We start from the raw sequence: 57,058 nt of genomic DNA, 5'->3' as shown, positions 1-57,058 counted from the left end.
CGACCAGTGACGTGAGCACGTACAGCGCGTCGGAGTGGCAGACCTGTTCGATCGCGGCGAGGTCGGCTCCCGCCGGGAAAACGGACAGGCGGCGCGCGAGCTCGCGTTCCTCCTCGGTCAGCAGGTCCCAGCTCCACTCGACGACAGCGCGCAGCGTGCGCTGGCGGGGCAGTGCCGTGCGGCTGCCCGAGGTCAGCAACCGGAACCTGTCGTCGAGGCGCTGGGTGATCTGCCGGACCGTCATCGACCGCAACCGCGCGGCCGCCAGTTCGAGCGCGAGCGGCATGCCGTCGAGCCTGCGGCAGATCTGCCGCACGTCGTCCACAGTGGACTCGTCCAGGACGAAGCCGGGCTTCACCGCGCCCGCCCGGTCCAGGAACAGCCGCACCGAGCCGAACCCCGACACGTCCGCCTGCCCGTTCGGCACCGAGAGCGGCCCGACCGGGCACAGCGACTCGCCGTCGATCGCGAGCGGTTCCCTGCTGGTCGTGATGACGCGCAGGTTCGGCACCCGCCGCAGCAGATCGCCGGCGAACTCGGCCGCGGCGGCGATGAGGTGCTCGCAGTTGTCCAGCACCAGCAACGACTCGCCCGCGCCCAGCACCTCGACGATCCGGTTCATGCCCTCGGCCCTGCGCCGCAGCGGATCCCCGCCGAACGACAGGTCGAACGCGCTCAGCACCGCACCGGCCAGGTCCTCCGGCGCACGCACACCGGCCAGCGCCGCGAACCACACGCGGCCCTTGGCGTGCAACGGATGCCGGGCCGCGACCTCGGTGGCGAGCCGCGTCTTGCCCGCACCGCCCGGCCCGACCAGCGTCACGAGCCTCGCCTGCCCGAGCTGACCGGTGATCTGGGCCAACTCCTCGTCACGGCCGACGAAGCTGGTGAGCCGCACGGGCAGCCGGTCGACCGCGGCCCTCGGCGTGAGCTCCCCGCGCAGCGCCGCGAGGTGGATCTCCTGCAGCTCCTGCGACGGGTCGACGCCCAGCTCGTCGGCGAGCTTGCGGCGAACGTCCTCGTAGACGCGCAACGCGTCCGACTGCCTGCCCTGCGCGCACAACGCCCGCATCAGCAGCCCGGTGACGCGTTCCCGCAGCGGGTGCTTCTCGTGCATCACGGTCAGGGCGGCGACGTCGAGCTCACCGGTCGAGAACCGCTCTTCCTCCGCGGTGAGGCGCGCCTCGTCCAGACGGGAGGCCGCGGGCTCTGCGAACGGTGCCTCCCGCACGTCGGCCAGCGCCTCGCCACGCCACAGCGCGAGCGCCTCGTCGAACCGCCCGGCGGCGCGGAGCCGTTCGAACCGGTGGACGTCGACGTCGTCCGGCGTGATCGCGAGCCGGTAGCCACCGGGCTCCAGCGTCACGTCCGGGACGACCTTGCGCAGCCGCGACACGAGCGACTGCAGCGCGTTCGACGCGTCCGCGGGCGGCTGTTCACCCCACAGGTCGTCGATCAGCGTGCTGGTCTGCACGGGACGGCCGGGGTCGAGCGCGAGGCGGGCCAGGAGCATGCGGACGCGGGCACCACCGATGTCGACCGGTGTGCCGTCGTCGGTCTCGACGGTCGTCGGACCCAGCAATGCCACGCGCACACGTCCAGCTTTCCAGATCACCCGCCGTGGTCAGGCGAGAACGTCGACTGCGGCCTTGAGCGCGTCGGTGACGAGGCGCTCCATCGAGTCGTCGGTGCTGCCGCGCGGCACCCGTTCGACCAGCATGATCGAGTACAGGTAGGCCTGGTAGGCGGCGAGCCGGACGCGGGCGGAGTCGGTGAACTCGAAGCCGTAGCCCGCCAGGAAATCCGTGTCGTGCTCGATCGAGGAGAACAGGGCGAGCGACACGAACTCGGCCACCGGATCGCCCCAGAACGCCCGCTCGCCGTCGACCAGCCCGGTGAGGCCGGTGTCGGTGAGGATGTTGCCGTCCCAGAGGTCGAAGTGCACCAGCGCAGGCCGCTTGACCTCGTCGAACACCGCCGCGTCCAATGGAATCTCTGGCAGCGTCACGCCGTGGCGTTCGGCGTCGGCCTGCACGGCCCCGACCATCGCGAAGAACGCCGAGGTCCACGACGAGTGCAGGCCGAGCTGTGGATAGCCGAAGCCGGGCCCGGTGACCTCGTGCAACGCCGCCACCGCCGGGCCGAGCTGACGACGGATCGACGGCCGGTCGACGTCGCACCGTCCGAACAACGGCCGACCCGGCAGGCAGGTCATGAGCAGCGCGTCGCCCGAAGTCAGCGAACGGGAGAAGTCCGTGTGCACGACCTCCGGCACCGGTGCGACCGTGTGGCCGAGCGTGCAGAACATCGCCTCCGTGCGCATGAGGTTGCGCTCGTAGGTGAGTCCTGGCTGGCCGGCGGGGGAGATCTTGAGCACGAAGTCGCCCTCGGGTGACGTCACGCGGTACACCGAGTTGTAGGTGCCGCCATCCAACTGCCGGATCGTGAACTCGGTCAGGTCTGCTTCGGCCAGAATCCGCTCCACCGTCACACCGGCAATGTATTGACTCCTCCCCCCTCGTGAACGAGGGGGATTCCTACGGCTCGCGCCGCAGGGTTTTCTGCTTCGTCGCCGACTGCCCGGCGTCGGCTGGATGCACGGCGCGCATGGACACCTGGTGGGCCTTCAGGACTGCCAGCCCAGCTCCGGCCCCAGCTTGGTGGCGATGTCGGTGAGGATCTGCACGTAGTCCTCGTGCTCGAAGCTGAACGGCAGCGCGAACGCCACCTCGTCGACCTCCTGGAACGCGAGGTGCGCGTACAGCTGCTCGGCGATCTGGGCGGACGTGCCGATGAGGTCGCGGGCGAACATGAACCGGCGCGGCCCGACCGGTGCGCCGGTGCGGGCCGTCCGCTGGTCCACGTAGGCCTGGTACTTCGCGCGCTGCTCTGGCGTGGCGGAGTCGGTCGGGATCACGACGAGGCCCTGCGAGACCCGTCCGCCGCCGTGCTCGCGGAACGTCCGGATGTGCGAGAGCTGGATCTCGGCGAAGTCCTCCGACTCCTCGGCCTGGACCACGTTGCTGCACAGCAGGTTCAGCCCGTGCTCGCCCGCCCACCTCGCCGACCGCAGGCTGCCGCCGCCGTACCACATCCGTTCGCGCAGACCGGCCGAGTGCGGCTGCACGCGATCGGAGAACACCTCGATGCCCCTGGTGCCGGCGAAGTCCGTGACCTTCTCGCCGCCCACGAAGTCGAGCAGCCGCTGCAGCCGGTCGTAGCTGAAGTCCTCGACGTCGGCCGTCTGCGGGTACAGCGCGTGCTTGACGTCGTCGTAGTACATCGGCGGCCCGACGCTGACGCCGGGGTTCAGCCGGCCGCCGGACAGCACGTCGACGGTCGCCAGGTCCTCGGCGAGCCGCAGCGGGTTCTCCCAGCCCAGCGGGATCACGGCGGTGCCGAGGCTGATCCTGCTGGTGCGCTGGGAGGCCGCCGCGAGGATCGCGACCGGCGAGGAGATGCCGAACTGCAGGTGCCGGTGCCGCACCCAGGCGCTGTCGAACCCCAGCTCCTCGCCCAGCTCGATGATCTCGAGAGTGGTTCGGTGGCCGGGTGCCGGGTTCTGCTCGTCGAACAGCCCGATGGTGAGAAAACCCAGCTTCCGCAACGGCTCTGACTTCCGCGGCACGGAATCCTCCTTCAGTCCTCCCTCCGAGCTTAGGTGACGTCTCAACTAGGTCCACATGCTGGAACGTCAGGTCAGCGGGGCGAAAGTGAGCGAGAAGCTCGCCTTCTGCGCGTGAAGCCGGTACTGCGGCAGCACGCCCGGTCCGCACGACGCCGTGCCCAGTCCGTGCTGGGCGAGGTCGAGGTTCAGGTAGACGTGATCGCGCGGCTTCAGCTCGTCGGTGTGCCGGGCCGCGTCGAGGTCCTCGCTGGTCCAGCGGCGGGCGGTGAAGTCGAACACCGGCTCGCCGCTCACCCGGATGCCGCGGCCGCCCGCGGTGAGGTGGAGCCAGCGCACGTCGGACCGGTTGCCGTTCTCCTGCGGGAAGACGTACGGCGTCTGCAGTTCGTCCACAGTGGACGTGAACCGGCCGATGCGGGCGGCCTGGCGGCTGTCCGCGTACGCCTCACCGGGACCGGCGCCGAACCACTCGACCGCGTCCAGCTCGGCTGGAAGCGCCAGGCGGAGGCCGAGGCGGGGGAGCGTGCACGGCCACTCGCCGTCGGGGGTGACGTCGAGCCGCAGGCGCAGCCGGTCGCCTTCCGCGGTCCAGTGGTAGTCGGCGAACATGCCGTAACCGACGGCCGGTGGTGCCACGCGGGTGCGGACGACCAGGGCGGTCTCCTGGACGCCGACCTCGATGACGCGGTGCTGCAGCCGGTGCAGGCCCGCGTCGCGCCACGTCCGTTCCTCTGGCTGGTCCGCGCTGCGGTCGTTGTCGGTGGGAGCGCGCCACAGATCCAGGCGCGGGCCGACGACCAGGTGCTCGCCGAGCCTGGTCAGCCGGCCGGTGGCCGGGTCGAACTCGCCGGGCCCCAGCCAGAGGGCGTCGCCGACGCCCACCTGTTCCACTGCGTCGACGGGCGCGACCGGGGTGGCTTCCGCGACGGCGATCTGGCCCCAGGCGAGGACGTGACCGGCGTCGGCCCAGGTGGTGGCGGCGGCAAGGGAGGCGTGGACGGTCAGCCACCCTTCGCCGGAAGCCTCGGGGAGCTCAGGGAGGGCAACGTCCGCGTGCTGGCCGGCGGCCACCGCGGGCACGTCGAGCGCCCCTGTCGCCACCTCCACACCGTCGACCTCGTACACCCAGTCGAACCGCAGGTGGTCCAGCGACACGTGGTCGTAGTGGCTCTCGATCCGGATGCCCTGCGCGGTCCCGGTGATCCTCACCGGCTCGAAGACCTTCGCGAACTCCAGCAGGCCCGGCGACGGCGTGCGGTCGGGGAAGACCAGGCCGTCGATCACGAAGTTGCCGTCGTGGATCGGCTCGCCGAAGTCGCCGCCGTACGCGTAGTGCCCGTCAGCCTCGAGTCCGTGGTCGATCCACTCCCAGATGAACCCGCCGTGCACGTGCCGGTACCGCTCGAACAGCTCGCGGTACTCGAGCATGCCGCCGGGACCGTTGCCCATCGCGTGCGCGAACTCGCACAGCACGAACGGCAGCGTTCGGCGGTGGGCGTTGGTGTCCTCGCGGCGGCCGATCTGGTCGACCTCCTCGTGGGAGGCGTACATGCGGCTGTAGACGTCGACGTACTCGCACTCGCGGTCGCCCTCGTAGTGCACCGGACGTGACGGGTCGCGGTCGCGGGTCCAGGACGCCATCGCGGCGAGGTTGCGGCCGGTGTGGGACTCGTTGCCCAGCGACCACATCACGACGGACGGGTGGTTCTTGTCGCGTTCGACGGTGCGGCGCATGCGGTCCACATAGGACTCCGCCCAGCGCGGGTCGTCGCTCGGGTTGCCCTCCCAGTGCAGCTCGCCGAACCCGTGCGTCTCCAGGTCGCACTCGTCGATCACCCACAGGCCGTGCTCGTCGCACAGCTGCAGGAAGTGCGGGTCCGGCGGGTAGTGGCTGGTGCGGACGGCGTTGACGTTGTGCCGCTTCATCAGCAGCACGTCGGCGAGCATGGCCTCGCGGGGCACCGCGCGGCCGAACCGCGGGTGGTGCTCGTGCCGGTTCACGCCGCGGAACACCACCCGCGAGCCGTTGATCGTGATCACGCCGTCCTCGATGGCGACGGTCCGGAACCCGATCCGCACCGGCACCCGTTCGGCGGCGGTGTGCACGACACCGTCGTAGAGACGGGGGTTCTCGGCGCTCCACGGCTCCACCGGCACCTCGGCGGACCGCGCGTCGCGCACGCCCAGCTCCGGCACGGTGACCAGGACGCCGGGAGCGGCGTCGATCTTCAGCGTGCCGAGCCCGGAGACGTGGTCGTACGAGGCCTGCAGGTGGTAGTCCGCGACACCGCCGCGCGGCCGCGACAGCAGCGTGACCGAGCGGAAGATGCCGGACATCCACCACATGTCCTGGTCTTCGAGGTAGCTGCCGGACGACCACTGGTGCACGCGCACGACCAGCACGTTCCTCTGTGGACGGAGCAGGTCGCCGACGTCGAACTCGGACGGCAGCCGGCTGCCGCGCGTCACGCCGAGCTCGGACCCGTTGAGCCACACCCGGCCGCACGAGTCGATGCCGTCGAACCGCAGCACGGCCGGTTCGTCGGAAGGCCAGTCCGAGGGCAGGTCGAACTCCAGCCGGTGATCGCCGGTCGGGTTCTCCGAGGGCACGAACGGCGGCTCGACCGGGAACGGGTAGTCGACGTTGGTGTAGGCGGGTGAGCCGTGGCCCTGCAGCTGCCAGTGCCCGGGAACGGTGAGCGAGCCCCAGCCGCTGTCGTCGAAGTCCTCGCGCTCCACGTCTTGGGGCGCCGCCGCGAGCGACGGCGACAGGTGGAAGCGCCAGGTCCCGTCGAGGGACAACGACGCCGCGTCCGAGGTGAAGAAGGCGCGCGGCGGCAACGCACCGGTGCCAGGACCCATGTCTTCGATGTACACGATCAGCCCTCCGGAGTGGCCCGTGAACGCTCCCGTGAACGTTCACGGGATGCTCGGAGCATGCTCAGGAACGTCTGACCCTGTCAAGGCGTCAGGTGGATTCGCGCACCAGGAGAACGGCGTTGACCAGCAGTTCTTCCGGCGGCAGCTGTGGCTCGCGCGCCAGCAGCCTGCCCGCCTGCTCGATCGCGAGCGCACCCACCCGGCGGGTGTCGAGCGCGACGCTCGTCAGCGCGGGATCGACCACCGTGCCGAGCTGGAGCCCGTCGAAGCCGACCACGGCCAGCTCGTCCGGCACCGCCCTACCGAGCCGCCGGGCCGCCCTCAGCGCCCCGACGGCGATGACGTCGTTGAACGCGAACACGGCGGTGAGATCGGGGCGCCGCGCGAGCAGGTCCGTGAGCGCCTCGGTGCCGCCGTCGACCGACTGCACGGCGTTGCCGACGGCATCGGCCACGAGCCCGTGCGCGCTCATCGCGTCAGCGAACCACGAGTGCCGGATGCTCGGCCTGGAGCGCTCCTCGTAGTCCAGCATGCCGATCCGGCGGTGTCCGTTGGCGACGAGGTGGTCGACGGCCTCGCGCACCCCGGCCGCGCCCTCGATCCGGATCGAGCTGAACCGCGGCGTCTGGTGCTCGCGCCCGATCAGCACGGCGGGCATGCCGCTCAGGTGAGCGTCGAGTTCGGACTCCGCCAGGTTGAAGTAGCCGACCACGGCGTCCACTTGGGACACGACGACCTCGATCGTGCCGCGTTCCTCCTCGTCGCTGCCGGCGGTGTCGTAGACGATGACATGCCAGCCGCGGGCGCGTGCGGCCTCCAGCGCCCCGGCGGCGACCTCGGTGAAGAACGGGTTGAGCAGGTCGGGGATGACGAGCCCGATGGTCGTGGTGTCCTGCCGCACCAGCCCGCGGGCGAACCGGCTCGGCCGATAACCGAGCTCCCGCGCTGCGTCCAGGACCCGCTGCTTGGTGCTGCCGTCGATCTCGCCCTTGTCGTTGAGCGCTCGCGACACCGTCTGCCGCGAGACCCCGGCGGTCCGCGCGACGTCGTTGATCGTCACGCGCTTGCTCACGTGATCACCTCTCGTCCGATTGGGACCGAGTATGCAGGGCGTCCAGCACGGCGGTGATCGCGGCGCGCGCGTCCCTGCGCACGGCGGCGGTGATCCTCCTCGTCACCGGCAGCTCCTTCGTGACGACGTCGAACCGCGGGTCGACGGCCAGCGCGGGCAGCACCGCGACCGCCAGACCGGCCTCGACGTGCTTGAGCGTCAGCATGTAGTTGCTGAACCGGCCGACGACCCTCGGCTCGAAGCCCGCCTGCCGGCAGAGGCGGGTCGCGAGGTTCGCCATGTAGGAGCCGGGGATGTCGAACGCCCACGGCTCGTCCTCACACGCCTTGAGGTCCGTCTTCGGCTGGCCCGGCGGGGAGAGCAGCACGATCGGGTCCTCGCCGAGCGGCACGACGTCGATGTCCCTGGGGACCGGCAGCTCGACGAAGTCGGTGGTCGTGATGATCACGTCGACCTCGCCGGCCAGCAGCGCGGGCATGCTGGCGTGCGGTTCGAGCTCGACCAGCTCCACCTGGAGGTGAGGATGGTCGAGTCGCTGGAGCGCGGGGACGACCAGCGTGTGGATCGAGCTCTGGAACCCGCCCAGCCGGACGCGGCCCGACGGCTCCTCGTTGAGGCCGCGCAGCTCGGCTTCGACGGCGTCCATCTGGTCGAGGATCGATCGCGCCCTCCTGGCGAGGATCAGCCCGGCCGACGTCAGCCGCACGCGCCGCCCGGTTCGTTCGAGGAGCTGTGTGCGCGTCTCGTGCTCAAGCACCGCGAGCTGCTGCGACACGCTCGACGCACTGAGGTTCGCGGCCTGCGCCACGGCTCGCACGGTGCCCAGCGCGTCGAGCTGGCTGAGCAGGCGCAGGCGCCACGGGTTGAGCGTCATGCTGTGCAGTATCTCCGAACAGCGAGCGTGGAATTGTGAGATGGACCTGATGCTCGCGGGTTCGTAGCTTCTTTCCATGGACACCTTCTGGGATGACGTCGACCGCCACCTCGTCCGCTACGGGGGCACGTTCACGCGAGAGATCATCGACGGCGCGTCGGGGAGCTTCCTGTTCACCGAGGACGGCCGCCGCATCCTCGACTTCACGTCCGGCCAGATGAGCGCGATCCTCGGCCACTCGCACCCGCGCATCGTCGCGACCGTCCAGCGCCAGATCGCGAACCTCGACCACCTGTTCAGCGGCATGCTGAGCCGCCCGGTCGTGGACCTGGCCCGCCGCCTCGCCGCGACGTTGCCCCCGTCGCTGTCGAAGGTGCAGCTGCTGACGACCGGCGCCGAGTCGAACGAGGCCGCGCTGCGCATGGCCAAGCTCGTGACGGGCAAGCACGAGGTGGTGTCGTTCGCGCGCTCGTGGCACGGCATGACGGCAGCGGCGGCGGCCGCCACCTACAGCGCCGGCCGCAAGGGCTACGGGCCGGCGACGCCCGGCAACTTCGCGATCCCGGCGCCGTCCGGGGACTGGCAGGCGCAGCTGGATCTGGCGTTCGACCTGATCGACGCGCAGTCCGTGGGGGCTTTGGCCGCCTGCATCGTCGAGCCGATCCTGAGCTCTGGCGGGATTCTGGAGCCGCCGGTGGGGTATTTCGCCGCGTTGTCCGCGAAATGTCGTGAGCGCGGAATGCTGCTGATTCTGGACGAGGCCCAGACCGGGTTGTGCCGCACCGGGACCTGGTACGCGTTCGAGCGTGACGGCGTGGTGCCGGACATCCTGACGTTGTCCAAGACCCTGGGCGCCGGGCTGCCGCTGGCCGCGGTGGTCACCTCCGCCGAGATCGAGGAGGAGGCGCACGCGCGGAACTACCTGTTCTTCACCACGCACGTGTCGGATCCGCTCGTCGCTGCGGTGGGGAACACGGTGCTGGACGTGCTGGAGGAGGAACGGCTCGACGAGCAGGCGGCGAAGCTCGGGGCGTTCCTGCGCAACGGGTTGGACGACATCGCGGCCCGCCACCCGTTGGTGTCCGACGTGCGGGGGCGTGGATTGCTGGTGGGGGTGGAGATCGCGGACGAGGGGCTGAGTGCGCCGATCACCCGGAAGTGCCTGGAGCTCGGGCTGCACATGAACATCGTGCAGATTCCGGGGATGGGTGGGGTGTTCCGGATCGCGCCGCCGCTCACGGCGACCGAGGAGGAACTGGCGTTGGGGTTGAGCATCTTGGACGAAGCGATCGGGGCCGTCGGCTGACCAGGCCACGCGGCATCGCTCGCCGGGCGAACCCGTCGAGGTCGGTGAACCGGCCGGTTACCTGGCGGCTGGTTCCGGCAGCTTGCCGAGCAGCGCGCGGGCCTTCCGCAGGATGTCGGCCTCCTCGTGACCGAACTCCGAGAGATAGTGGCGCAGCGCGTGCCGGAGGAGGACGAGCTCCTCGTCGGTCAGCTCCAGGGTCTTGGTGCCCATGACTCCATGGTAGGCCTTCGGGTGGCGGCACCCCACCCGGTCGCGCGCAGCCCAAAGCGACGCACGGCCGGGGGTGCCGTTGGCGCGGAATCGACTTCTCGCCGGTGGCGAGTGAGACGAGCCGGGCGATCGTGTCGGCGGGCTCGCGTGGATCAAGTGTGGCGCTCGCGCCGAGCAGGCCCAAGGGGCCAATCGCGGCTAGATCAGGCCCAGCCTGCGCGCGGCGAGAACGGCGTCGCGGCGCTGGTTCACGCCGAGCTTGCGGTAGATGCCGCGCAGATGGGTCTTCACCGTGTTGACCGACACGAACAGCGAGTCGGCGATCTCCTCGGTGGTGCGCATGGACGGCAGTTCGAGGAGCAGGTCGCGTTCACGGCTGGTCAGCACGTCGGTGGAGGCCGTGGACGCGGCGGGCAGCGCGGTCATCGTGGTGGTGGCGAACGATTCCAGCCGGCCGAACCGGCCGGCGCCGCGGGCCAGCAGGTCGCGCACGGGCTTGCCCGCGTTGTAGAACGGGCGCAGCGCGCCGACCGGTTCCGCCGCGGCCAGCGCTTTCGTGACGGCCTCGTGTGCCCGCCGCTGGTCGCCGGAACGGTCGACGAGCACCGCCTCCAGCAGCCAGCCGTCCACGACCGTCGGTGCCGCGAGAGCGGGAAGTTCGCCCGACAGCAACGGTTCCACGAGCTTGCGGGCCTGCGCCGCGCGGGCGTGATGGGTCTGCACGACCGCGCGCAGCACCGCCTGCTCGCCGCACGGCCCGAACATCGCCTCCACCTGGTCGGGCATGGCCGACGCCCACTGCTCGTCCCCGGAACGCAACGCGATCCGTTGCACCGCTGGGGCGATGTGCGCGATGACCGGCGGTATCACCTGCCGTTGGGCGACATCCTGCCACTGCGCGCGGATGCGGCCGACGATCGCTCGCGGATCTCCGGACGTCGGGAACGACACCGCCGCGTCCAAAGTGGACACGGCGAGCCCTGTCGCCGGGTCTGGACGGTCGCCCAATGCCCGCACCGCACGGCTCGCGAGGTCGGCCGCGCGCGTGTCGTCCAGCCTCAGATAGGCCTGCACCCCCACCAGCGTGTAGGCGAGCGCGCAGACGAAGTGCGACTGCCAGCCCTTCTCCTCTGCGAACTCGAGCGCCTCGCCCGCCTGTCTGGCCGCGGCCAGGATGTCGCCGGACGCGCTGGTCAGTGTTGCGAGGTGGACCTGGCCGTCCAGCACCGCGTGGTCGAACCGCTCCTGCCGCGCGATCGCCGTCGCCCGCACCAGATCGCGTTCCGCGCCCGCGTGATCGCCGGAGAGCATCGCCGCGACCCCGCGGTTCAACAGTGCCGCGACCTCGGCATCGGTGCCGCCACGCCCCGCCGCCGTGCGTGCCATCACCCGCAATGCCTCACCCAGTCGCGCGTCGAACCGGCCGCGCCGCAGCAACGCCGTCGCGTGCAGCACCCGCACGCGGTCCTGCCGCAGCTCGAGCGGCTCACCGCCGAGGGCGGCGAGCATTCTGTCCGCGGTCGCGAGGTCACCCGCGTCCATCGCGACCAGCGCCGCGACGACCCCGACCTGCGGCCGCGCGAGCACGTGGCCGGGTACCGCCTCGACCACCGTGCGCAACCGCGCGCTGCCCTCTCGCAACACCTCCGGCAGCACCGAGTGCTCGACGATCTCGGCGGTCAGCTGGTCGTCACCGGCTTGCAAGGCGTGCCGCAGCGCCACCGACGGTTCGTCGTTGCGGTGGTACCAATGCGCTGCTGTCCGGTGCAGTGACGCCTCGTCGGCCGGCCTCGACCGGCGCAGCTCGGCGGAGAGGTGTGCGCGCAGCACCGGATGGCAGCGATACCACTCGGGCGCGGTCTCGAGCCTGCTCACGAACGAGTTGGTGCGTTCGAGCGCGTCGAGCACAACACCGGGGCTCGCGTGCCGGGTCAGCGCACAGGCCAGTTCCGCGCTGACGGTGTCGCACACGCTGGTCGCGACGAGCAGGTCCCGCACCGGCCGCGGTTGGCGCGCGAGCACCTCCTCGCCCAGATACCGGTTCACGACCTGGTCCAGACCAGCGAACATGAGCAGGTCGCCCGGTCTGGCCTCGGCCGCGGCCAGCCGCATGATCGCGAAGCGCAGGCCGCCGATCCACCCCTCCGTCTGGGCCAGCAGCTCGCTGACGTCGTCGGGGGAGAGGTGCAACCCGTGCGCGGCGAGCAACGCCTCGGTGTCGGCGCGGTCGAAGGCGAACTCGTGCGGCAGCACCTCGCGCAGCCGTCCTTCCAGGTGCAGGCGCGCGAGGTGCAGCGGTGGCGGGAAACGGCCCAGCAGGAGCAGCCGGAGCCGGTCGGGTGGCTGGCGCATGAGCTGGTCGATGCTCGCGAGCGCGCCGGGGTCGCGGATCTCGTGGACGTTGTCCAAAACCAGGCACCGCGACTCGCCCGGCTGGTCGAACGCGGCGATGATCGCCGAGGAGAAACCCGGCTCGGTCAACGGGATCGCGTCGGCCAAGGCGAGGGCATCCCGGATCGCGGCGCGCAGACGCACCGGGTCGTTGTCGTGCTCGTCCAGCGTCAGCCAGGCCACGTCGTCGTCGCGGCGGCGCGCCCACGCGGCGAGCAGCGTCGTCTTGCCGCAGCCCGCCGGTCCGGTGAGCACGGTGACCGGCGCCGACGACACATGATCGTCCACTGTGGATAGTAGCTTGGCGCGTGGGACGAGCGGTGTGGCGGCGGCGGGCAAGCGCAGCTTCGCCTGGCTGGTCTCGGGGTTGGACGACTCACACTCCGAACTGTCGGACATTGCGGATTTTCTCCCGATGGAGTTTGTCGAGGCATGATCGCGTGATCGAACCGCATCACCGCGAGGGCGGGCAGGCGGACTCGTTCGCCTTGTCACGAGCGGAAAGCAGCCACAGTCCTCTCCCGATCACACCCATCAGCCGCGGCAGCAGGCTGAGCGTGGCGATCACCCCGGTCGTGCTGGACGGCTCGCAGTCGTCGCCGGTACCGCTGACGACGACCGCGATGAACACCGCCACGGCGAACACGATGCGGCGGGAGCGGGAACGGTCGGGTTGACGACTCAAGATCGGTCACCTCCGCCGTCGACGCTGCTCGCCGGAGTGCGCGTCCGGCCTCCTCCGCGCCGGGCGGTCGCGGCACGGGGGTTCACCTGCGGCGGGTGAAGCAGCGGGCCTGGCCGCCCGCAGAACCTTTGGCCCATGAGCATGAGCCACCGACTCTCCTTGCACGACCTCGTCGACGTCGTGCGTCCCGCCCGCCCTGTCGCGTCCGTTTACCTGGGAGCGAGCCCGCTGCGTTCGTGGCGGTCACGCTGGCACCGCCTGGCCGACCAGCTGCGCTGCGACGGCGCGGGCGCCGACGTGATCACCGCGGTCGGCGAGGTGTTGCAACGGGCCCGTTCCCTTTACCCGGGGGCCGATGCGCTCGTGGCGTTCGCGGGTGAGGAGCTGCCCCCGCGCGTCTTCCACACGCCCGGTCTACGCCACCTGGATCTGGCCTGGTTCAGCTCGCCCGCCCACGTTCTGCCGCTGCTCGCCTGGCTGCAGGACCGTCCGCCGCGCGTCGCCGTGACCACCGGGCGTTGCTGCACCGACCTGGCCGCCGGTGGCGAACGGATCTCGCTGAACTACCCGGAACCGGAGTGGCGGCCGGGCGTGCGGTCGGCCGCGGCGGCGTGCGCGGAGATGCTCGACCGCCAGGAGGCCAGGCTGCTGGTGGTGGCGGGGGAGGACGAGGTGGTGGGCGCGTTGTGGGAGGCGCTGCCCGCCCCCGTCCGCCGCGACGTCGTGGTGCGCTGGACCGGCCGCGACCTCACCCCGAGCCGCATCGCCGCCGAGACGCGTGCGGCGGCGCGGGCGTGGACCGAGGGCGTCCTGGCCGACTTCAACGCCCGAGGCCGGGCACGGAACCTCGCGGTGGAAGGAGTCGACCACACCCTCACCGCGATCGCCGAGGGCCGCCTGGACGACCTTCTCGTCGGCTACCCGGAGGACATCACCGCGACCGCCTGGTACGGCCCCGCACCCACCGACGTGGCGCGCGGCTGGTCCCCGTCCCGCCGCTGCGGCCTGCTGGCCGACGTGGCGGTGCGCGCCGCGTTGCTCAGCGGCACGCGCGTGCACGTGATCACCGCCGGCACTCTGTTCGAAGGCATCGGTGGCCTCTGCCGCGCGCAACTCTCCCTGGTGCGCTCATGACCACCGAGTTGCTGCCGTTGCGCACCGGCTTCGACGTCGTGTGGCTCGGCTACCGCCGCGACCAGGTCCAGTACTACGTGGCCGAGACCGAACGCGACTTCGCCCTGCTGGCGGCCGACCGCGACGCCGCCGAGGCCAGGGCCGTGTCACTGGCACGCAACCTCGAGGCCGCACGCTCCGAGAACCGCGCGCTGCAGGACCGGATCGATCGCCTGTGCCGTCAGCCGCTGTCGCCGGACGCGGTGGGCGAACGCCTCCGCCACGCCGTCGACGCGGCGCTGTCGGAGGCGGCCGCGATCGTCGAACGGGCCAGTGCCATCGAGGACCACGTGTGGGCCTCGGCCCGCCAGATCCACGCCGAACACCTCGACCTGCTGGCCACCACCCGCGAACGCATGTCCCGGCTGGTCCGCGAGGGCGAGGCACGCCGCCGGGCGCTGGACGAGGCCGCCGCCGGGCACCGGGCACAGGTCGAGGAGGACTTCTCGCTGGCGCTGGCGTTGCGGCGCAAGGAAAGCCTGCGGGACGCGCAGCTGATCGAGGAGACGGCACGGCTGCGGGCCGAGCGGATGGTGCGGGAGGCGCGGCGGCAGGTGGAGGTGCTGCGGGAGCACCGGGACCGGGTCGCCGACGTGTTGCGGGTGGTGCACGCGTTGCTGGGCAAGGCGGCCGGGCACCTGCGGGTGGGGGAGAGCGGGTGAAGATCCTCCCTTTGGCACTGGCCCAGTTCATCGCGAGCTACGCCGCCACCAACATGAACGTGGCCATCAGCACGATCGCGGCCGACCTCGGCACCACGATCACCGGCGTCCAGACGACGATCACCCTGTTCACCCTCGTCATGGCAGCGCTGATGGTGCCGGGCAGCAAGCTCACCGACATCTGCGGCCGCCGCCGCTGCTTCGTGCTGGGCCTTGCGATCTACGGCACGGGCGCGTTGCTCGCCGCGTTCGCGCCCGGCCCCGGCCTGTTGCTGATCGGCTACGCGATCGGCGAAGGCGTCGGCTCGGCGCTGATGATCCCGCCCATCTACATCCTGGTCACGGCGCTCGCCACCGATCCGACGGCGCGGGCGAAAGGGTTCGGGATCGTGTCCGGGGCCGGTGGGCTGGGTGCGGCGGCGGGACCGTTGCTGGGCGGGCTGATCACGAGCACGTTCAGCTGGCGCGCCTCGTTCGTCGTGCAGGTGCTGGTGGTGGCTGTGATCATCCTGTTCGCCAGGAACCTTCCCGGGACGCCGGGACAACACGACAGGTTCGACCTGCTCGGCGCGTTCCTGTCGGGCGCAGGGTTGTTCCTGCTGGTGCTGGGTGTGTTGCGTACCAACGTGAACGGCTGGGGCGTCACCACCTGGCTGCTCATCGGAGCGGGCGTGGTGGTGCTCGCGTTGTTCGCGCTTCACATCCACCGGGCCGAGAATCCGTTGTGCGAGCCGAAGCTGTTCCGAGACCGCACGTCCAACCTCGGCCTGGGCACGCAGCTCGTGCAGTGGCTGGTGCTGCAGGGCACGTTCTTCGTGCTTTCCGTGCACCTGCAGCAGGAACAGGGTCTCACCGCGATCGGCACCGGTCTCGCGCTGCTGCCCGCCACCATCGGACTGCTCGTCACCTCGGCGCTCGCGGGCCGGTTCGCCCGGCGCCACTCACAGCGCACGTTGATCCGCGTGGGCTTCCTGATCACGATCGCCGGCACCCTGCAGCAACCGGTCGGGCTCTTCCTGGTGGGAGCCGGGATCGGGATCATGCTGACGGCCTCGGTCAACGTCGTGCAGTCGCGCTGGCCCGACGCCGACCAGGCGGACGTGTCCGGGGTGTCGCGCGCGGTCTCGAACCTGGGGTCGTCGCTCGGCACGGCGTTCGTCGGCTCGGTCCTCACCGGGGCCGGGCATCCGTACCGCGCGGCGCTGACGCTGCTGGTGCTGTTCGCGACAGCGGGTCTCGTCCTCGCGCTGTTCATCCGGAGCGACGGCGAACCGCCGCGAGGATGACCTTCAACGCCACGCCCACGACGAGCAGGTCCGCGATCATCTGCACGGTCACGAGAACGCGCGCGGCAGTGGAAACCGGTGCGATGTCACCGAATCCGACCGTGGCGAACACGGTGACGACGAAGTACAGGGCATCCGTGCGGCTGAGCGGAACGGTGAAGCTGCCGGGGTGGTGCCGCGCCAGCAGGAAACAGGCCTGGGCGAACACCAGCAGGAACAACGGAACCACGAGGGCGAGCGCCTGCACGCCCTGCCAGCCGGGGTGCGCGGACCGGCCGATCATCCGCACCTGCCACCAGAAGACGACGAGCACCAGGAGCAGAGCGGAGACCAGCCGGAGGACGGTGTATCCGTCCTCCGGCTGGTCCATCGGCAGGCGGTAGTAGACCAGCAACAGCACCCCGACACTCGCTGCCGGCCGCACCACCGCCGAGATCACCGCGCGGGTCAAGACGTGAACGTCTCGCGCAGCAGCTCTTCCTGTTCCACCGAGAGGTTGGTCGTGACCAGGGTGGCTCCCGTCTGCCTGAACTGGTCGGCGACCCGGTCGACGACGGCGTGCTCGGACATCACGAACAACGCCGACGTGCCCGGCGTGACGCTCTCCCTGACGTCCTTGACGAAGTCGTCGTCGATACCCGCCCTGGACAACGACCCGGCCAGGGCGCCGACGCCCGCGCCGATCGCCGCGCCCAGCACCGGGATGAAGAAGATCAGCCCGAACAACAGGCCCCAGAACGCCCCGCCGAGCGCACCCGCGCCGGTGAGTTTCCCGAGCTCCTTGGTCTTCGGGCGTTTGGCATCGGCCTCCCAGTAGACGTAGGCCGCGTCGCGGACGGTGATCAGTTGCTGTTCCTGGAGTTTCCGCAGGAGGTCGAGCGCGAGACGCGCTCCGTCGGAGGTGTCGAACTTCCACACGGTCAAAGTGGCCATGAGCCAAACTGTGCGAGAGACACCCGGCCGCGGTCCTCACCCGTGCGGGGTGGGCCGCGCGTCGAGGGTGATGGCCGCGTCGATGAGCGCCAGGGGGTGAACGCCTGCGGGAAGTTGCCGTAGGTCGGCGTTTTCTCGAACACCAGCCGTGCCTCGCGGGACACGGGACGGGGAGCCGAACCGCCGGAGGCAGAACCACCCGCCGTGACGGAGCACGACGACGCCTCTCGCACGTGACGGGTGAAGATCCGCCCAGCGCGCCGGTGCCACGGTGGCCGGGCAATCCCGTCCCGAGACAACGGAGGCACGATGCGGGAGACAGGATGGCTCGGCTGGATCTGGTTCGCGGGCATCATGATGATCGTCATGGGGTCGTTCAACGCCATTGAGGGGCTGGTGGCGTTGTTCCGCGGTGAGTACTACGTCGTGACCGAGGAGCAGGTGCTCGTCTTCGACCTCACCGCGTGGGGCTGGATCACCCTTCTGATCGGGATCCTGGTGGCGCTCGCGGGCGGCGCGCTGCTCTCCGGTGCCGCGTGGGCCAGGGTGGTCGCGGTGGTGCTCGCGGTGATCAACGCGGTCGCGCAGCTGGCGTTCGTGTCGGTGCACCCGCTGTGGTCCACGATCGTCATCGCCCTGTGCGTCACGGTGATCTGGGCCGTGGTGGTGCACGGATCGGAAGCGAACACCACGACGAACACGACGAAGTTCGAGTCGACACCACATCACCGGTGATGCCACGCGCACTCACGATCCTGCTCGGTGGCGCCGCCGCGGTCGTGGTGGTCGCCGGTGTGCGGGCGGTCGCGTGGCTGGTGGCGCCGGCGTTGCTGGCGCTGCTGGTCGTGATCGCGATCAGTCCCGCGCACCGGTGGCTGCGCGGCCGCGGCGCGCCGCCGTGGCTCGCGACGCTGGCGGTGGTCGTGCTCGTCTACGGCGTGCTGGCGGTCGTGGCGGTCACCGTCGCGGTGTCCGGGATGCGGCTGGCGTCGATGCTGCCCGAGTTCGCCCGCGACGAACTGGTCGTGCGGGCCGAGCGGGCGATCAGCGGCATCGACCGCGGGCAGCTCGTCGGAGCGATCGGCGGGCTGCTCACGGAGCTGACGAGCCTCACCACGAGCCTGGTCTTCCTGTTGGCACTGCTGCTGTTCCTCGGTGTCGAAGTGGGCTGGGCGGGCTCGAGGCTGGCCGAGATCGCGGTGGACCGGCCGCGGCTGCGCGAGGCACTGGTGGAGTTCGTCCGCCGGACCCGCCGCTACCTTCTCGTCACCACCGTGTTCGGGCTCGTCGTGGCGACGCTGGACACGGTGGCGCTGGCGTTGCTCGGCATCCCGCTCGCGGTGCTGTGGGGCGTGTTGTCGTTCGTCACCAACTACATCCCCAACATCGGTTTCCTCCTCGGCGTGGTGCCGCCGGCGGTTCTGGCGCTGGTGCAGGACGGCCCGCGCCGGGCGCTGGCCGTCCTGGTGTTCTACGGAGTGCTGAACTTCGTGGTGCAGTCGCTGATCCAGCCGCGGTTCACCGGCGACGCCGCCGGGTTGTCGACCACCGTCACGTTCCTGGCCCTGGTGTTCTGGGCGTGGGTGCTCGGCCCGCTCGGCGCGTTGCTCGCGGTGCCGCTCACCGTGCTGGTGAAGGTGGTGCTGGTCGACATCGACCCGGCGGCGGGATGGGCGGCGGCGCTGCTCAGGCCGCCGCGAACAGGTGACATCCCCACGCCCCCAGTGCCACGTACAGGGGACTGAGGTCGTCGTCCTGCTCGTAGACCATGCCGTCGAGCAGATCGGTGTACCGGTGCAGCTCGACGGGAAGCAGTCCCTGAGCGGGCTGGTCGGAGAAGTTCACGACCACGACGTGCCGAGCACCGCGGGCGGCGGTCCACGTCCACGCGAGCAGCCGCCGGCACGACCGGTTGTCCGGCCAGCCCTCGGCCTCGAGCAGGCGCCACTCACCGAGCCGCACCTGGTGGTCGTGCACGACCGCGAGCAACCTGCGGTACCACGCGGCCAGGTCGTGGTCGAGCGGTTCGTCCGGCCGCCTCGCCAGGAACACCGGCGGCCGGACCCGCCTGCCCTCGAACTGGCCTTCGTGCCAGAGGGTCGCGCCGGGAAGTGTCGCGATCGCGACGGCGGCGGCCCGCGCGGCGGCGGGCGGCAGTTCACTCGCGATGCGCGGCTCGTCCTGGTTCTCCAGGAACCGCAGCAGCCGCGCCTGGTAGCCGGGATCGGCCCGCAGGTGCTCGCGGACACCGGCGCCGCCGCCGACGAACCGGTCGTAGAGCCGTTTGTCGTAGCAGAAGTTGAAACCCTGCTGCTGCAACGTCCACTCCATGTCCCAGTACGCCTCGGCGATCAGCACGGTCTCCGGGTGCCCTGCCCGCAGCGCGCCGATGACCTCCGGCCAGAAGTCCTGCTCCGGCGGTGTCCGGTGCCACGTCCTGGCGAAGACCTCGTTCGTGACGAGCATGGCCATGTCGCAGCGGATGCCGTCGCAGCGGGCGGCGACCGAGCCGAGCGTCATCGTCGCGGCCGCGCGGAAGGCGGGGGAGAACGCGTCGAGCTGCACGACGTCCGGCCACGCGGGGAAGTACGGATCTTTCCCGCGTGCCAGCACGTTCCCGCCGACGACGAGCCAGCTCCGCGGGTCGTGCGTGTAGTCGTCGGCGGTCCCGCGGACGAAGAACTCCGGATGATCCACGACCCAGGGATGGTCCGGCGCCACGTGGTTCGGCACGTAGTCGAGGATCAGCCGCACGCCCCGCGCCGCGAGTTCGGCGCGGGCCTTCGCGAGGCCCTCGTCGCCACCGAACGCGTCGGCCACGACGTAGCGCTGGACGCAGTACGGCGACCCCGCGACGTCCTCCGCGCGCAGATCCGGCAGCGCCTCGTGGAACGACGCTCGCAGGCCGGGATGCGCGTTGGCGATCGCCAGGCCCAGCACGCTGCGTTCCCACACGCCCATCAGCCACACCGCGTCGACTCCGACCGGGGTGACCGCGTGCCAGGCGGACGCGGGCACGTCGCCGAGCGTGATCTGGTGGCCCTCCGCACGGGACAGCTCACCCAGCCACACCGCGGTGTTGATCTCGTAGATGACGGGTTGCTCCGGCCAGCTCATCGTGCCATCTCCCGCGGCAGCAGGGCGACCAGCGCGGTCCACCCGGTCTGGTGGCTCGCGCCGATGCCCGCGCCGTTGTCGCCGTGGAAGTACTCGTAGAACAGCGGCAGGTCCTGCCAGAGCGGATCCCGGTACCGCGTCTGTCCACCGTGGACAGGACGACCGTCCACACCGGACAGGAAGGTGCGGAGCAGCCGGTCGCCGATGTCCTGCGCCACCTCGCGCAGGGTCAGGTGCCGGCCGGAACCGGTCGGGCACTCCACGGTGAAGTCGTCGCCGAAGTACTCGTACAGGTGTCGCAACGCCCTGATTACCAGCACGTTGATCGGGAACCACACCGGGCCACGCCAGTTGGAGTTGCCGCCGAACATGCCGCTGTCGGACTCGGCCGGCAGGTAGGCGACGCGGCGCTCGACGCCGTCGACGGTGAGCGAGTACGGGTGCTCGCCGTGCCAGCGCGAGAGCGAGCGAATCCCGTGCGGGCTCAGGAACTCCTGCTCGTCGAGCATCCGTGCGAGGATGCGGCGCAGGCGGCTCTCGTCGAACAGCGAGAACAGCACGGGGCCGGTGGCGTCGGTCTGCGCGCCGTGCCCCCACAACGCGGCCCGCACCGCCGGATGGCGGTGGAGGAACTCGCGCATGCCGTCGACCAGCTCGGGGTGTTTGCTCCTGATCTCGGGGCCGATCACGGTCGCGGCGGCCAGCGGCAGCAGCCCGACGGCGGAGCGGATCTTCAACGACGTGGCGCTGCCGTCCGGATGCCGCAGCACGTCGTGGAAGAAGCCGTCCTCCTCGTCCCACAACCCGCTGCCGACGTGACCGGTGGCGGCCGCGATCCACGCGAGGTTCTCGAGCAGGCTCGCCGCCTGCTCCACCTCGTCGAGCTCCAGGGCCATCTGGATGAGGTTCTGGCAGTACAACGCCATCCACGCGGTGCCGTCGGCCTGGTCGATCCGCCCGCCGGTGGGCAGCGGCGCGCTGCGGTCGAACACCCCGATGTTGTCGAGGCCCAGGAACCCGCCCTGGAAGAGGTTTCGTCCGTCGGCGTCCTTCCGGTTGAGCCACCAGCAGAACGCCCGCAGCAGGGGCGGGAAGACGCGCGCCAGGAACGCCTTGTCGTGGTCGTGCTGGTAGACGAACCACGCGGCCCACGCGTGCGCAGGTGGGTTGACGTCGCCGAAGTTCCACTCGTAGGCCGGGATCTGGCCGTTCGGGTGCAGGTAGCGGCGGCCGAGCAGCAACTCGATCTGCTGCTTCGCGAGTTCCGGGTCGACGATCACCAGCGACACGGCGTGGAAGGCGAGGTCCCACGCGGCGAACCACGGGTACTCCCACTTGTCCGGCATGACGATGACGTCGTCGGCGACGAGGTGCCGCCAGTTCTGGTCCGCTTCCAGGGGATCCGTGCCGCGTTCGGTCAGCCAGCGCTCGACGTCGAACGAGTAGTACTGCCGAGACCACAACAGCCCTGCCAGAGCCTGCCGGCACACCAGCCGTTCGTCGCCGCGCGGATCGCCGCCGAGCACGTCGTCGTAGAAGTCGTCGGCCTCCTCGCGCCGCGTGCTGATGATCGAGTCGAAGCCCTCGAAGGGTTCGTCGAGGCTGCTGTCGGTGAGCCGGACCCTGACCGTGGCGCTCTGCCCCGCCCGGACGCGGAGCTCGTGGTGCGCGGCGGCTTTCGTGCCGACGCCGTCCGCGGCGACCGCGCTGAGATCACCGTGCACCACCGCGCGGTCGATGCCGTCCTTGACGTACGGGGTGACGTTGGGCGAGCCGAACACGCGCTCGTTGTCGGTCTCGTTCTCCGTGACGAGAATCGGCGCGGGCGGCGCGACGTACCACCACCGCACGCCGAGATCCGGATGCTCGGCCCGCACGGTGCCCGGTTCGCAGACGTGCAACGACGGCATGCGGACATCGCCCGCCCACGACCACGTGTGCCGGAACCACAAGGTGGGCAACAGGTGCAGCGTCGCGTCCTCCGGGCCGCGGTTGTGGGCCGTGATGCGCATGAGAATGTCGTCAGGACCCGCCTTCGCGTACTCCACGACGACGTCGAAGTAGCGGTCGTCGTCGAACACCCCCGTGTCGAGCAGCTCGTACTCGGGTTCGAGGCGGGTGCGCGCGGCGTTGGTGGCGACCAGGTCCTCGTACGGGAACCGCGCCTGCGGGTACTTGTAGAGCATCCGCAGGTACGAGGAGGTCGGGGTGGCGTCGAGGTAGTAGTAGCACTCCTTGACGTCCTCGCCGTGGTTGCCCTCGCCGTTGGTCAGGCCGAACAGCCGCTCCTTGAGGATCGGGTCGTTGCCGTTCCACAACGCCAGCGCCAGGCAGACGCGCTGCTTGTCGTCGCTGAACCCGGCCAGCCCGTCCTCGCCCCACCGGTACGCGCGATACCTGGCCTGGTCGTGGGTGAACGACGTCCAGGCATCCCCGGCGCCGTTCCCCTCGCGGACCGTGCCCCACTGCCGTTCGCTCAGGTACGGCCCCCACCTGCGCCACGGACCGGCGTCCTGCAGCCTCTGCTTCTCCACGTCGCCCACCTCTCGTCTCACCGGGAAACCCAAGGCTCGCCGGGAGATCGGGCGTGCCGGTTCACCCCGTGCGGATGGTTCGGCGGGCCGCGGCCACCCGTGCGGGACGAGTTGGCCCCTCGCCGGGGCGGGTGGTGCGCGAGGAGGATGAGGTCATGGCGACCGCGTTCGTGCTCGCAGGCGGTGGGAGCTTGGGCGCGACAGAGGTCGGCATGCTGGCCGCGCTCACCGAGGCCGACGTCCGCCCGGACTTCGTTGTCGGCACGTCGGTGGGCGCTGCCAACGCCGTGTGGTTCGCACTCCATCCGTCCGATGTGGACTCTCTGGTCTCCCGGTGGATCTCGTTGCGCCGAACCGATGTCTTCCCCATCCGGCCGGTGCGCGGCCTGCTGGGTCTGCTGGGGTTCCGTGACCACCTCGTGCCGAACGCCGGGTTGCGCCGCCTGCTGGAACGCTCACTCGGCCCGATCGACCTGACCGGCACCGAGATCCCCGTCCACGTCGGGGCGACCGACGTCCTCGCCGGCGCGGAAGTGCTGCTGTCGAAGGGTTCCGCGGTCGACGCCGTGCTCGCCTCGACCGCGATCCCCGCCGTGTTCCCACCGCTGAACGTCGATGGCCGCTATCTGATGGACGGTGGTGCCGTGAACAACACGCCGGTGTCCCACGCGGTCGAGCTCGGCGCCGACCACGTGTGGGTGCTGCCGACCGGCTACGCGTGCGCGCTGACCTCCCCGCCGCGCAGTGCCGTCGGCGTCGCGTTGCAGGCGTTGACGTTGCTGGTCAACCACCGGCTGGAGGCGGACGTCGAACGCTACCGCTCGCAGGTCGAGCTGAAGGTCGTGCCGCCGCTCTGCCCGCTGCGGGTGTCACCGGCCGACTTCAGCCGTGCCCGTGAGCTGATCGACGCCGCGTACGCGAGCACCCGCGAGTGGCTGACCGCGGGCTGTCCCACGAGTCCTCGGCATCAGGACTGCGGAACGACGAGTCCGGACTCGTAGGCGATCACGACGAGCTGGGCCCGATCACGGGCGTGCAGCTTCATCATCGCGCGGTTGACGTGGGTCTTCGCGGTCAGCGGGCTGATCACCATGCGATCGGCGATCTCGTCGTTCGACAGACCCTGGGCGACCAGGACGACGGCCTCGCGTTCACGGTTGGTGAGCCCGCTGATGTCGCCGTTCGAGTGCGGCGGGCGCCGGACGTAGGTGTCGATCAGCTTGCGCGTGATCGACGGGGCGAGCAGCGCGTCGCCGCGGGCGGCCACCCGGACGGCGTGCAGGAAGTCCTCGGGCTGGATGTCCTTGACGAGAAAGCCGGCCGCGCCGGCCTTGAGGGCGTTGAACACGTACTCGTCGAGGCCGTAGTTGGTGAGGATCACGACGTGGATGCCCGCGAGCGACGGGTCCGCGGCGATGCGGCGGGTCGCCTCGATGCCGTCCAGCACAGGCATCTGGATGTCGACCAGGGCGATGTCGGGCAGGTGCTGCCGGGCGAGGGCCAGGCCTTCCTGGCCGTCCGCGGCTTCGGCGACGACCTCGATGTCGTCCTCGGCGTCGAGCAACGCGCGGAAGCCGCTGCGGATGAGCGGCTGGTCGTCGACCACCAGGACACGGATCACGGTTGTGCCACCGGGAGTTCCGCCTGGACGGTGAAGCCGCCTCCGGTGCGCGGTGCGGCGTCGAGTGTGCCGCCGAGCGCGGTGACGCGTTCGCGCATGCCGAGCAGGCCGACGCCGGGACTCGGTGCCTGGGACGGGGTCGCGCTGCCGTCGTCGCTGACCTGGATGACGAGCGCGTCCGGCCGGTAGTCGATGCGGACCTGCGCGGTCGCGGCGGCCGCGTGCCGGGCGACGTTCGTGAGCGACTCCTGCACGATCCGGTACGCCGTCCGCTCCACGGCGGCGGGCACGTCGTTGCGCTCGCCCTCGATCGTCAGCCGCGCGTCCAGGCCGGTGGATCTGGCGCGTTGCACCAGGGCCGGGACGTCGTCGATGCCGTGCGGCGGGTTCTTGTCGTCGTCCCGGAGTGCTTCCAGGGTCGCGCGAAGCTCTCTGGCCGCCTCCCGGCCGGCGTCGCGGATCGCGAGCAGCGACTCGGGGACCTCCTCGCCGCGCTTCTGGGCCAGGTGGACGGCGACCTCGGCCTGGAGCTTGATCACCGAGATCTGGTGGGTGAGCGAGTCGTGCAGCTCGCGTGCGATGTGCAGGCGTTCCTCGTTGGCACGCCTCAGCGCGGTCTCCTCGCGGGTGCGTTCGGCTTCGTCGGCACGGCGTTCTGCCTGCCGGAGGGCTTCACCGGCGGCCGCGGCGGCGATCAGCCAGGCGATCTGCAGGACGTCGCGGGACTGGGCGAACGCCTCCGCCGTCGTCAGATCGCGTGGTGACACTAGCGCGGCGAGGGGGAGCACCCCCAGCATCACCACGGAACCGGCCACGGTGACGACGCGGTGGCCCGCCCTCATCGTCGAGTACACCGCGAACAGGAACGCGATCACCGGCACGTCGTACCCGAGCGCCTGGTAGCCGAGCGCCGCGAGCCCGGTCGCGGCCAGCACGGCGATCGGTGCGGTCCGGCGCGCCACGAGCGCCAGGCCGCCCGCTGCCAGCAGCGCGTAGCCGAGCGGGCTCGCCGGGTGTCCGGCCACGACGAGGCTCGCCGCCACCCCGGCGGCGATCACCCAGTCCAGCCAGCGCTTGTTCATGGGAGCACCTTAAACCCGTGTTCGCACTGGTAGATCGTGCGCCGGGAGGAGATCGGGCCTACTGCGCCCGCGGTAGATGATGTCTGCGCGTGCACGACGACGTGCGGTCGTGCGGCGGACAAGCTCATGCCATGTCTCTTTCACAGATTGCCGCTCAAACGTACGGGTTGACCGCGGGACGTGCCTGGTCCCTCGTCGGCATGGTGTTCGGACTGGCCGGTGTGGGCATCGGCGTGTTCGTGCGGCGCAGAGGAGTTGTCGCCGTGGCCTGCGGGGTCGTCGGCGTGGTGCTCGGCGCGGTGGTCGTGTTCATGGCGAAGGGCGGCCCCGGCACCGGCTACGGCATCGTCGGCGGCTACGTCTCGATGGTCGTGGGCGTGGTGGCCGCGGCGCTCGGCTGGAGGGCTATGCGAAAAGGCGCTCGGGCTGCTGCACCGCGCGCCGAGTGACGAGCCCGGCGGCGCCGCGCACGACGGCGAACTCGCCGAGCGGTGACGCGACCAGCGTGGTGTGCCGTTCGCCGCCCGCGAGCACCCTGGTGTCCATTTCGGACTGAACGGCCACGCTCAGGTGCTCGTGCAGCACGGCGTAGCTGCCGCCGAGCACGACCGTCGGCAGGTCGAAGAGGTTCATCAGCGTGGCCAGGCCGACCCCGAGCGCCTCGCCGGCCGCCTTGACCGCGCTGAGCGCCTTGGGATCGCCCGCGGCGAGGGCCTTCGCGAGCGAGTCGAGCCGGCGTCGCCCTGCCTCGCGCAGGATGACGTCGAGGCCCGCGTACCGCTCGACGCAGCCACGGCTGCCGCACGTGCAGAGGGCGCCGTTGCGTTCGATCACCACGTGACCGAGCTCGCCGGCGAAACCGCTGACACCGCGGTAGACCTCGCCGTTCAGCACCACGCCCGCGCCGATGCCGACGTCCGCCGAGACGTGCACGAAGTCCTCACCGGCGAGGTGGCGCGGCCAGAGGTGGGCCAGTGCGGCGAGGTTCGCCTCGTTGTCCAGCTCGACGTCGAGGTTCAGCCGCCTGGCGAGACCGGCGGCGAGGGGAACGCCGACGAGTTTCGGCAGGTTGGGGGCTCTGACCAGGACACCCTCGTGCACGACGCCCGGCACGGCGAGGCCGACGCCGAGCACGGGCCGGGCCGGGGTGATCTCCCCGATCAGCTCGGCGACCCGGTCGAGCACCTCGTCCGGCGGGGCGTCGCGGATGTCGGTGGGCACGAGCACCCGGCGCAGCGTCTCGCCGTCGAGGCCGAGGGTCTCGACGGCGAGGTGGCTGACGTTGATCTCCGCGCCGACCGCGACCGGGCCGTCGGGGTGGAAGCGCAACGGCTTGGACGGCCTGCCCATCCCGGCGAGCGTCGCCGGTTCCTCGACGAGGATTCCGTTGGCCAGCAACGGTTCCGTGAGGTTCGACAGGGTCGCCTTGGTCAGCCCGGTGCGGGCGGCGAGGTCCGCCCGCGAGCCCGGCCGGTCGACGAGGGCGAGCAGGACTGTCCGCAGGTTGCCGAGACGGACCTGCCGCAGGTGGTCGACGGTGGTCATCGACTCAAGTATCGCTGTGCGGCCTCTCCGTACCGCGAGCGGATCTCCGGCACCCCGTCGGCGGAGTACCGGCTGCTCTCCGACCCCGCCCACTCCGGCGGCGTCGCCCCGCCCGTGAGCGTCCACGCCGCCTGCCGTGCCGCACCGTCGGCCACGTACTCACCCGGCGCGGGTACCGTCACCGGCACGCCGAACACCGTCGGCGCGATCTCCCGCACCGCGGGTGAGGCCGCCGCACCGCCCACGAGCCGGACACCGGTGACGTCGGCACCCTGCTCGGCCAGCGCGTCGAGTCCCACCGCGAGGCCGCACAGCATGCCTTCCACCGCGGCCCGCGCGATGTTCGCGGGCGTCGCGTTGGTCAGCGTCAGGCCGTGCAGTGCTCCCGTGGCGTCCGGCAGGTTCGGTGTCCGTTCGCCTTCGAGGTACGGCACGAGCACGACGCCTTCCGCACCGGGCTGGGAGGACAGCGCGAGATCGCTGAGCCGCGCGAGATCGACGCCCAGCATCCTGGCGGTCGCGTCCAGCACGCGGGCGGCGTTGAGGGTGCACGCCAGCGGCAGGTACCGGCCCGTCGCGTCGGCGAAACCCGCCACGATGCCGGAGGCGTCCGCCGCCCGCACGTCGCTGGCCGCCGTCACGACCCCGGAGGTGCCGAGCGACACCAGGACCTCCGTGCCCGCCCCGACGCCGAGGATCGCGGCCGCGTTGTCACCCGCGCCCGCGCCGATCCGGACCGGCCCGTCGACGAACTCGGCGGGGCCGAGCACGCGCGGCAGCACCACGTCCGCCCGGCCGAACCCGCGTTCGAGAAGGTCCGGCACGTACTCGTTGGCCGTGGAGTCGAAGTAGCCGGTGCCGGAGGCGTCCGAGCGGTCGGTCACCAGGTCGGCCAGGTCACCGCTGCCGCGCAGCCGCCACGTCAGCCAGTCGTGCGGCAGGCAGACGGCGGCGGTGCGCTTGGCGTTGGCCGGTTCGTGCTGGGCGAGCCAGCGCAGCTTGGTGATCGTGAACGACGCGACCGGCACCAGCCCGATCCGCTGGGCCCACTGCTCGGCACCCAGCTCGGCGGTGAGGTCCGCGGCGGCCGCCGCGGACCTGGTGTCGTTCCACAGCAACGCTTCCCGCACGACGTTGCCGTCCTCGTCGAGGCACACCATGCCGTGCTGCTGCCCGGCGACGCTGAGCGCCGCGACGTCGTCCAGCCCACCGGCCTGCTCGACGGCCGACCGCAGCGCCGTCCACCAGTGGTCCGGGTGGACCTCGGTGCCGTCCGGGTGAGCCGCGCGGCCCTCCCGGACGAGCCTGCCGGTCTCCGCCTCGCGCACCACGACCTTGCACGACTGCGTCGAGGAGTCGACGCCCGCGACGAGCGTCATGTCAGCGCGCTCCCGCGAGGTGCTCGAGCGCGAGCTGGTTCAGCCGCACGAACCCGAAGCCGCGCTCGGCCGCCTTGTCCGGGTCGAAGCTGTCGTCCTTCAGCAGGTCGTCGTAGGACTCGCCCTCGCCCAGCGTCGGCTTGCCCAGGTCGGCGACACCCGCGATCTGCAGCGCCTCCTGCACCTCGGGGTCGGCGCGGAAGGCCGCGGCGCGCTCCTTGAGCAGCAGGTACGTCCGCATGTTCGCCGCGGCGGAGTCCCAGACGCCCTTGATGTCCTCGGTGCGCGACGGCTTGTAGTCGAAGTGCCGCGGACCCTCGTACCCGGCGCTCTCCAGCAGGTCTACGAGCGCGAACGCGTTCATCAGGTCGCCGTGGCCGAACACGAGGTCCTGGTCGTACTTGATGCCGCGCTGGCCGTTGAGGTCGATGTGGAAGAGCTTGCCCTGCCACAGCGCCTGCGCGATGCCGTGCACGAAGTTGAGCCCGGCCATCTGCTCGTGCCCGACCTCGGGGTTGAGCCCGACCAGTTCCGGCTGGTCCAGCGTGGAGATGAAGCCCAGCGCGTGCCCGATCGTCGGCAGCAGGATGTCGCCGCGCGGCTCGTTCGGCTTCGGCTCGAGCGCGAACCGGATGTCGTAACCGCGGTCCGTGACGAACTGGGTCAGCAGGTTCAGTCCCTCGCGGTACCGGTCGAGCGCCGCCCGCACGTCCTTGGCCACGTCGTACTCGGAGCCCTCGCGCCCGCCCCAGAGCACGTAGGTCTTCGCGCCGAGCTCGGCCGCGAGCTCGATGTTGCGCAGGATCTTCCTCAGCGCGAACCGTCGCACGCCGCGGTCGTTGCTGGTGAGACCGCCGTCCTTGAACACCGGGTGGGTGAACAGGTTGGTCGTCATCATCGGGATGACGAGACCGGTCTCCTCGAGCGCGGCCTTCAGCCGGTCGATCTGCTGCTGCCGGTTCGTCGCCGCGAACCCGAACAGGTCGTCGTCGTGGAACGTCAACCCGTAGGCCCCGAGTTCGGCGAGCCGGTGCACCGCCTCGACCACGTCCAGGTCGGGCCGCGTGGCGTCGCCGAACGGGTCGCGACCCGGCCAGCCCACGGTCCAGAGACCGAAGGAGAACTTGTCCGCCGGAGTGGGCGCCGTCATGATCCACCTCATTCGTTCAATGCTTGAACTTAGTGCGGACAGTACGACGCCGGAGCCGTGATCGCAATCGGTCAGGCCCGATGTTCCGCGGCGACTGCCTCGACCGCCGGCCCGAGTGCCTCGGCGATCGCGCGGTAGCCGGCGGCGGACGGGTGGAAGCGGTCGGCGGCGAAGAGTGCCGGGTTCGCGGCGAACTGGGGAGTGACGACGCGTTCGACGTGGGCGACCACGCCACCCGCGCGGATGACGGCCTGCAGCTGCGCCTGCGCGTAATCGCGGCTCACGGTCGACACGAGGCCGCGCAATGCGGGCGGTACATGGGCGACCACGCTCAGGTCAGGTGCCGTGGCCACGACGACGTGGGCGCCTGCCCGCCGCAGATCGGCGACGGCATCGTGCAGCTGCTGGGCACCGACGTGCGCCGGTACGAACCTGGTCAGGTCGTTCGCCCCGACCACCACCACGGCGAGATCCACGCCGCCGGTGATCGCGGCTCGCACCTGCGCGCCCAGGTCGGCGCTGCGGGCGCCCGGCACGGCGTGCACCCTCAGATCGACGGCGTGCCCGGCTGCCCGCAGACGTGCGGCGAGCAACGGTCCGAGGGTGTCCTCGCGACGCGTGCTGCCGACACCCGCGGCGATGGAGTCGCCGAGTAGTCGCAGTCGCATGCCAGGTAAAACGGCGAGCGTCGGGACGGTGTTCCAGGCCAGACTGTGATGGTGGACGAACTGCTGGGGTGGTGCGCGGTCGCGAACGTGGCCGCCGCCGATCTGAAGCACTTCTCGCAAGGAACGAAACTCTGGGTGCTGCCACCGCAGTGGGGTGATGGCGGTGAGGACCTGATGGTGGTCGGCCGGCACTGCGGCAGCCCCGGGCCGTTGTGCACGATGGTCGTGCCTCGGGTGCACCTGACGAACTTCCGGGTGCGCGGGGTCTACCAGCCCGTGGTGCATCGCGCGCTCACCAGGGAGTGGAAGCGTGGTATGCCGAGGCAGTGGGAGTCGCGGGAGGAAGCGGAGAAGGTCGTCGAGTGGTGGGCTCGCGACGCGGCCATCCACGCGGGAGTGCGGCGGCCGCTGAAGCGCGCCGAGTTCTACTACCGGCTCGCCGACGTGCTGCCGGGACACGTCCTTCAGCAATGGGCCGTCCAGGACGTCATGAACCCGAAGCTCTCGTTCGAGCTCGGCGACGTGTTCCGCGATCAGCAGGAGGTGGACGCGGTCCGCGAGCTGCGCGAACTCCTGGACACCATCGCCACGGCGGGAGTCGCCAACTGGGCTGACAACGAGCTGTGGCCGGTTGTCCGGACCGTCGCGACCAGGACGCAGGCGCTGCTGAGCCGCTGAACTGGTCAGCGGCCCGCGGTGTGGCTCCGTTCCTCCAGAGCGTCGAGCTGCCGGCGCACCCGCTCGGCGTCGTTGTCGCGGCCCTGTTCCCGGAACAGCTCCAGCGCCTCCTGCCACGTCTTGCGGGCCTGGTCGTCCTGTCCGATGGCAGCGTGGGGGTGGCCGAGGTTCTCCAGGGTGTTGGCGACCTGGTAGGCGTTGCCGAGCGTGCGGTACCGGGCGAGTGCCTCGTCGTAGTGGTCGAGGGCCTGCCGATGGTCGCCAGCGCGGTGCGCGATGAGCCCGAGACTGTCCAAAGTGGTCGCCTCGCCCTCGGTGAACCGGTGGTGCCGTTGCAGGGCGAGGGCGGCGCCGCAGTGGTCGCGGGCCGAGTCGAGGTCACCCAGCTGCGCGGCGCACCAGCCCGCCGCGTTGAGCGCCTCGGCTTCCCACAGGGGGTTGCCCAGCGATTGGTAGTGGTCGAGGGCCTGCCGGGCGTGCTCGAGTGCCTTCCGGCTGTCTCCCCACCCTTCCCGCACGTACGTGAGGATCAGGTGGGTGTGTGCCTGTTCGGTGGCGTCGTTCTGCTGCGCGGCCAGGGAAAGGGCCTGATCCAGGTGTGTGGCGGCTTCTTCCCGCAGGCCGAGTTGGGCGCAGGCGTACCCGAGATGCCGGTGGGCACAGGTGCGGAAGAAGGGGGTGTCCGGGAGATGTGCGGCGGCCTCCAGCGCCGCGCGCCACGCGGCGATCCCGTCGTGCCGGTGTGCCTGCCGGAGGTGGAAGGTGTTCAGTGCCCAGGCGAGGTGCCAGACGACGTGGTGTCGGCGGAGGGAAGCGGCGACGCGCTGGGTGGCCAGGAAGGTGGCGCGTTCGGCCCGCAGCCAGGTCGTCGCGGCCGCGGTGTCGGCCAGTGGGAGCGGGTGCACGCCGGCCGCGGGCGGGTCCGGCTGCACGAGTGGGCGCTGGGGTTCCAGGAGCCGGTCGGCGGCGCAGGCGGTGTGCAGACAGAAGTCCATCACCCGCACCAGCGCCGCCTCCCGCTCGTCGTCGGGCAGGTCGTGGGCGGTGGTGGCGGCGTAGGCGCGGACGAGGTCGTGCATCGCGTACCGGCCACCCGGCTGCCGTTCGAGCAGGGACGCCTCTTCCAACGCCGCCAACGCCTTGCGAGCCCTGGCGGAGGCCAGACCGGTGAGGGCGGCCACGGCGGGCAGGGTGGTGTCGGGGCCGGGCGCGACACCCAGCAGCCCGAACACGGTGCGCTGCTCGCCGGTGAGTCGGCGCAGCGACCAGGACAGCACGGCGGGCAGGCTGGCCGCGGGGTCGGTGTCGTGGTCGAGCGTCGCGAGGCCCAGCTCGCGCAGCTCGGCCGCCACCTCGGCCAGCGGCGTGCCGGGGCGGGTGACGGCGTTGCGGGCCGTGATCGACAGGGCCAGCGGATAGCCCCCGCACAGCTCGACCAGCTCGTCGACGGCGGCAGGCTCGGCGGCGACCCGGCCGGCGCCGAGGCGTGCCGCCAGCAGGGCGCGGGCCTCGGCACCCGGCAGCGCGTCCAGCTGCAGGTGGCGTGCGCCGTGCCGGTCGAGCAGGGAGACGAGCCTGGTGCGGCCGGTGACCAGCACGGTGCAGGCCGGACTGCCGGGCAGCAGCGGCACGACCTGCTCGGCGGTGGCGGCGTTGTCGAGCACGATCAGCATCCGCCGGTCCGCGACCAGGCTCCGGAACAGCGCGGCCTGGGCGTCGAGGGCCGGCGGGATCCGGCCGGAGTCGACACCGAGGGCGTCGAGGAACCCGCGCATCGCCGACTCCGGAGCCATCGGTTCTTCCGTGGGGTTGAACCCGCGCAGGTCGACGAACAGCTGCCCGTCCGGGAACCGTTCGGCGTGCTGGTGTGCCCATCGCAGGGCGAGCCAGGTCTTGCCAATCCCGCCCGCACCGCCGATCGCCGAGATCAGCACGGTGTTGATCCCGGCGAGCGTCTCGTCCAGGCGTGCCAGTTCGGCGGCGCGGCCGGTGAACCATCGTGGCGGCGCGGGCAACTGCCTGGGCACCGGCGCCGTCCTGGCACCCAGAGCCGCCGCGGGTGAGGTGAGGGCGGGATCGGTGTCGAGGATGCGCTGATGCAGCTCCTGGAGTGCGGCGCCGGGATCCGTGCCGAGATCCTCCGCCAGGCGATCCCATACGTGCCGGTAGTGCGCCAGGGCGTCCGCGGTGCGCCCGGCGCGGTGCAGCGCCAGCATGAACTGGCCCGCGACCCGCTCGTCCAGCGGGTGCCGCGCGGCTCGTGCCGACAGCTCCGCCACCAGTTCCTCGCCCTGGCCCAGACGCAGCAGGACGTCGGTCAGATCGTGCTCGGCAGCCCACCGTTCCTGTTGCCACCGGTCGCGTTCGCCTTCCACCCACTCGCCGCTCACGCCGGAAAACGGTTCCCCGTGCCACAACGCCAGCGCTTCGGTCAGTGGCGCCACCTGCGAGGCGCCGTCCGCGCGGCGGGCCCGATCGCGCAGTGCCTGGAAGCGGAGCAGATCGACGGTCTGATCCGCCTCCACCTCCAGGACGTAGCCGTCGGAACGGTGCACTACGGCCAGCGCGCCACCGAAGGCCTTGCGCAGCCGTGAAACGTGACTGTGCAGCGTGGCCCGTCCTCGCCGTGGTGTGTCCGCGCCCCACACCCGCTCGACCAGCCGGTCCGCGGGCACCAGCCGGCCGGCGTCCACCGCCAGCGCCGCCAGCACGCATCGTTGGCGGGAAGGCCCGAGATCCACCGGCCGTCCGTCGACACGCGCGGAAACCTCGCCCAGCAGAACGATCTCCACCGCCATGCCGTCTCCCCATCTCCCCGAACCACAGGGATAGCGCAGTGACCAGGGCAATGCAGAAATCTCGCAAGAGGTTCACACGAACGGCCGCGCACTGTGAATCCCGAGGCGGCCCAAGGGATCGTCAGGGGGATGGGCCGCCTCCTGGTTCGTCGACCTACGACAAGAGGGGCTGAACGATGAGGCTGTTTTCCACCATCACCGCACTGGGGGTCGTGCTGGCGTCGGGCATCGCGATGACACCCGCGAGCTCCGCCGACGTCGGCGTGTTCGGGCGCGTGTACCTCGGAGAGAACTACGCTTCGTCCAACGGGACGTGGGTCGAAGTCTGCGACATGGAGCGAGACGGCAACGGCGTCTACGGCCAGTTCGAGACCAACACCGGGACGAGCCGCGTCAACGACGGTAACGGCTCCGCCGGCGGCTGCGGGAACGCGACGTTCGGCCGGGTCAACCGCTTCCGCGTGTGCGAGGACCGCAGCGGGCGCCCGGACCCGTGTTCGAGCTGGGCTCGCCCCTGATGCGGTAAAACCGTTTTGCGGCTGCGCTCGTCCGTCTACACTCCACGATCAACATCACCGAGTGGCGAGGGGAGACCGGCCGTGCGTACCGCCGTTGTCGTTCCCTCGTCCCGTTTCGACGTGATCCTCGTGTCTCCGCACCCCGGCTGCTCGCTGCGCGCCGGGCACCGGAGTGTCTGACGAACCCAGAGTTCGTCAGGTCATCGCGCTGACCTCGTAAGTCCTTTCGCACCGAAAAGGCACTGAGCCATGCGCACGATCACGTTGAACGCCGTCCGCAACCTGGGCATCCTCGCCCACGTCGACGCGGGCAAGACCACGCTCACCGAACGCGTCCTGTTCGCCACCGGCAGCACGTACAAGCGCGGCGAGGTCCACGACGGCACCACCGTCACGGACTTCGACCCGCAGGAACGCGACCGCGGCATCACGATCTTCGCCGCCGCTGTCAGCTGCACGTGGGACGGGCATCGCGTCAACCTCATCGACACGCCTGGGCACGTCGACTTCTCCGACGAGGTCGAACGGTCGTTGCGCGTGCTGGACGGGGCTGTCGCCGTGTTCGACGGCGTGGCCGGGGTGGAGCCGCAGAGCGAATCCGTGTGGCGCCAGGCGGATCGGCACGGCGTGCCGCGGATCGCGTTCGTCAACAAGCTCGACCGGGCGGGTGCGGACCTCGACAAGGCCGTGGAGTCACTGAGGACGCGGCTGCACACCGTTCCGTTGGTGGTGCAGCTGCCGATCGGGGCCGAGGACGGCTTCGCCGGTGTCGTCGACCTGGTCCGCATGCGGGCGCTGACCTGGGAACCGGACCTCGTCGAAGGCCCCGTTCCGGAAACCCTGCTGGCAGAGGCGCAACGCCGCCGCCGCCTCCTGGAGGAGACGGTGGCGGAACTGAACCTCAAGGCGTTGGAGGAGTTCTATGCGCATGGAGCGTTGGGGGAGCAGACGCTCACCGAAGCGTTGCGGGAAGTGACGCGATGTGGCACCGGAACCGTCGTGCTGTGCGGCTCGGCGTACCGGAACCGGGGCATCGAACCGTTGCTGGACGCGGTGATCGCCTACCTGCCGTCCCCTGTGGACGTTCCGCCGGTGCGGGGCGTCGACGGCGAGGAGCGGCAGGCGGATCCGGAGGCGCCGCTCGCGGCGTTGGTGTTCAAGGTGAACTCCACCGCCACCGGGCGGCTGACCTACGTCCGCGTGTACTCCGGCACGCTCCACAAAGGACAGACGGTCCTGGCGGGTGGCCGGTCCGAACGCATCGGCAGGATCCTGCGGGTGCAGGCGGACCGCCACACGCCGGTCGACACGGCTGTCGCCGGTGACATCGTGGCCGTGGTGGGCCTGAAGTCGGCTCGCACCGGGGCGACCCTGTGCGCGCCGACGGCTCCGCTGCTGCTCGAACCGCCGGTGTCGGCAGACCCCGTCGTGTCGGTGGCCGTCGAGCCGAAGTCCAGCGCGGACAACGGGAAGCTGGCCGAGGCCCTGGCGTACCTGGTCGACGAGGACCCGTCCCTGCAGGTGAGGACGGACCCGGAGACCGGTCAGACGGTGTTGTCGGGCCTGGGTGAGCTGCACCTGGAGGTCGCGGTGGAGAAGGCGCGCGCGAACCACCGCCTCGAGATCACGATGGGCCGACCGCGGGTCGCCTACCGGGAGACCCTGGCGAGCGGCGTCACGGGATTCGTGTACCGGCACGTGAAGCAGGACGGAGGTTCGGGACAGTTCGCGCACATCGTCATCGACACCGAGCCGTTGGAGACGGGCTTCGAGTTCCGCTCGACGGTCACCGGTGGGCGCGTGCCGCAGGAGTTCGTTCGCGCGGTCGAGCAGGGTTGCCGGGACGCGCTGGCCGAGGGACCGCTTGGCCACCCGGTCACCGGCCTGCGGGTGACGCTCACCGACGGGTCCACGCACGTCAAGGACTCGACGGACATGGCGTTCCGCACGGCGGGCCGCCTGGGCCTGCGCGAGGCCCTGAAGGCGGGCGCGATGACGTTGCTCGAACCGATCGCCGAGGTCACCGTCACCGTGCCGGACGAGTACATCGGCGGTGTGCTCGGCGACCTGGCCGCGCGCCGGGGCCGGATCCTCGGCTCCGAGGCCAGGACCGGCACGACGGTGGTGACCGCTTCGGTGCCGTTGGCCGAGATGTTCGGTTACGTGACGAGGTTGCGCAGCCGGACGCAGGGCCGTGGCACGTTCACCGCCCGTCCTACCGGGTACGCGCCGGCATAGGTGCCCACTCGGGCGGCAGGTCGTGGGAGCACGTGGCCGCGCCTGCCGCCCGAGCCCGGCGGAGATCGAGGTAGGGCCCCGCGATCTGCTCGCGGGGCACCGCCCCGAGTGTGAGCACGGCGTCACCCGCGGCGAGAACCTGGCGCCGCATCCGTTCGTGGTCGACGGCTTCGGCGCCGAACGAGGGCGCCCACAGCGTCCACGGCCCGGAGATCATCGCCATCGTCGGGACCAGGTGCGAGTGGAAGTGCGTCCCGATGCCGCCGAACGAGCACTGCGGCGGCGCCCGGTCCGGCACCGGGAGGTCGCTGCCGGGCAGGACGAACGTGCGATCCACCGCTCGTGCCGCCAACGCCGCGGCGGCTGCCCGAGCGAGCACGGGACTGCCCGCGAACCAGCCCGACAGTTCCGCGGCGCCCGTCGGTTGCAGAGAACCCGCGCTCGGCAGGAACTCTCGTGTGCCGAGATGTTCCAGCACGAACGCGAACGCGACTCCGCCATCGTCGTATTCGGCGTCCAGTGCGCGTGCCCGGAACTCGCTGCCCTCTGCCGGGCGGTGCAGGTGGCCGGTCGCGAAGACGAACTCCAGCGTGCGCGGCCGGCAGCGCTGCGGGACGTGGGCGAAGTGTTCGGCGAGGGCGAGAAGGGCGACGGTTCCGTTCTCCTGCACCCAGCCCACGCCGTCGGTGTTGGTGTCGATCACGATGCGTTCGGGGCTCCGGCCGGGCAGCGTCGCGATGAGAGATCGCGTCACGGCGGGGGAGCGGCCCGCCAGGACGCCGATGGTCGTGCGGGTGCCGGGCTGGAGTTTCCCGGCCGCGTCCGAGCCGACGAACACCCCTGGCACACGGTAGTGCGTGCCGGTGTGCGGATCCCAGTAACCGCGAACCTGCTCGTGCGGGAACGGGAACGCGACGACGACTCCGGCCGCACCGGCGACGCCGGCGTCGATCATGTCCTGATGCAGCCGGGTTTCGGCGAGGTAGCCGCGGTCGACGGCGGGGAAGTCGCGCAGGACGACCTTGCCGCGGGCGTTGGCGGCGGTGATGGGCTCGCTGCCGGGCAGCCGGATCAGCTCTCCTGAGCGCAGACCGGGGGCGGAGTAGGGAATCGCGGCCGCGACCGGCACCACGCCGCCGGACACCAGCAGGCCTGGGCCCGGCTGCCAGCGAACGATGGGAAACCGTTCGGAGCGGACGGACATGCCGGGGAGCCGGGAGACACGGCGTTCCAGCCAGGAGAGGAACCGGTTGTGAGCCGGGCTGCCGGTGGCCCGCACGCCGAACCCGGCCATCCGGCCGTTCAGTTCCCGCAACTTGGCCGCCGAGGCGAACGCGCGCTCGTCGATCGACGCGGGGCAGTCGGACGCGGCAGCGGCAGGAGAGGTCAACTGGAGGCAGAAAACCGTTACGACACCGATGAATCCAAGCCATCTGGCAGGTAGCACGCCCACACTGTGGGCCGTCGTGAGGCGTCCTCACAATCCGCTGTCCAGGTCACGCGGTCAACCGTGAACGAAGAATGGTTCAACCAATATCCGCTACGGTCCGCGAGATGCGCTTGAATTCGACGCTCGGCCGCATCGCGGTGATCGCGTGCGCGCTGTTCCTGCTCGGCACCACGGCCACCGCGAACGCCGCGCACGGCCATGAGTGCGACACCCCGTCCATCGACCGGCTGCAACAGTGGCTCGCCAGCGGCGAGGGCGCCACCGAGCCCGCGACCGGCAGCATCCTCGTGCCGCGAAACCGCCACGGCTACACGGCGAAGATCAAGTTCCTGGCGAACGACTGGCACGTGATGGTCGTGTGGCTCGGCAACAGGTTCGAGGCCCAGGCCGACCTCACGAAGTCACACGGCTTCTGGATGACCTACCGCGCCACCGACGACCTCTACGTCCAACTGCGTCCCGCCTCGCACTGGAGCGGCGGCGACAAGTGGGTCACCAAGATCCCGTCGACGCGCGGCAGGCTGGTGCAGAGGTTCTTCGGCTTCGCCGAGAAGGACTGGACGACCCTGCCCGAACTCGGCAAGCCCAGCTACCCGCTCCGCGAGGCGCTGAAGGACGCCCGCGGCCTGGTCTTCGTCGGCAAGACGCCGAACGATCTGGAGTTCCGCAGCCTGAAGATCGACGGCTACCGCCCACCCTGCGTCTATTAGCGATGAACGGCGCATTTGTCCACGTCAGTCAGGTGAACAAGTGCGCCGTTCATCGTTTTCCGTCGGCACGGGTGCGGTCACGTACCGCAGAGTGCGTCTCATTCCCTCGACGCGATCAGCGCCTGCGGTGCGCTCTGCTTCATCCTCGTTTTCAGCCATGCGAGCTGCCGTGCGGTGTCCTTCTCGCACGAGCTCACGACGTCCAGAAGTTCCTTGTCGCGCAACCCCTGCGCGGCCTGGCCCACGACGGTCCAGGTGATGTCGGTGAACGACGCGAGCGCGTAGAGGTCCTGCAGGTCGCGCAGCAGCCCGACGCCGCCACTGCGGGTCTGCTCGAACTCGGCCGCGTGCAGGCGTTCCGGCTCCGACTCGCGGTGCTCGCCGTAGCGTTCGACGATCGGGCCCAGCTTCTCCACCTGGCCGTCGAGACGTTTCGCCAGTACCTGGCAGGTGCTCGCGACGTCCGGCTCCTCGCCGTGGCCCTTCGCCACCTCGCGGAAAGCGCCGGCCAGCGTCCGCAGCGAACCGTGCAGGAGTCCCAGGTAGGTGGCGAGGTGCATCAGGCCCTCCTGATCCGCACGGCGCTGAGCTTGAACAGCGGCTGCTTCGACACCGGGTCCCACTCGGTGAGCGTCAGCTCGTTCGCCGCTCGCTCGTGCCCGTCGTGCTCGACGTCCCAGTAGCCGTAGTGGAACGGCAGGAACACCACGCCGCCGCGGCACCGTCCAATTCGGACCGGGACCTTGACGCTGCCGCGTTCCGACTCGACCAGCACGACGTCGCCGTCGCCGAAGCCGAGCTCCGCCGCGTCCTCCGGCGACATCTCGACCCACGGCTCGGGCGCGGCCCGGCGCAGTTCGGGCGAACGGCCGGTCTTGGTACGGGTGTGGAAGTGGTACACCGAGCGTCCGGTCGTGCACAGGAACGGGTACGTGGCGTTCGCCTGCTCGTGGGGCGGCAGGTACTCGGCCGCCTTGAGGAACGCCCGCCCGTCGGGTCGTTGGGCCTTGTACTCGGTCGGCGTGGTCTGCGCGCCGGTGAGCAGGTCGTGGCCGTAGTCCTCGCAGTAGTCCGCGGCGGTGGGGAAGTGGCCGTCGGCGTAGAGCCGCTCCGGCCCCCACGCGATTCCGCTGCCACCGCGCAGCTTCTCGTAGGTCAGCTCCGTGTAGTCGCACGGGCGGCCGCGGCTGCACTCGCGCCACGCGTCGAACGCGCCCTCCGCGTCCTTCCACTTGATCAACGGGTCGCCGTCGCGGTCGCGGAAGCCCATGCGGGAGGCGTAGTCGAGGAAGATGTCCAGGTCGCTTCGCGCCTCGCCGGGCGGTTCGACGGCCTGCTCGGACAGGTGCACGACCCGCGACAGGTTCGTGAACGTGCCCTGTTTCTCGCCCCACAGCGCGGCGGGCAGCACCACGTCGGCCAGTTCGGTCGTCTCGGTGGGAAAACCGTCCTGTGCCACCACGAACAGGTCCTTCTTGCTCAGGATGGCGCGGATGCGCGAGAGCTCCGGCAGCGACACGGCGGGGTTGGTCGCGGAGATCCACAGGAACTTGATCGAGCCCTGCTCGGCGTACCGCCAGATCTGCATCGCATGCGTCGGCGGTGCCCAGTGCGGGATCGTGAGCGGGTCGACCTTCCACAGCCGCGCGAGCTCCTGGACGTGCTGCTCGTTGTCCCAGTTGCGGAAACCGGGCAGGTCGCCGTTCGCACCGGTCTCACGGGTGTTCTGCGCGGTCGGCTGGCCGTTCATCTGCAGCACACCGCTGCCGGGCCTGCCGATCAGGCCGCGGATCAGGTGCAGGTTGTTGACCTGGCACGACGCCGCGGTCGCCTGGTGCGACTGGTAGAAGCCCTGCAGCACGGTCGACAGCACCCGCTGCGAGGTTCCGAAGATCTCGGCGGCGCGTAGCAGGTCGACGGGGGAGACGCGGCAGATCTCGGCCACGTGCTCGGGTGTGTAGGGCTCGACGGTGCTCTTCAGCTCGTCGAAGCCGAGGGTGTGCCGGTGGACGTAGTCGTGGTCGACCCAGCCGTGCTCGATCACCGCGCGCACCAGGCCGTTCATCAACGCCTGGTTCGTGCCGGGCAACGGCGCCAGGTGCACGTCGGCGGACTCGGCGACCGGCGTCCGGCGCGGATCCACGACGACGACCCGAGGGCGGTCCGGTCCGGCGAGACGGTCGAGCACACGGGCCCACATCACGGTCTGCGTGGCGGCCATGTTGTGCCCGAACAGGAACAACGCGTCGCACAGGTCGATGTCGGTGTGGCAGGCGGGCTGTCCGTCGGAGCCGAACGACTCCTTCAAGGCCGCTGCCGCCGTCGCAGTGCACAGCCTGGTGTTGCCGTCCATGTGCGGCGTGCCGATGCCGGCTTTGCCGATGACGCCGAGGGTGTAGTACTCCTCCAGGAACAGCTGCCCGCTCGTGTAGAACCCGTGCGACGACGAGCCGAACTCGGCCAGCAGCTCCTGGGAGCGGTGCACCACCTCGCTCATCGCGGTGTCCCAGTCGGTCTCGACCAGCACGCCGTGGCGGCGGATCAACGGCTGGGTGAGGCGATCCGTGCGATGTGCCTGCCACGAGCCGAAAAGCCCTTTCGGGCCGAGCCTGCCGTGGTTGACGATGTCTTCCGCACGTCCGCGAACACCCACCATGCGGCCGTCCTTGACCGCGATGTCGCAGCCGCACCCGTTGCTGCACAACACGCAGGCCGACTGGACCCAGCGATCCACATCGGACTCTCCGATCCCGTGCGCGAGCTGCTGGTCGACCCGGACCGGCCAGTCGGTCTCTCGCCCGTGCGGAGTGCGTGGTCCCCATACGTCGGCGATGCGATCCACGATCGAGCAATACCCGGCGTTCCGGGAACGAAACTCAGTCGGTCAGCACCCTGCCGTAACGGTGGAGAACCCGTTGCCGCAAATCGGCGTTCGTCCTGGGTACTGGCTGGATGAACACCTCGTCCACCTCGTGGAACAGCTCGCGCAGCTCGTTGTCGATGCGAATGCAGGCCTGTTCCACGTCACCGGCGGAATAGTTGTCGATGAAGTCGACCCGTGCGCATATGAGAACTTTGTCCGTTCCGGTGAGCATTGTCTGGACGTCGACCAGATCGTCGACCTCCGGCTGCCGTTCAATGTGGTCCCAGACGGCCCGCACGAGCCGTGGATCAGCCTGGCGGCCGATCAGCAGACCCTTGCAGACGCGGCCGAGCAGCACCGCCACGACAGCCAGCAGCACCCCGATGAGAATCGACGCGATCCCGTCCCACACCGCCGACCCGGTCAGCTGGTGCAGCCCGACACCGGCCGCCGCGAGCACGATGCCGATCACCGCCGCGAGGTCCTCGGTGAACACGGCCCGCGGCGCCGGATCGTCGGTGCCGCTGAGGTGCGCGGCCATCGAGTGCTCGTGTTCCTCGGCCTCGTCGCGGACCTGCCGCGTCGCCTGGACGAGCGAGGTGCCCTCCATGACGAACGCGATGGCGAGCACGACGTAGTTGACCCACACGTACGCACTCTGCTCGTGCGGCGAGATGATCGTGTGCACGCCTTCGTACAGCGAGAACACCGCGCCGGAGATGAGAATCCCGAACGCGGCCAGCAACGACCAGAAGTACCGCTCCTTGCCGTACCCGAACGGGTGGCGCTGGTCAGCGGGCCGTTCCGATCTCCTGACGGCCGTCAGGAGCAGGATCTGCGTCGACGTGTCACCGACCGAGTGCGCGGCCTCCGAGAGCAGCGCGCCAGAGCCGGACAGCAGTCCGGCGACGAGTTTCAGCACCGCGACACCGGCGTTCGCGAGCAGGGCGAGCAGGACGGTGAACCTGCTGCGTTCCGATCCGGCCATGTGCCCCCGGCTACCCGTTCCCGGTCTTGGCGACACGTGTTTGCGCCGCCGGTCTGGGGGAACCAGCCGACAAACGGGAGGAGAAGAGAAGTGAAGGCTGTCGTGTGGCACGACGTGGGCGACATCAGGCTCGACGAGGTGCCCGACCCCCGCCTGGAGGAGCCGACCGACGCGATCATCAGGATCACCCGCAGCGCGATCTGCGGCACCGACCTGCACATGGTCCGCGGCACCATGCCGGACATGGTCGAGGGCACGGTGCTCGGCCACGAGGCCGTCGGTGTCGTCGAGGAGGTCGGCAGCGCCGTGCGGGGATTCACGCCCGGCGACCGCGTGGTGGTGACGTCGACGATCGGCTGCGGAACGTGTTCCTATTGCCGTGCCGGATATTTCGCCCAATGTGACACCGCGAACCCCAATGGACCCGCCGCCGGAACGTGCTTCTTCGGCGGGCCGAAGTCGACGGGGCCGATCAACGGCTTGCAGGCCGAACGCGCCCGGATCCCCCACGCGATGACGACGCTGGTGCGGGTGCCCGACGGCGTCAGTGACGACCAGGCGATCCTGCTGTCCGACATCTTCCCGACCGCGTGGTTCGGCGCACGTCTCGCCGAGGTCGGGTCCGGTGACACGGTGCTCGTGCTGGGCGCGGGCGTCGTCGGCCAGTTCGCGATCGCGTCGGCGAAACGGCAGGGCGCGGGCCGGGTGATCGTCGTCGACGGGATCGCGTCGCGGCTCGACCTGGCCCGTGCGCAGAACGCCGAGACGGTCAACTTCAACGAGGAGGATCCCGTCGAGGTCGTGCGGGAGCTGACCGGCGGCATCGGGCCGGATCGGGTGATCGAGGCGGTCGGTGTCGACGCGGAGGAGCCGGGGAAGCGCACGGACGAACAGTGGAAGCCGGGTGACGCGCCGCGGCTCGCGCTGGACTGGGCGGTCGAACTGGTCGCGAAGGCCGGTTCCGTCGGGATCATCGGCGTCTACCCGCCGGGGTTCGACGACTTCCCGATCGGCCAGGCGATGAACAAGAACCTCACGATGCGGATGGGCAACTGCAACCACCGCCGGTATCTGCCGCGCCTGCTCACCATGGTGCAGACGGGATCGGTGGACCCGACCGCGTTCATCACCAGGCACGAGAAGCCGACCTCCGCGATCGAGGCCTACCAGTCGTTCGACCTGCGCGAGGACGGCTGGCTGAAAACGGTGCTCGATGTCGCGTGAGCGGGTCGTCGTCACGGGCGGTGCGGGCTTCCTCGGCTCGCACGTCTGTGAGGCGCTGCTGGCGGACGGCGCGCAGGTCGTGTGCGTCGACGACTTCCGCACCGGATCGCGCGACAACGTGCCGGACGGCGTGGGGGTCGTCGTCGCCGACGTGTCCCGTCCGCTGGACCTGCTCGGGCCCGTCGACCTTGTGCTGCACCTGGCCTGTCCCGCGTCGCCGGTCGACTACCTGCGGATGCCGGTGGACACGTTGCGGGCCGGTGGTTTCGGCACGTACAACGTGCTGGAGCTGGCACGCCGCAAGGGTGCTCGCGTGGTCGTCGCGTCCACCAGCGAGGTGTACGGGGACCCGGAGGAGCATCCGCAGCGGGAGTCCTACTGGGGCCACGTGAACCCGATCGGGCCGCGCAGCGTCTACGACGAGGCCAAGCGGTTCGGCGAGGCCATGACGGTCGCGTTCCGGGCGGAACACGGGGTCGACGCCGGGATCGTGCGGATCTTCAACACCTACGGGCCGAGGATGCGGGCGCACGACGGGCGGATGATCCCGACGTTCCTGAGACAGGCCCTGGCCGGTGAGCCGTTGACGGTGCACGGCGACGGTCTGCAGACTCGGTCACTGTGCTATGTGGACGATCTCGTGCGCGGACTGCTCGCGATGGCGCGCAGTGATCATCCCGGCCCGATCAACCTCGGCAACCCCGCCGAGGTCACGGTGCTGGACGTCGCCCGCAAGACGATCGAGGTCACCGGCAGCTCGTCGGTGGTTCGTCACGTCGAGTCGATGACCGACGACCCGCGGCGGCGCCGGCCGGACATCAGCCTCGCGCGGGAGGTTCTGCACTGGCAGCCGACGGTTCCGCTGGACGAGGGGCTTCGCTCGTTTGCGCGGGAGTTCGCCGGGTAGCCGCAGTCCATGCGAGTTCTCGGGATCAACGCGGTGTTCCACGACCCGGCCGCGGCAGTGGTGGTCGACGGCAAGATCGTCGCGGCGGCGGAGGAGGAACGGTTCTCCCGCCGCAAGCACGGCAAGCGCCCCGTGCCGTTCTCGGCGTGGGAACAGCCGGAGCTGTCCGCGCGGTGGTGCCTGGAACAGGCCGGGCTGAGCGCGTCCGACCTCGACGCGGTGGCGTACTCGTACGATCCGTCCCTGGTGGACGCGGAGTACGCGCCGTGGGAGGACCTGCGGACGACGTACGCCCGCAAGGCACCGCAGTTCCTGGCGACGGCGTTGCCGGGCCTCGATCCCGAGATCGTGCGGTTCGTGCCGCACCACGTGGCGCACGCCGCGTCCACCGGGCTCGCCGCGCCGTTCGGCGGCAACTGCGCGGTGCTCGTCTCGGACGGTCGCGGCGAGTGCGGATCCCATCTCGCCGGGCGGTACGTCGACCAGCAGCTGACGACCTTCGCGTCGCAACGGCTGCCGCACTCGCTCGGGCTGATGTACGAGGAACTGACCGAGCACCTGGGCTTTCTGCGGTCCAGCGACGAGTACAAGGTCATGGCGCTGGCGTCCCACGCGAAGCCGGTGCACCTGGACCTGATGCGCGAGCACGTGCTGGTGCACGACGGCGGCTTCGAAGTCCGGCCGCTCGACTGGAGCGCCCTGGCGAAGCAACGCGCGAAGGACGACGAGCTGACCCAGGAGCACGCCGAACTGGCCGCGAGCGTGCAGGTGCGGCTCGAGGAAGTGCTGCTGGAGCTGGTGCGCTGGCTGCACGATCGCACCGGGGAGCAGCGGCTCACGATGGCCGGCGGGGTGGCGCTGAACTGCGTCGCCAACACCAGGATCTTCGCCGAGGGGCCGTTCGACGAGGTGTGGGTCCAGCCCGCCGCCGGTGACGCCGGAACGGCTCTCGGCGCGGCGTTGGCCATGTCCCCCGACCGCCTGGAGGCGATGCCGGGGGCCGACCTCGGCCGGGGTTTCCCGGACGAGGAGATCGAGTCGGTGCTGCGCACCGCCGCGGTGCCGTTCTCGAAGCCAGCGGATGTCGCGGCGGAAGTGGCCGAAGCGCTGGCCGCCAACAAGATCGTGGCGTGGTTCCAGGGCCGCAGCGAGTACGGGCCACGGGCGCTCGGGCGCCGCTCGTTGTTCGCGAACCCGTGCTTCGCCGAGAACCTGACTCGCCTGAACGACGTGAAGGGACGCGAACAGTTCCGGCCGGTGGCCCCGATGGTGCTGGCCGAGAGGGCTCCGGCCATCTTCACGCGCGGGCCGATTCCCAGCCCCTACATGCTCTTCGTGCACGACGTCAGTCCGGAGTGGACTGACCGGATCCCGGCCGTGGTGCACGTCGACGGCACGGCGCGCGCCCAGACCGTGGCCGACGACCCGCTGCTCGAACGCATGCTGCGTGACTTCGAGGCGCGGACCGGCGTCCCCGTCGTGGTGAACACGAGTCTCAATACCGCGGGCCGCCCCATGGTCGACAGCCCGCGCGACGCACTGGAGTGCTTCGGCTCGTCCCCGATCGACCTGCTCGCCATCGGCCCGTACGTGGTGCGCCGATGAACTATTCCGTCGTGATCCCGACCGTCGGCCGCCCGAACCTGGACGTCCTGCTGACCGCGCTGGTCGAGGGCGACGGGCCGGAACCGTGCGAGATCATCGTGGTGGACGACCGCGAAACAGGCCTCGGTCCCGCCGCCGCCCGCAACACCGGCTGGCGCGAGGCCCGCGGCGACTGGGTGGCGTTCCTCGACGACGACGTGGTGATCCCGCCCGACTGGAAGGCCCGGCTGTACGCGGACCTGGCCGATCTGCCCGAGGACGTGGGTGCGAGCCAGGCGCGGATCGTCGTGCCGCTGCCGGGTGATCGCCGCCCGACCGACGCCGAACGTGGCACGGCAGGCCTCGCCACGGCCCGCTGGATCACCGCCGACATGGCGTACCGGCGGGAGGCGCTGGCGCGGTCGGGCGGCTTCGACGAACGGTTCCGGCGGGCTTACCGCGAGGACGCCGAGCTGGCCTTGCGCGTGCTGTCGCTCGGCTATCGGATCGTGCGCGGCTCGCGGACCACCACGCATCCGGTGAAGCCCGCGACCTTCCTGACGAGCGTGGACCAGCAGCGCGGCAACGCCGACGACGCGTTGATGCGAAGGCTCGTCGGATCGCGCTGGCGTTCACTGATCGGCGGGCAACGTGGACGGCTCAAGACCCATGCCGCGACCACGGCGGCAGGGCTCGGTGCTGTCCTTTGTGGACTTCTGGGGTGGCGGCGCGTGGCGTTGGGGCTCGGCGCGACGTGGGCCGCGCTGACGGGGTGGTTCGCGGCCAGGCGGATCGCGCCAGGGCCGCGCACGCCCAACGAGGTCGTGCGGATGGTGGTGACGAGTGCCCTGATCCCGCCCGCCGCCTGTGTGCACCGGCTCAAGGGCGAGGTGCGGTATCGGGGGGTGCGGCCATGAGGATCCTGGTGCTCAGGGCGCTCGGCCTGGGTGATCTGCTGACGGCGGTGCCCGCGCTGCGCGGCCTGCGGGCGGCGTTCCCGCGGGCGGAGATCACGCTGGCGGCGCCGGAGTGGTTGCGGGACGCGGTGGACCGGATCGAGGCGGTGGACCGGCTGCTGCCGACGCGGGAGCTGGCGCCGATCGCGTTCGACCGGCCGGACCTCGCGGTGAACCTGCACGGCAAGGGCCCGCAGAGCGTGGAGAGGCTGCTCGCGACGAGGCCGCGCGAGCTGATCACCTACGAGGGCCGGGACTGGCCGGTAGGACGGCACGAGGTGCTCCGCTGGTGCGATCTGCTGCAGCGCAACGGGATCCGGTGCGACCAGGACGACTACCGGCTCCGGCCCGTCGGCGACCGGGCCGACCGGATCGTGATCCATCCCGGTGCGAGCACGGGAGCCCGGCGCTGGCCGGTGGAGAGGTACGCGGCCGTCGCGCGGGCACTGGACTCGGAGGTGGTCGTCACCGCCGGGCCGGGGGAGCGCGACCTGGCTCGCTGGGTCGCCCGGGATCCCTTCTCCGGCACTCTCGCCCAACTCATGGACCTGGTTGCCACTGCCCGTCTCGTGATCTGCGCCGACACCGGCGTCGCCCACGTCGCAACCGCCTACGGCACGCCGTCGGTGCTGCTGTTCGGCCCTGTCCCGCCCCGCCTCTGGGGGCCGCGCCGAGGCCCGCACCAGGTGCTCTGGCACGGCGAGACCGGCGACACGTTCGCCGACGAACCCGATCCGGGGCTGCTCCGGATCACGGTGGAGGAAGTTCTCGACGCGGTGGGAGGTGTCCTGTGCGAGCAAAGCGAATCGGTGTCGTCGGCGCGGGCTACGTCGGCCTGACCACGGCCGCGTGCTTCGCGCACCTCGGCCATCGCGTGATCTGCGCCGACGCGGACGCGGCCAAGATCGAGGCGCTGAACGCGGGCGAGATCGCCCTGCACGAGCCGGGGCTGCGCGAGCTGGTCGCCGAGAACCGCGATCGGCTGGAGTTCGTCACGGACAACGCGGCCGCACTGTCCGATGTGGACTTCGCGTTCGTCTGCGTGCCGACACCGACGGGGCCCGACGGCGCGGCCGATCTTTCGGCGGTCGAGGATGTGCTGAGCGAGGCGCCCGCCGGAACCCAGGTGGTGTTGAAGTCGACGGTGCCGGTCGGGACGGCGGCGAAGCACCCCGGTGTGGTGTCGAACCCGGAGTTCCTGAGGGAAGGCCATGCCGTCGAGGACTTCCTGCGGCCCCAGCGGATCGTGATCGGCGCGCAGGACGAACGACAGGCGCACGAGGTGGCCGAGCTCTACGCGCCGACCAGGGCACCGGCCGTGCTCACCGACAACACGAGCGCCGAGCTGGTCAAGTACGCGAGCAACTGCTTTCTGGCGCTGAAGTTGTCGTACGTCAACACGTTGGCGGAGCTGTGCGAGCACCTGGACGCCGACATCGACGGCGTCACCGAGGGCATGCGGCTGGATGACCGGATCGGTGCGTCGTGCCTGCAGCCGGGTCCGGGCTGGGGCGGATCGTGCCTGCCGAAGGACACCCTGGCGCTGCTCGCGACCGCCAAGGCCGCCGGTGTCGACTTCGCCACCCTCGAAGCCGCCGTGAACACCAACCGGCATCAGCCCCATCGCGTCGTCGACCGGATCCGCGAGGAGCTCGGCACGCTGCGCGGTGCGAAGATCGGGTTGCTCGGGCTGACGTTCAAGGCGGGTACGAACGACCTGCGTGACTCGCCGGCACTCGTCGTCGCCCGGCTGCTGGCCCAGGAAGGCGCCGAGCTGACGGCTTTCGACCCGTGCGTCAGCGCCGACCGGCCGAACATCCGGACGCAGGACTCCGCGCAGGACGCGGCGGCGGGCAGCGACCTGCTGGTGGTGCTGACCGAATGGCCGGAGTTCGCCGAGCTGGACTGGCCGGAGCTGGCGCGGCGGATGGCCGACCCCCGCATCTTCGACACCCGCAACGTGCTGCCGGAGGAGAAGGTGCGGGAGGCCGGGTTCCGCCTGATCAGGACAGGCCGTTAGGCAGACCGAGGTGGACCACCTTCGTCGTGGTCATCTCGTCCAGCAGCTCAGGCCCGTACCCGAAGCCGGTGCCGGACGCGCCGCGCGGCTGGGCCGCACCACCGGGAGCGCCACCGAACACGGCGTTGACCTTCACCGTGCCGACCGGGAGCGACCGCCACGCGCGCTGGGCGTGCTCCATCGAGCTGGTCAGCACGGTCGCGGCCAGGCCGTACTCACCCGAACACGCCTCGGCCAGGCCCTCGTCGAACGACGACACCAGCTGCACGGGCGCGACCGGGCCGAACGTCTCCTCGCACATCACCCGCATCGCCGACGAGCAGTCCGCCAGCACCGTCGCCGGGTAGTAGGCACCGCGTCCTTCCGGAACCGAGCCGCCGACCAGCGCCGACGCCCCCGCCCCGATGGCCTCGGCCACCTGCGAGTCCACGAACGCACGATGCCGGACGTCGACCAACGGCTGCGGATTCTCGTTCCACGACCGGGCTTGGGCGCACAACGCCTCCAGGAACGGCTTGGCGACCGCCTTGTGCAGGTAGATCCGTTCGACGGACGTGCACAGCTGGCCCGCGTTGGTGAAGGCGCCCAGCGCCGCCTGCGCCGCCGCCCACACCGGGTCGACGTCGTCATCGACGAGCAACGGGTCGTTGCCTCCGTTCTCCAGCAACAACTTCGCCGAGGAAGCCTGCGCGATCGTCCGACCGGTGGCGGTGCTGCCGACATGGGCGACGACGTCGACGTCGGCAGAACGGACCAGCGCGGAGCCCACCTCTCCGTCGCCGACCAGCGTCTGCACCACACCGGAGGGGAAGCAGGGCCGCAGCACGGTGGCCAGCAGCAGGCCGGTGTGCGGGCAGCGTTCGCTCGGCTTGTGCACCACGACGTTGCCGGTGACCAAAGCGGCGCCCAGCAATCCACACGCAACCGCGATCGGGTCGTTCCACGGCGTCAGTGCCACGACGACACCGCGCGGTTCGGGCACCATGAAGTCGACGGCGGAGCCCAGCAACGACCGTCCACGATGGACTGGGCCGAGCTCGGCGTACTGCTCCAGCGTCCCCACGCCCGCCAGCACACCCTCGCGGGCCGACGCGAACGGACGCCCGGTCTCGGTCTCGATCACCGTCGCCAGATCGTTCGCTCGTTCCCGCACCGCCGCGGCCGCTGCCCGGACCGCCGACCCCCGTTCCGCCGCGGGTGTCGCCGCCCAGTCCGGCCAGGCGGCACGCGCGGCCGCGAGCGCGGCGGTCACGTCGTCCTCCCTGGCGGCGGGAAGCCAACCGACCAGTTGGTCGTCGAGGGGGCTGTGGACATCGATGGCGTGCATGGCGGTCATGGCTCGCGGGTACCCGTTGGCGCAGGTCGAAACCTTGGGAGGAGCCATGCCCGGACGCCAGGAACTGCCCAGCACGGTGGCACGTTCGTCGAAGAAGGCCCAGCGGACGTGGATCAAGGCGCACGACTCCGCCGTTGAGACCTACGGCGAGGGCGAACGGGCGCACCGCACCGCCTTCTCGGCACTCAAGCACAGCTTCGAGAAGGTCGGCGACCACTGGGAGGCCAAGGCCGAGAAGGGGCCGTCCGACCGGCAGGCGGCGCGCAGCACACCCGCCGAGGGCGAGACGGCGGGCGGCGTGGACGCCAACGCCAGCAAGCAACACCTCTACGACATCGCGAAGCGGCTCAAGATCGAAGGCCGGTCGCAGATGACCAAGGAAGAGCTCGTCGACGCCATCGAGAAGGCGAACAACCGCGAGACCGCGCGGGCTCGATCGTGAAGGTCGTCGTCACGGGCGCCAGCGGCAACGTCGGCACCGCCCTCCTGCGCAGGCTCGCCGACGAGCCGGACGTCCGGGTGCACGGCATCTCGCGCCGGCCACCAGCGGACGCGCCGCCGTACCGGGGCGTCGACTGGACACCGATCGACATCGGCCGGCCGGGCGCCGAAGAGCTGCTCGACATCACCTTCGAGGGTGCCGACGCGGTAGTCCACCTCGCGTGGCTCATCCAGCCGTCGCACGACCAGCGCGAGCTGTACCGGACGAACGTCGCCGGATCGGCGCGCGTCTTCAGCGCCGCGGCGCGGGCCGGTGTGCCGCATCTCGTGCACATGTCGTCGGTCGGCGCGTATTCGCCGACCCGCAAGGACCACCGCGTCGACGAGTCGTGGCCGGTCGACGGCGTGCCGTCGTCGTTCTACAGCAGGCACAAGGCCGCCGTGGAGCACCTGCTCTGCCAGTACGAGACCAGCATGCTGATCACCCGGCCGCGACCGGGCCTGATCCTGCAGCCCGACGCGGGAACCGAGGTGCACGACTACTTCCTCGGCAGCCTGGTGCCGAAAGCGCTGTTCCGGCACCGGATCCCGATCTTGCCGCTGCCGAACGACCTGGTGCTGCAGTTCGTCCACTCCGCCGACGTCGCCGACGCCCTCGCGCTCATCCTGCGGCACCGGCTGCACGGCCCGGTGAACCTCGTGTCCGAGCCCGTCGTCACTCCGCGTGTTCTCGCCGAGCTGCTCGGCGGGCGGCACGTCCCGGTCCCGGCCGGGCTGGTGCGCCCACTGGCGAACGTCACCTGGCGATTGCGTCTGCAGCCCACCCCGCCGGGCTGGCTGGATCTGGCGCTGACAGCGCCGCTGCTGGACGCGACCCGCGCCCGGACGGAACTCGGCTGGAAGCCCGCTTTCGACGCGCAGGAGACGCTTCAAGCACTTGTGCGGGGCATCGGGGAAGGCAAACACGTTCCGGCCAGTCCGGTGCTGTGAATCGCTTCGGTGAGTAGCGTTTCAAGCCGCTTCTGGTGGCTAAATCTCCTCTATGGACCAGGCCTTCGACGCGGTGCTCTTCGACCGGGACGGAACGCTCATCCGCGACGTTCCGTACAACGGTGACCCCCGGCGCGTCGCACCGATGCCGGGTGCCCGCGAGATCCTGCGGGACCTGCGCACCCACGGTGTGCGCACCGGTGTGGTGAGCAACCAGTCCGGCATCGGCCGCGGCCTGCTCACCGAGGCGCAGGTCGCCGCGGTGAACGCACGGGTCGAGGAGCTGCTGGGCCGCTTCGGCACCTGGCAGATCTGCCCGCACCACCCCGACGAGGGGTGCGCGTGCCGCAAACCGGCCCCCGGCCTGGTGTTTTCCGCGTGTGAGGCGCTCGGCGTCCGCCCGGAACGCACGCTCGTCGTGGGGGACATCGGGGCGGACGTGGCCGCGGCAGAGGCCGCCGGTGCGGTGCCCGTGCTGGTGCCGACCGAGGTGACCAGGCCCGAGGAGATCGAACGCGCACCGCACACCGCCCCTGACCTGCACGGCGTGCTGGGGATGATCCGGTGAGGACCCTGATCGCCCGGCTCGACAGCGACGGAGACGTGTTGCTGTCCGGACCCGCTGTGCGCGCTGCCGCCGCGGCGGGAGAGGTCGTCTTCCTGTGCGGTCCCGGCGGTGTTCAGGCCGCGGAGCTGCTGCCCGGCATCACCCGGATCGTCGAGTGGGAGTGCCCGTGGATCGCGAACCCGGCGCCCGAAGTCCGGCCGTTCGACGTCGAGGCCATGACGGCGTTGCTGCACGGCGTTCGCGCCGACGTGGCGTTGATCCTCACGTCGTTCCACCAGAGCCCGTTGCCGCTGGCCCTCGTGCTGCGGCTGGCGGGCGTGCCGAAGATCGTCGCGCGGTCGGTCGACTACCCCGGTTCGTTGCTGGACGTCCGGTTGCGTGACGACCCGGACATCCCCGAGGCGGAACGAGCGCTCGAGGTCGCGCGAGCCGCGGGTTTCCCGGCGTCGGACAGCAGTCTCGCCGTCGTCGACCCGCCGAGGACCGAACTGAGCCATCCGTACGTGGTGGTGCACCCCGGTGCGACGGCGCCCGCCCGCACCTGGTCGCCCGACCGGTGGGCGAAAGCCGTGGTCGCCCTGACCGCGGCCGGGTACCGCGTCGTCGTGACCGGAGGTCCGGCCGAGGCCGGGCTGACCGAGCACGTCGCGGGCGCGTGCGGACACGATCTCGGCGGGCGCACCAGCTTCCGCGAGCTGGCAGGGGTGCTGGCCGGTGCCGACGCCGTCGTCGTCGGCAACACCGGCCCCGCCCACCTCGCGGCCGCGGTCGGCACCCCTGTCGTGTCGCTGTTCGCCCCGGTCGTTCCGGCGTCCAGGTGGGCACCGCACGGCAAACACGTGCTGCTCGGCGACCAGAACGCGCCGTGCGCCGGCACCAGGGCCCGCGAGTGCCCGGTGGCCGGCCACCCGTGCCTCGACCTGATCGACCCGGCCGAGGTCGTCGCGGCGGTTGCGGAGGTGACGGCATGAGGATCCTGCTGTGGCATGTGCACGGTTCGTGGACGCACGCGTTCGTCCAGGGTGGTCACGACTACCTGATCCCCGGCCCGCCGGACGGCATCGGGCTCGCCGGCAGGCCGTGGACGGCGACCGAGGTTGGCCTGTCCGAAGTGGACGCTGCGGGAGCTGACATCGCGATCGTGCAACGGGTCGAGGAGCTTTCGCAGGTACCGGTCGGCATTCCGGTCGTGTACCTGGAGCACAACACACCGAGTGCACCAGGCGAAGAACACCCGCTGGCCGGCTGGGACGGCACGATCGTCCACGTCACGCACTTCAACGACCTCATGTGGGACTGCGGCACCACCAGGACCGTCGTGATCGAGCACGGCGTCGTCGATCCCGGTCCGCTCTACACCGGTGAGCTTCCGCGCGCGGCAGCGGTGATCAACGAACCGGTCCGGCGTGGCCGGATCGTCGGCACCGACCTGCTGCCGCGGTTCGAGCCGATCGACGTCTTCGGCATGGGGACCGAGCAGATCGGCGGCCTGGGGGACCACGACCTTCCGGCCCTGCACCGGGAACTGGCCCGTCGCCGCGTCTACGTGCACACCGCGCGCTGGACGTCGCTGGGGCTCTCCTTGCTGGAGGCGATGCACATCGGCATGCCGGTGGTCGCGCTCGCCTCGACGGAGGCGTCACGTGCGGTGTCCGCGGAGGTGGGCGCGATCTCGACGAACGTGGAGGAGCTGGCGGCGGCAGCGCGGGAGCTCGTCTCGGATCCGGCTCTCGCGCACGAGAAAGGGAAACGGGCCCGCGAATTCGCGCTGGCCCGGTACGGGCTCGATGCGTTCCTGCGCAACTGGGACGTGCTGCTGAAGGAGGTGATCGGATGAGGATCGCGATGGTGTCGGAGCACGCCAGCCCGCTCGCGGCTCTGGGGGGTGCCGACGCGGGAGGACAGAACGTCCACGTGGCCGCGCTCGCGGCGGCTCTGGTGCGACGTGGTCATGAGGTCGCGGTCTACACACGGCGCGACGCCCGCGGTCTGCCGCGGCGCGTCGACACTCCGGACGGCTACGAGGTCGTGCACGTGCCCGCGGGGCCGGCGAAGCAGATTCCCAAGGACGACCTGCTTCCGCACATGACGGACTTCTCCCGGTTCCTGATGCACGACTGGCAGGACCAGCCGCCGGACGTGGTGCACAGCCACTTCTGGATGTCGGGGCTCGCGTCGGTGCTGGCGGCGCGGCGGGAGCGCGTCCCCGTCGTGCACACCTACCACGCGCTGGGCACGGTCAAGCGCCGTTACCAGGGCGCGCAGGACACGAGCCCGGCCGACCGGATCGCCATCGAACGGCTCGTCGGCCGCGAGGTGGACGCCATCGCGGCCACGTGTGACGACGAGGTCGAGGAACTGGTCGCGATGGGGCTGAAGCGGAACAGGATCACGGTCGTGCCGTGCGGGGTCGACACGAAGCTGTTCGAGTCGGTCGGCCCGGTGGCGCCGCGGACCGCGCAACCCCGGATCGTGTCGGTCGGCAGGCTGGTGCCGCGCAAGGGGTTCGACGACCTGATCGCCGCGCTGGCACTGGTGCCGGACGCCGAACTGGTGATCGCGGGCGGCTCGGCCGACCTCCGCCATGATCCTGAGGCGCAACGACTGCTCGCCTGCGCGGAGGCACACGGAGTGTCGGACCGCGTGCACCTGATCGGGCAGGTCGCACGCACGGACATGCCCGCACTGCTGCGTTCCGCGGACGTCGTGGCCTGTGTGCCTTGGTACGAGCCGTTCGGCATCGTGCCGTTGGAGGCAATGGCCTGCGGTGTACCGGTTGTCGCGTCGGCCGTCGGCGGTCTGACCGACACCGTGGTCCACGGCGTCACGGGCGTGCTGACCCCGCCACGTGACCCGAAGGCTCTCGGCCGGGTGCTGCGCAGACTGCTCACCGATCGCTCGCGCGGCATGGCGTACGGCATCGCGGGACAGGACCGGGTGGACGCCCGGTACACCTGGGACGAGGTCGCGGCGCGCACCGAGCTCGTCTACCGCCGGGTGTGCGTGAGCGACGGCTTGGCGGTGGCGCAGTGACCGTCGAAAGCCACCTCGCCGGACTGACCGACACGCTGACCGGTCTCCGTGCTCAATCCTCGCGGATCAACCGCTGGGGCGCGCAGCTCGCCCGCCTGCTCACCGACGGCGGCAGGCTGCTCGCCGCGGGCAACGGCGGATCGGCCGCTGAGGCCCAGCACCTGACCGCCGAGCTCGTCGGCCGCTACCGGCACGACCGCGCCGCGTTCTCCGCACTGGCGTTGTGCTCCGAGACGTCCAGCGTCACGGCCATCGCCAACGACTACGGCTACGACCAGGTGTTCGCGCGCCAGGTGACCGCGCACGCCAGGCCCGGCGACGTGGTGATCTTGCTGTCGACCAGCGGGAGCAGTCCCAACCTGCTGGAGGCAGCGCACGCGGCCCGGTTGGCGGGAGCGAGCGCGTGGGCGCTGACCGGGCCGTTGCCGAACCCGCTGGCCTCGCTGGCCGACGACACCCTGGCGTTGCCGGGCGATCCGTGCCACGTGCAGGAAGCACAGCTCGTGGTCGTGCACGCGTTGTGCGAGGCCTTCGAGGCAGCGCTGCCCTCGGCCTACCGGAGGGCGTCGTGAAGGTGGTCGTGGTGGGGGACGCACTGCTCGACGTTGATGTGGAAGGAACCGTCAGCAGGCTGTGCCCGGACGCTCCCGCACCCGTGCTGGACGTCTCCGCCGAGCACCCGCGAGCCGGCGGTGCGGCGCTGGCGGCGACGATGGCCGCACGGGACGGTGTGGACGTGACGCTGGTCAGCGCGCTGTCCGGCGACGAGGCGGGGGACCGGCTGCGGTCGCTGATCGGGGTTCCCTCGGTGTTCGGGCGTGCCGACGCCGTGCCGGTGAAGACCCGGTTGCGGTGCGGCGGAACGTCGTTGGCCCGCATGGATCGCGGCGGCGGGTCCGGGGCGCCGCAGGTCACCGACGACATGCTCGACGTCGTGCTGTCGGCCGACTTCGTGCTGGCGTCGGACTACGGACGAGGGTTGCTTCGCGACGAACGGCTTCGCTCGGTGCTCACGCGTGTCCCGGTGGTCTGGGATCCGCATCCGCGTGGACCGGCTCCGGTTCCCGGCGTGCGGCTCGCGACCCCGAACCTGCCGGAGGCCACAGCGTTCAGCGGCACGGCCGATCCCGACGAGGCGGCGGCCAGGCTGCAGGCCGGGTGGAAGGCACGGGCGGTCGTGGTGACCCTGGGCGGCAACGGCGCGGTGCTCCACTGTGGAGGGACGCCGATCGCGGTGCCCGCGCCCGTCGTTCCAGTCGCCGATCCGTGTGGTGCCGGGGATCGCTTCGCCGTGACGGCAGCGGTTCGGCTGGCCGGCGGCGCGGCGCCGGACGACGCCGTGGCCGATGCGGTGGCGGCCTCGGCCGAGTTCCTGGCGCACGGCGGTGTTTCGGGCATGCGGGCACCGTTGCCGTCCACTGTGGACGAGGTGAGGAGGCGTGGCGGAACCGTCGTCGCCACCGGAGGGTGTTTCGACGTCCTGCATCCGGGTCACGTGCGGATGCTGGCGGCGGCACGCGCGTTGGGGGACTGCCTGGTGGTGTGCCTCAACTCCGA

51 protein-coding genes (2 of these 51 cut by a window edge) are annotated in these 57,058 nt (G+C 70.8%); 26 read left to right on the top strand and 25 right to left on the bottom strand.

The genetic code is table 11. From position 1 onward, the window contains the following. From JOD27_RS13080 to JOD27_RS13055, 6 genes are all read right to left on the bottom strand, one after another. Window positions 1-1,588, bottom strand: the 5' portion of a protein-coding gene (locus JOD27_RS13080) for an AfsR/SARP family transcriptional regulator (RefSeq protein ID WP_307830106.1). 1,442 nt of this gene lie to the left of the window's left edge; the window shows 1,588 of its 3,030 coding nt (coding positions 1-1,588); its start codon is at window positions 1,586-1,588; its stop codon lies off the left edge, out of view. 36 nt (window positions 1,589-1,624) lie between these two features. After that, window positions 1,625-2,491 (bottom strand): aminoglycoside phosphotransferase family protein, encoded by an 867-nt coding sequence (locus tag JOD27_RS13075; protein WP_204762456.1) that lies wholly within the window; start codon window positions 2,489-2,491, stop codon window positions 1,625-1,627. A 135-nt stretch (window positions 2,492-2,626) separates the two neighbouring features. Further along, window positions 2,627-3,628, bottom strand: coding sequence for an LLM class flavin-dependent oxidoreductase (locus JOD27_RS13070; protein ID WP_204762455.1), 1,002 nt, complete (start codon window positions 3,626-3,628; stop codon window positions 2,627-2,629). Window positions 3,629-3,694: 66 nt separating this feature from the next. Beyond that, window positions 3,695-6,505: a glycoside hydrolase family 2 TIM barrel-domain containing protein gene (locus tag JOD27_RS13065; protein ID WP_307830105.1), complete on the bottom strand. Its 2,811-nt coding sequence runs from the start codon at window positions 6,503-6,505 to the stop codon at window positions 3,695-3,697. Window positions 6,506-6,596: 91 nt separating this feature from the next. Beyond that, entirely contained in the window at window positions 6,597-7,580 is a 984-nt protein-coding gene (locus JOD27_RS13060) for a LacI family DNA-binding transcriptional regulator (RefSeq protein ID WP_307830104.1), read from the bottom strand. 4 nt (window positions 7,581-7,584) lie between these two features. Continuing rightward, the gene (locus JOD27_RS13055) at window positions 7,585-8,454 is read right to left on the bottom strand and encodes a LysR substrate-binding domain-containing protein (RefSeq protein WP_204762454.1); all 870 of its coding nucleotides are present in this window, start codon (window positions 8,452-8,454) and stop codon (window positions 7,585-7,587) included. A gap of 76 nt (window positions 8,455-8,530) precedes the next feature. Here JOD27_RS13055 and JOD27_RS13050 point away from each other — a divergent pair, with 76 nt between their 5' ends. Continuing rightward, entirely contained in the window at window positions 8,531-9,760 is a 1,230-nt protein-coding gene (locus JOD27_RS13050; protein WP_204762453.1) for an aspartate aminotransferase family protein, read from the top strand. A 57-nt stretch (window positions 9,761-9,817) separates the two neighbouring features. On the opposite strand, the gene JOD27_RS13045 is transcribed toward JOD27_RS13050, so the two are convergent. The 3 genes from JOD27_RS13045 to JOD27_RS13035 all read right to left on the bottom strand — a co-directional run bounded on the left by JOD27_RS13045 (window position 9,818) and on the right by JOD27_RS13035 (window position 13,049). After that, a complete protein-coding gene (locus tag JOD27_RS13045; protein WP_204762452.1) occupies window positions 9,818-9,973 on the bottom strand; it encodes a hypothetical protein in 156 nt (51 codons plus the stop codon). Between the two features lie 198 nt (window positions 9,974-10,171). Beyond that, a complete protein-coding gene (locus tag JOD27_RS13040) occupies window positions 10,172-12,763 on the bottom strand; it encodes a winged helix-turn-helix domain-containing protein (protein WP_204762451.1) in 2,592 nt (863 codons plus the stop codon). A 55-nt stretch (window positions 12,764-12,818) separates the two neighbouring features. After that, window positions 12,819-13,049, bottom strand: a complete 231-nt coding sequence (locus JOD27_RS13035; RefSeq protein ID WP_204762450.1) for a hypothetical protein — start codon at window positions 13,047-13,049, stop codon at window positions 12,819-12,821. Between the two features lie 135 nt (window positions 13,050-13,184). On the opposite strand from JOD27_RS13035, the gene JOD27_RS13030 reads away from it, so the two are divergent. The 3 genes from JOD27_RS13030 to JOD27_RS13020 are packed head-to-tail and all read left to right on the top strand — an operon-like array spanning window position 13,185 to window position 16,170. Continuing rightward, window positions 13,185-14,183, top strand: a complete 999-nt coding sequence (locus JOD27_RS13030; RefSeq protein ID WP_204762449.1) for a hypothetical protein — start codon at window positions 13,185-13,187, stop codon at window positions 14,181-14,183. Further along, the gene (locus JOD27_RS13025) at window positions 14,180-14,884 is read left to right on the top strand and encodes a hypothetical protein (RefSeq protein ID WP_204762448.1); all 705 of its coding nucleotides are present in this window, start codon (window positions 14,180-14,182) and stop codon (window positions 14,882-14,884) included. Before JOD27_RS13030 ends, JOD27_RS13025 begins: the two co-directional genes overlap by 4 nt. After that, window positions 14,881-16,170 carry an MFS transporter gene (locus tag JOD27_RS13020; protein ID WP_204762447.1) on the top strand — a complete coding sequence of 430 codons (1,290 nt, stop codon included), beginning with the start codon at window positions 14,881-14,883 and terminating at the stop codon, window positions 16,168-16,170. The genes JOD27_RS13025 and JOD27_RS13020 overlap by 4 nt, the downstream gene beginning before the upstream one ends. Here the strand turns inward: JOD27_RS13020 and JOD27_RS13015 are convergent. Together JOD27_RS13015 and JOD27_RS13010 are read right to left on the bottom strand one after the other, a co-directional pair. Next, entirely contained in the window at window positions 16,136-16,621 is a 486-nt protein-coding gene (locus tag JOD27_RS13015; RefSeq protein ID WP_204762446.1) for a potassium channel family protein, read from the bottom strand. The two genes, JOD27_RS13020 and JOD27_RS13015, sit on opposite strands and share 35 nt — an antisense overlap. After that, window positions 16,618-17,103: a DUF1269 domain-containing protein gene (locus JOD27_RS13010; protein ID WP_204762445.1), complete on the bottom strand. Its 486-nt coding sequence runs from the start codon at window positions 17,101-17,103 to the stop codon at window positions 16,618-16,620. Before JOD27_RS13010 ends, JOD27_RS13015 begins: the two co-directional genes overlap by 4 nt. Before the next feature lie 309 nt (window positions 17,104-17,412). Here JOD27_RS13010 and JOD27_RS13005 point away from each other — a divergent pair, with 309 nt between their 5' ends. Both JOD27_RS13005 and JOD27_RS13000 read left to right on the top strand, forming a co-directional pair. Further along, a complete protein-coding gene (locus tag JOD27_RS13005; RefSeq protein WP_204762444.1) occupies window positions 17,413-17,838 on the top strand; it encodes a DUF7144 family membrane protein in 426 nt (141 codons plus the stop codon). Further along, complete coding sequence (locus JOD27_RS13000) at window positions 17,838-18,848, top strand: AI-2E family transporter (RefSeq protein ID WP_204762443.1); 1,011 nt, start codon at window positions 17,838-17,840, stop codon at window positions 18,846-18,848. The genes JOD27_RS13005 and JOD27_RS13000 overlap by 1 nt, the downstream gene beginning before the upstream one ends. Here the strand turns inward: JOD27_RS13000 and JOD27_RS12995 are convergent. Both JOD27_RS12995 and JOD27_RS12990 read right to left on the bottom strand, forming a co-directional pair. Next, on the bottom strand, window positions 18,790-20,220 hold the full coding sequence (locus tag JOD27_RS12995) for an alpha-amylase family glycosyl hydrolase (protein WP_204762442.1): 1,431 nt from the start codon (window positions 20,218-20,220) through the stop codon (window positions 18,790-18,792). The genes JOD27_RS13000 and JOD27_RS12995 overlap by 59 nt on opposite strands. Next, complete coding sequence (locus JOD27_RS12990; RefSeq protein WP_307830103.1) at window positions 20,217-22,754, bottom strand: MGH1-like glycoside hydrolase domain-containing protein; 2,538 nt, start codon at window positions 22,752-22,754, stop codon at window positions 20,217-20,219. Before JOD27_RS12990 ends, JOD27_RS12995 begins: the two co-directional genes overlap by 4 nt. Window positions 22,755-22,909: 155 nt before the next feature. Here JOD27_RS12990 and JOD27_RS12985 point away from each other — a divergent pair, with 155 nt between their 5' ends. Next, window positions 22,910-23,755 carry a patatin-like phospholipase family protein gene (locus tag JOD27_RS12985; RefSeq protein WP_204762440.1) on the top strand — a complete coding sequence of 282 codons (846 nt, stop codon included), beginning with the start codon at window positions 22,910-22,912 and terminating at the stop codon, window positions 23,753-23,755. On the opposite strand, the gene JOD27_RS12980 is transcribed toward JOD27_RS12985, so the two are convergent. Further along, window positions 23,722-24,375, bottom strand: a complete 654-nt coding sequence (locus JOD27_RS12980; RefSeq protein WP_204762439.1) for a response regulator — start codon at window positions 24,373-24,375, stop codon at window positions 23,722-23,724. The genes JOD27_RS12985 and JOD27_RS12980 overlap by 34 nt on opposite strands. Beyond that, a complete protein-coding gene (locus JOD27_RS12975; protein ID WP_204762438.1) occupies window positions 24,372-25,457 on the bottom strand; it encodes a sensor histidine kinase in 1,086 nt (361 codons plus the stop codon). Before JOD27_RS12975 ends, JOD27_RS12980 begins: the two co-directional genes overlap by 4 nt. Before the next feature lie 131 nt (window positions 25,458-25,588). Here JOD27_RS12975 and JOD27_RS12970 point away from each other — a divergent pair, with 131 nt between their 5' ends. Next, entirely contained in the window at window positions 25,589-25,906 is a 318-nt protein-coding gene (locus tag JOD27_RS12970) for a DUF6223 family protein (RefSeq protein ID WP_204762437.1), read from the top strand. Here the strand turns inward: JOD27_RS12970 and JOD27_RS12965 are convergent. The 4 genes from JOD27_RS12965 to JOD27_RS12950 form a co-directional block, all read right to left on the bottom strand. Continuing rightward, a complete protein-coding gene (locus tag JOD27_RS12965; RefSeq protein ID WP_204762436.1) occupies window positions 25,863-27,002 on the bottom strand; it encodes an ROK family protein in 1,140 nt (379 codons plus the stop codon). The two genes, JOD27_RS12970 and JOD27_RS12965, sit on opposite strands and share 44 nt — an antisense overlap. Next, on the bottom strand, window positions 26,999-28,381 hold the full coding sequence (gene xylB, locus JOD27_RS12960; RefSeq protein WP_204762435.1) for a xylulokinase: 1,383 nt from the start codon (window positions 28,379-28,381) through the stop codon (window positions 26,999-27,001). The genes JOD27_RS12965 and xylB overlap by 4 nt, the downstream gene beginning before the upstream one ends. 1 nt (window position 28,382) lies before the next feature. Beyond that, window positions 28,383-29,531 carry a xylose isomerase gene (xylA, locus tag JOD27_RS12955; RefSeq protein ID WP_204762434.1) on the bottom strand — a complete coding sequence of 383 codons (1,149 nt, stop codon included), beginning with the start codon at window positions 29,529-29,531 and terminating at the stop codon, window positions 28,383-28,385. A 71-nt stretch (window positions 29,532-29,602) separates the two neighbouring features. Next, the gene (locus tag JOD27_RS12950) at window positions 29,603-30,199 is read right to left on the bottom strand and encodes an SGNH/GDSL hydrolase family protein (protein ID WP_204762433.1); all 597 of its coding nucleotides are present in this window, start codon (window positions 30,197-30,199) and stop codon (window positions 29,603-29,605) included. A 51-nt stretch (window positions 30,200-30,250) separates the two neighbouring features. On the opposite strand from JOD27_RS12950, the gene JOD27_RS12945 reads away from it, so the two are divergent. Next, window positions 30,251-30,877, top strand: coding sequence for a hypothetical protein (locus tag JOD27_RS12945; protein WP_204762432.1), 627 nt, complete (start codon window positions 30,251-30,253; stop codon window positions 30,875-30,877). Window positions 30,878-30,882: 5 nt separating this feature from the next. Here the strand turns inward: JOD27_RS12945 and JOD27_RS12940 are convergent, their stop codons facing one another. Then, window positions 30,883-33,675 carry an AfsR/SARP family transcriptional regulator gene (locus JOD27_RS12940; protein WP_204762431.1) on the bottom strand — a complete coding sequence of 931 codons (2,793 nt, stop codon included), beginning with the start codon at window positions 33,673-33,675 and terminating at the stop codon, window positions 30,883-30,885. 176 nt (window positions 33,676-33,851) lie between these two features. Between JOD27_RS12940 and JOD27_RS12935 the strand changes: the two genes are divergently transcribed. Both JOD27_RS12935 and fusA read left to right on the top strand, forming a co-directional pair. Then, window positions 33,852-34,193: a hypothetical protein gene (locus JOD27_RS12935; protein ID WP_204762430.1), complete on the top strand. Its 342-nt coding sequence runs from the start codon at window positions 33,852-33,854 to the stop codon at window positions 34,191-34,193. Between the two features lie 249 nt (window positions 34,194-34,442). Then, on the top strand, window positions 34,443-36,431 hold the full coding sequence (fusA, locus tag JOD27_RS12930) for an elongation factor G (RefSeq protein WP_204762429.1): 1,989 nt from the start codon (window positions 34,443-34,445) through the stop codon (window positions 36,429-36,431). Here the strand turns inward: fusA and JOD27_RS12925 are convergent. Beyond that, the gene (locus tag JOD27_RS12925; protein ID WP_204762428.1) at window positions 36,409-37,821 is read right to left on the bottom strand and encodes a hypothetical protein; all 1,413 of its coding nucleotides are present in this window, start codon (window positions 37,819-37,821) and stop codon (window positions 36,409-36,411) included. The two genes, fusA and JOD27_RS12925, sit on opposite strands and share 23 nt — an antisense overlap. A gap of 197 nt (window positions 37,822-38,018) precedes the next feature. Between JOD27_RS12925 and JOD27_RS12920 the strand changes: the two genes are divergently transcribed. Next, window positions 38,019-38,591, top strand: a complete 573-nt coding sequence (locus JOD27_RS12920) for a hypothetical protein (RefSeq protein ID WP_372441694.1) — start codon at window positions 38,019-38,021, stop codon at window positions 38,589-38,591. 98 nt (window positions 38,592-38,689) lie between these two features. Here the strand turns inward: JOD27_RS12920 and JOD27_RS12915 are convergent, their stop codons facing one another. Genes JOD27_RS12915 through JOD27_RS12905 form a run of 3 tightly spaced genes read right to left on the bottom strand, consistent with a single transcriptional unit; the run spans window position 38,690 to window position 42,442 of the window. After that, window positions 38,690-39,151, bottom strand: a complete 462-nt coding sequence (locus tag JOD27_RS12915) for a hypothetical protein (protein WP_204762426.1) — start codon at window positions 39,149-39,151, stop codon at window positions 38,690-38,692. After that, on the bottom strand, window positions 39,151-41,436 hold the full coding sequence (locus tag JOD27_RS12910) for a molybdopterin oxidoreductase family protein (RefSeq protein ID WP_204762742.1): 2,286 nt from the start codon (window positions 41,434-41,436) through the stop codon (window positions 39,151-39,153). The genes JOD27_RS12915 and JOD27_RS12910 overlap by 1 nt, the downstream gene beginning before the upstream one ends. 31 nt (window positions 41,437-41,467) lie before the next feature. Beyond that, a complete protein-coding gene (locus tag JOD27_RS12905) occupies window positions 41,468-42,442 on the bottom strand; it encodes a cation diffusion facilitator family transporter (RefSeq protein ID WP_204762425.1) in 975 nt (324 codons plus the stop codon). A gap of 90 nt (window positions 42,443-42,532) precedes the next feature. On the opposite strand from JOD27_RS12905, the gene JOD27_RS12900 reads away from it, so the two are divergent. From JOD27_RS12900 to JOD27_RS12875, 6 genes are read left to right on the top strand one after another with little or no spacing between them, the layout of a single operon-like run. Continuing rightward, window positions 42,533-43,666, top strand: coding sequence for a zinc-dependent alcohol dehydrogenase (locus JOD27_RS12900; protein ID WP_204762424.1), 1,134 nt, complete (start codon window positions 42,533-42,535; stop codon window positions 43,664-43,666). Then, window positions 43,656-44,573, top strand: coding sequence for an NAD-dependent epimerase/dehydratase family protein (locus tag JOD27_RS12895; protein WP_204762423.1), 918 nt, complete (start codon window positions 43,656-43,658; stop codon window positions 44,571-44,573). The genes JOD27_RS12900 and JOD27_RS12895 overlap by 11 nt, the downstream gene beginning before the upstream one ends. A gap of 9 nt (window positions 44,574-44,582) precedes the next feature. After that, entirely contained in the window at window positions 44,583-46,178 is a 1,596-nt protein-coding gene (locus tag JOD27_RS12890; RefSeq protein ID WP_204762422.1) for a carbamoyltransferase family protein, read from the top strand. After that, window positions 46,175-47,074, top strand: a complete 900-nt coding sequence (locus JOD27_RS12885; RefSeq protein WP_204762421.1) for a glycosyltransferase — start codon at window positions 46,175-46,177, stop codon at window positions 47,072-47,074. The genes JOD27_RS12890 and JOD27_RS12885 overlap by 4 nt, the downstream gene beginning before the upstream one ends. Next, window positions 47,071-47,952 carry a glycosyltransferase family 9 protein gene (locus JOD27_RS12880; RefSeq protein ID WP_204762420.1) on the top strand — a complete coding sequence of 294 codons (882 nt, stop codon included), beginning with the start codon at window positions 47,071-47,073 and terminating at the stop codon, window positions 47,950-47,952. The genes JOD27_RS12885 and JOD27_RS12880 overlap by 4 nt, the downstream gene beginning before the upstream one ends. Continuing rightward, window positions 47,904-49,133 carry a UDP-glucose dehydrogenase family protein gene (locus JOD27_RS12875; protein WP_204762419.1) on the top strand — a complete coding sequence of 410 codons (1,230 nt, stop codon included), beginning with the start codon at window positions 47,904-47,906 and terminating at the stop codon, window positions 49,131-49,133. Before JOD27_RS12880 ends, JOD27_RS12875 begins: the two co-directional genes overlap by 49 nt. On the opposite strand, the gene JOD27_RS12870 is transcribed toward JOD27_RS12875, so the two are convergent. Continuing rightward, entirely contained in the window at window positions 49,117-50,469 is a 1,353-nt protein-coding gene (locus tag JOD27_RS12870) for an aldehyde dehydrogenase family protein (protein WP_204762418.1), read from the bottom strand. The genes JOD27_RS12875 and JOD27_RS12870 overlap by 17 nt on opposite strands. 46 nt (window positions 50,470-50,515) lie before the next feature. On the opposite strand from JOD27_RS12870, the gene JOD27_RS12865 reads away from it, so the two are divergent. The 8 genes in view from JOD27_RS12865 to rfaE2 are tightly spaced (at most 52 nt apart) and all read left to right on the top strand, a layout consistent with a single transcriptional unit that may run on beyond the window. Next, window positions 50,516-50,911, top strand: a complete 396-nt coding sequence (locus JOD27_RS12865) for a ChaB family protein (protein ID WP_204762417.1) — start codon at window positions 50,516-50,518, stop codon at window positions 50,909-50,911. Beyond that, window positions 50,908-51,900 (top strand): NAD-dependent epimerase/dehydratase family protein, encoded by a 993-nt coding sequence (locus JOD27_RS12860; protein WP_204762416.1) that lies wholly within the window; start codon window positions 50,908-50,910, stop codon window positions 51,898-51,900. Before JOD27_RS12865 ends, JOD27_RS12860 begins: the two co-directional genes overlap by 4 nt. A gap of 52 nt (window positions 51,901-51,952) precedes the next feature. Beyond that, complete coding sequence (locus tag JOD27_RS12855; protein ID WP_204762415.1) at window positions 51,953-52,468, top strand: D-glycero-alpha-D-manno-heptose-1,7-bisphosphate 7-phosphatase; 516 nt, start codon at window positions 51,953-51,955, stop codon at window positions 52,466-52,468. Further along, window positions 52,465-53,439 carry a glycosyltransferase family 9 protein gene (locus tag JOD27_RS12850; RefSeq protein ID WP_204762414.1) on the top strand — a complete coding sequence of 325 codons (975 nt, stop codon included), beginning with the start codon at window positions 52,465-52,467 and terminating at the stop codon, window positions 53,437-53,439. Before JOD27_RS12855 ends, JOD27_RS12850 begins: the two co-directional genes overlap by 4 nt. Continuing rightward, entirely contained in the window at window positions 53,436-54,305 is an 870-nt protein-coding gene (locus tag JOD27_RS12845; RefSeq protein WP_204762413.1) for a glycosyltransferase, read from the top strand. The genes JOD27_RS12850 and JOD27_RS12845 overlap by 4 nt, the downstream gene beginning before the upstream one ends. Beyond that, on the top strand, window positions 54,302-55,501 hold the full coding sequence (locus tag JOD27_RS12840; RefSeq protein ID WP_204762412.1) for a glycosyltransferase: 1,200 nt from the start codon (window positions 54,302-54,304) through the stop codon (window positions 55,499-55,501). The genes JOD27_RS12845 and JOD27_RS12840 overlap by 4 nt, the downstream gene beginning before the upstream one ends. After that, on the top strand, window positions 55,498-56,073 hold the full coding sequence (locus JOD27_RS12835; protein WP_204762411.1) for a D-sedoheptulose-7-phosphate isomerase: 576 nt from the start codon (window positions 55,498-55,500) through the stop codon (window positions 56,071-56,073). Before JOD27_RS12840 ends, JOD27_RS12835 begins: the two co-directional genes overlap by 4 nt. Window positions 56,074-56,084: 11 nt before the next feature. Beyond that, window positions 56,085-57,058, top strand: partial view of a D-glycero-beta-D-manno-heptose 1-phosphate adenylyltransferase gene (gene rfaE2, locus JOD27_RS12830; protein ID WP_307830102.1) — the 5' portion only. 289 nt of this gene lie beyond the right edge of the window; the window shows 974 of its 1,263 coding nt (coding positions 1-974); it begins with the start codon at window positions 56,085-56,087; the stop codon falls past the right edge of the window.

The organism is Lentzea nigeriaca (assembly GCF_016907955.1).
Taxonomy (GTDB): Bacteria; Actinomycetota; Actinomycetes; order Mycobacteriales; family Pseudonocardiaceae; genus Lentzea; species Lentzea nigeriaca.
This window is presented reverse-complemented; position numbering and strand designations above follow the sequence as displayed.

Bases quoted from the DNA above. Each gene is read 5' to 3' on its own strand.
- JOD27_RS12975 (WP_204762438.1), bottom strand. From the start codon at position 25,457: ATGAACAAGCGCTGGCTGGACTGGGTGATCGCCGCCGGGGTGGCGGCG.
- JOD27_RS12870 (WP_204762418.1), bottom strand. From the start codon at position 50,469: ATGACCGCCATGCACGCCATCGATGTCCACAGCCCCCTCGACGACCAA.
- JOD27_RS13040 (WP_204762451.1), bottom strand. From the start codon at position 12,763: ATGTCCGACAGTTCGGAGTGTGAGTCGTCCAACCCCGAGACCAGCCAG.
- JOD27_RS12905 (WP_204762425.1), bottom strand. From the start codon at position 42,442: ATGGCCGGATCGGAACGCAGCAGGTTCACCGTCCTGCTCGCCCTGCTC.
- JOD27_RS12855 (WP_204762415.1), top strand. From the start codon at position 51,953: ATGGACCAGGCCTTCGACGCGGTGCTCTTCGACCGGGACGGAACGCTC.
- JOD27_RS12845 (WP_204762413.1), top strand. From the start codon at position 53,436: ATGAGGATCCTGCTGTGGCATGTGCACGGTTCGTGGACGCACGCGTTC.
- JOD27_RS12865 (WP_204762417.1), top strand. From the start codon at position 50,516: ATGCCCGGACGCCAGGAACTGCCCAGCACGGTGGCACGTTCGTCGAAG.
- JOD27_RS12895 (WP_204762423.1), top strand. From the start codon at position 43,656: ATGTCGCGTGAGCGGGTCGTCGTCACGGGCGGTGCGGGCTTCCTCGGC.
- JOD27_RS12950 (WP_204762433.1), bottom strand. From the start codon at position 30,199: ATGCGACTGCGACTACTCGGCGACTCCATCGCCGCGGGTGTCGGCAGC.
- JOD27_RS13045 (WP_204762452.1), bottom strand. From the start codon at position 9,973: ATGGGCACCAAGACCCTGGAGCTGACCGACGAGGAGCTCGTCCTCCTC.
- JOD27_RS12915 (WP_204762426.1), bottom strand. From the start codon at position 39,151: ATGCACCTCGCCACCTACCTGGGACTCCTGCACGGTTCGCTGCGGACG.
- JOD27_RS13010 (WP_204762445.1), bottom strand. From the start codon at position 17,103: ATGGCCACTTTGACCGTGTGGAAGTTCGACACCTCCGACGGAGCGCGT.
- JOD27_RS12840 (WP_204762412.1), top strand. From the start codon at position 54,302: ATGAGGATCGCGATGGTGTCGGAGCACGCCAGCCCGCTCGCGGCTCTG.
- JOD27_RS12880 (WP_204762420.1), top strand. From the start codon at position 47,071: ATGAGGATCCTGGTGCTCAGGGCGCTCGGCCTGGGTGATCTGCTGACG.
- JOD27_RS12940 (WP_204762431.1), bottom strand. From the start codon at position 33,675: ATGGCGGTGGAGATCGTTCTGCTGGGCGAGGTTTCCGCGCGTGTCGAC.
- fusA (WP_204762429.1), top strand. From the start codon at position 34,443: ATGCGCACGATCACGTTGAACGCCGTCCGCAACCTGGGCATCCTCGCC.
- JOD27_RS12890 (WP_204762422.1), top strand. From the start codon at position 44,583: ATGCGAGTTCTCGGGATCAACGCGGTGTTCCACGACCCGGCCGCGGCA.
- JOD27_RS13030 (WP_204762449.1), top strand. From the start codon at position 13,185: ATGAGCATGAGCCACCGACTCTCCTTGCACGACCTCGTCGACGTCGTG.
- JOD27_RS12935 (WP_204762430.1), top strand. From the start codon at position 33,852: ATGAGGCTGTTTTCCACCATCACCGCACTGGGGGTCGTGCTGGCGTCG.
- JOD27_RS12985 (WP_204762440.1), top strand. From the start codon at position 22,910: ATGGCGACCGCGTTCGTGCTCGCAGGCGGTGGGAGCTTGGGCGCGACA.
- JOD27_RS12970 (WP_204762437.1), top strand. From the start codon at position 25,589: ATGTCTCTTTCACAGATTGCCGCTCAAACGTACGGGTTGACCGCGGGA.
- JOD27_RS13005 (WP_204762444.1), top strand. From the start codon at position 17,413: ATGCGGGAGACAGGATGGCTCGGCTGGATCTGGTTCGCGGGCATCATG.
- xylB (WP_204762435.1), bottom strand. From the start codon at position 28,381: ATGACGCTCGTCGCGGGCGTCGACTCCTCGACGCAGTCGTGCAAGGTC.
- JOD27_RS12885 (WP_204762421.1), top strand. From the start codon at position 46,175: ATGAACTATTCCGTCGTGATCCCGACCGTCGGCCGCCCGAACCTGGAC.
- JOD27_RS12995 (WP_204762442.1), bottom strand. From the start codon at position 20,220: ATGAGCTGGCCGGAGCAACCCGTCATCTACGAGATCAACACCGCGGTG.
- xylA (WP_204762434.1), bottom strand. From the start codon at position 29,531: ATGACGGCGCCCACTCCGGCGGACAAGTTCTCCTTCGGTCTCTGGACC.
- JOD27_RS13050 (WP_204762453.1), top strand. From the start codon at position 8,531: ATGGACACCTTCTGGGATGACGTCGACCGCCACCTCGTCCGCTACGGG.
- JOD27_RS13025 (WP_204762448.1), top strand. From the start codon at position 14,180: ATGACCACCGAGTTGCTGCCGTTGCGCACCGGCTTCGACGTCGTGTGG.
- JOD27_RS12965 (WP_204762436.1), bottom strand. From the start codon at position 27,002: ATGACCACCGTCGACCACCTGCGGCAGGTCCGTCTCGGCAACCTGCGG.
- JOD27_RS13000 (WP_204762443.1), top strand. From the start codon at position 17,838: ATGCCACGCGCACTCACGATCCTGCTCGGTGGCGCCGCCGCGGTCGTG.
- JOD27_RS13055 (WP_204762454.1), bottom strand. From the start codon at position 8,454: ATGACGCTCAACCCGTGGCGCCTGCGCCTGCTCAGCCAGCTCGACGCG.